The sequence below is a fragment of the Legionella maceachernii genome, from assembly GCF_900167045.1.
Taxonomy (GTDB): domain Bacteria; phylum Pseudomonadota; class Gammaproteobacteria; order Legionellales; family Legionellaceae; genus Tatlockia; species Tatlockia maceachernii.
Genome location: NZ_FUXJ01000006.1, coordinates 115,344 through 173,014 on the forward strand (window position 1 = coordinate 115,344; position 57,671 = coordinate 173,014).

The window sequence follows — 57,671 nt, forward strand, 5'->3', positions numbered from 1 at the left end:
GGGAAGGAGCAAAGAGAAGATTGATGTTCAAAAATGAGATGCGTTTGCCCTAAGCACCTCATCCTCAGTCTAACGGATACCGCGGGCAGATTCTGTTAACCTTGGGGCTTACGTGTGAGATAGCGCATTGTATGCCAAGAGTTCTCTGCTACCGTATCGTAAAGTTTATCCACTTTCTTTATATCAAAAGGAATGTACATAGGACTGCTAAATCCTATTCCTAGGAAGATACAATCGAATTTTCCTTCTTCGACCAGGGATATCAGGTTGTTTCGATCCGATTCCAGAATAATTTCGGCAAGGCCCGGGCCTTTAAGTGGAGAGCCTAGCCCTGTTTCCAAATGGTAGATACCTTGTCTTTGCGCAAGAATCAAGCACTCGCGCTTTGAATGGGCATGCTTTTTAATAAAAGCAAGTTCATCAGGAATGGAGACACAATTACTGGTATTCCGTGAGCTGTATTGATGAAACAGATCGCGTGTCATTCGGGGTATTTGGGCAGCAAACTTAACACTACAGATTAGTAAGAAACTAACGGCAACAACAGGCAAGGCAATTTGAGCGAATGGTAAGCGACGCTCTTGGACCCCTTTAAGAACAGAGTCTGCAGTAATCGTGATGACTAAAATAGCAGGCCAACACACATTAACTAAATTATTTACATGCGACCGACCTTCGTAATAAACAAAAATGCCTACACCAAGTAAACACAGATATAAAATGATCTCTGCACGAATGCTTTCTTCTGCGCGCTTGAACCAGAGAGTTAATGTCAGAATTATCCCTAGCAAATAGATAGCCAAAACGGACATCCACGGATGAATTTGACGGGGTAGAGGTAACATCGCAAATCCCATGGTGTAGAAAAGCTTCTGGTAAGCAAATTGCCATTCCAAATTCAAGGGTTGTTGTGCTTTATACCACATCATGCCCAATAAAAAACCAATGACTGCTATTGCAATAATGACGTGTAATCCAATAGTCCCTAAGTATTGTTTAACGTAACCTGTGCGGTTTGCATTGCTTTTGAGGCATAAGACACAAAGTTGGGCGATAAGAAACGCAGGGAAAGCTAAAAATATAAATAAGCCTGTATCCGTATTCCAAAATATCCCAATAGCACTGACTAAAGAAACGAGGGCAGCTCGTAGGTATGTTTTGTTACGGCAGAAATAATAAAAAGCAAGAACAGATAATGCCGGCCAAAAAAAACGAATAGGCCAATACTGAAAATAACGGTCGTGCCATCCAGTAAAATGAATAATACTATCAAAAGTCACCAAAAGAAGGCTGAGGCCACCTAGAGTTAATAAGGTTGGGTTTTTAACCAACTTGGATAATACATAGAATAACCCCATCAGTGAAATAATCTGTAGAACAGCAAAGAATAAGGTTACATTTAAAAGACCTGCACCGACAAACTTAAAAATGGGTGCAATGAGTTCCGGATACAACCCATATTGAGTGGGTAAGTCTGCTAATAAGGTTTTTCCTGCCAATACTTGGCTTAAGCCATACAAAGCTGCATCCGCATGGACAACCCATTCACCAGAATTGGTTACCGAATTAATGTTGGTTACTCGCCACGAAAATAATTGAATCAACATAGCAACACTGAAGATGATCCAAGTGGCGATTTTTACTCTTGAAGAGGATTCCACCGGTGGTTGATTACGGATTCTAAGGCACCAAAGTACTGACAATCCAAGACTGACAAGTAATATAGTTGACTGCTTTTGCATAAAAAATTTCTTATTGAAGATAATCAGTTGCAAAAAATCAGAGTCGAGTAAAGGATAAAATAAAAGAAATGCAATCAATAAGGGAATGACATAGGAAAAAAGGTGCTGATTAATGACTTTATCAAAATACTCTTGATACTTAGCCAGGAATAAAGCAACTATCGGTAACAAGGTGACCAAAATAAGAAAAGTATTGCGCTCAACAGGCTCGGGGATAACCGCAGGGCGAAAATCACTCATAAATAGGTCAATATTGACAGGCGTGTTTTGAGGGAAAAGGTTGAGCAGATGAACTAAGGCAAAAACAGCCAATACGGCGATGCTTAAGGTGAGAATAAAAATGGCTTGTGTACGCAGAATGATCTGATGGTAATTTTTTTCCACTTCTACTCCTTTACAATCATTTTATAGTCTTTGTGTAATAGCTCACGCTCTCTTTATTTCTGGATCCCGTACTTGTCTGCGGGAGAAGAAGGAGCGATTACGTCTTTGTTATTTAATAATGGATTTAAACCATACCTTATAAGGCTGCGCTAGCCACCATTTTAAAGGCACATGCCCATTGTGCTTTTTTATAATTTTAATTGCTTCTTGATAATGCAGATGTCGATTATTTTTTGTTTTTGTCTGAGCGTGTTCTCGATTCACTGCTACAAATTCATCCAATAGCTGTAAAGGGCCAAAGGTCTTAAATAATCGCCACCATAAGTCATAATCCATCGCCATATGCAAGCTTTCATCCAATCCACCGACCGCCTCCCAAGCAGAGCGCCGGATGAGAGTAGCAGGTTGAGCAATGATACAGCGCAAGGCAAGCCGACGAGGACTAAAAGGCTCAACCCAGACTGCTTGAGAAGTCTTTTCTGTCTCAAGAAAATTCCAAGCTTTTCCATACACGGCGGGAGCAGAAGGATAAGCGTTCATCGTTTCTATAAGGCTTGCTAAACTTCCCGGAAGTAGCCAATCGTCGCTGTTTAACCAACAGACGAAATTGCCTTTACCTTTTGCAATCCCCTCATTAATTGCTGCCGATTGGCCGCGATCAGGATGGCTTCGCCAGCCTGCCAACCGATCTTCCCACTTGCGGATCACCTCAACAGAGTTATCGGTAGAGCCGCCGTCGAGAACGTAGACCTCGACAGGAATTTCTTGCATAAAAATGGAAGTGAGTGCCTTATCAAGAAAGCATCCTTGGTTGAAAGAAGGCACAGCAATAGTAATCAGCGGCTGATCGGACGCGAGATTTTTATTCATGGTAGTCATAAGCCGCAAATCCATGACGTTTAATGAGCTCATCACGTTTTGCAGCGTTTAAATCCCCTTGCATCATTTCTGTAACCAGCGATTTAAAACTGGTTTTCGGTACCCAGCCGAGCTTTTCTCTTGCTTTGGTGGCATCACCCAGTAAAGTGGCCACTTCTGAGGGACGAAAATAACGAGGGTCTACACGAACGATCACTCTTCCTTGTTGATCCATCCCTACTTCATCCACGCCTTGACCTTTCCAAGTGATCTTGAGATCAATTTCTGCAGCAGCTGTCTCAAGGAATTCGCGTACACTGTATTGCTCGCCTGTGGCAATGACAAAGTCTTCTGGCTCCTCTTGCTGCAGCATAAGCCATTGCATTTCGACATAATCGCGCGCATGGCCCCAATCCCGTAGCGCATCAAGATTGCCAAGATAGAGGCATTCTTGTAAACCAAGCTTAATTCTTGCCAAAGCACGCGTGATTTTTCGTGTGACGAACGTCTCTCCACGAAGCGGGCTTTCATGATTAAATAAGATACCGTTACAAGCATAAATCCCATAAGCTTCACGATAGTTAACTGTGATCCAATAGGCATATAACTTAGCGACTGCATAAGGGCTGCGAGGATAAAACGGAGTTGTCTCTTTTTGTGGGACTTCTCGTACTAAGCCATAAAGTTCGGAGGTGGATGCTTGATAGAATCGTGTTTTTTTCTCAAGCCCAAGGAGCCTTATTGCTTCTAATATCCGTAGAGTACCAATACCGTCGGCATTGGCAGTGTATTCAGGCGTTTCGAAGCTGACTGCTACGTGACTCATGGCAGCCAAATTGTATATTTCATCAGGTTGAACTTCTTGAATAATGCGAATGAGATTAGTTGAATCAGTCAAATCGCCATGATGCAGGATAAAATTGCGATTAGCGGTGTGCGGATCTTGATATAAATGATCAATTCGATCGGTATTAAATAAAGAGGCGCGGCGTTTGATACCATGTACAATATAATTTTTTTCCAGCAACAATTCAGCAAGATAAGTGCCATCTTGTCCTGTAACGCCTAAAATTAACGCTTTTTTCATTTTTTTCCTTGTGAATCATTTCAAGTTTCGGGAATTATATACTTTTCTTTCGGAACTGTAGAATTTTCATCGCTATTTCCGAGTATATTTTACACCCGCCCATATTTGTCTTGGAAACGGATTATATCATCCTCACCAAGATATTCGCCGCTTTGTACCTCGATTATGATTAAATCGATAACTCCTGGATTTTCCAATCGATGCTTATTGCCTGCAGGAATGTAAGTGGATTCGTTTGTATTTACAAAAAAAGCCTCTTCGCCATTAACAACTTTTGCCATTCCGCTGACAACAATCCAGTGCTCACTGCGATGATGATGCATCTGCAGGCTCAAACTTGCACCCGGCTTAACCTTGATTCGCTTTATTTTAAAACTAGCACCCTCTTCTAAAATCGTGTAGCTTCCCCATGGACGATGTACAGTGCGATGCAGCTTATGGGCATCGTGCCCTTGGATTTTCAACTGAGTATAAATGTGTTCAATATCTTGGGTGTAATATTTATTGGCAACCAGTAAAGCATCTGGTGTGTCGATAATCACCAGATCTTTAACACCAACAGCACCAACGAGGCGACTATCACTTTGAATATAACAATTAGTCACTTCATGCAATAATGCCTCAGCTTCTATGCAGTTGCCTTGTGCATCTGCGGCTACCAGCTCGCTGAAAGAACTCCATGAACCTATTGCTCTCCAACGAAGGTTGCAAGGAATAACACTGACCTGAGCTAGGTTTTCCGTCATGATATCTTCTATACTTTTTTCAGGAACAGCAGAGAAACTGTGAGGTTCAAGTTCAAGCCGAGTAAAATCTTTTCCTTCAACTTGCTGTGATTGGTCCATGGAAGCATTAACTGCTGATACAATATTTGGCCAGTATTTTTCCATGAATTGCAAAAATGTTCCAGCTTTAAATAAATAGATGCCTGAATTCCATAAAAAATGCTTTGCCGATAAATACGCTGAGGCTTGCTCTAAAGTGGGGTTTTTTATAAAGCGCAGGACTTTGTCAGCCTCAATTTCGATATACTCATGATGTGTATTCACATCCTCAGGCTTAATTCCGAGTACAACCAATTTTCCTTCAGTGGCGGGAATAAGTGCATCAGAAATGGCCTGCTGAAAGTCATCTTGATCGCTGATTAAATGATCGGCTCCTAATACCAGCATCAATGCTTCTGCGCCGTGATTTCTAGCAGTTTGTAGTGAGGCAGCAGTGATGGCTGCTGCTGTGTTGCGTTTAAAGGGTTCTAAAATAAATGAAGTTGAAATGTCAGTGCAATTAATTTCGTGGTATTCGTCTTCAATTTTAAAAAATAATTCGCGATTTGTTACCGTGAGTATCTCTTCGATTCCTGGTAGTTGTGCACAGCGTAAAAACGTTTTTTGCAACAGGCTATGTCCATCCTCTAGACGAATAAACGGTTTGGGATGTAATTCGCGTGAAACAGGCCAAAGACGCGTCCCTTCACCACCGCATAGAATTGTAGGAATCAAATACATGTACTCTCCCTAGTCTCTATTTTTGTTGTTATGGCATATTGCCTAATACTGCGCTCCAGCTGGTTAATGACGCCTTATACCCGTCAGTAGGCGAGTTTTAGCAGTTTTGTCGCAGTTTTTTATTCAGGTTGGTCAGATAAAAATAAAGACTTAACAAAAATTGCATTACTCATTTATGTGTCGTACTATCCGAACCATAAATCAGTTCGGCTCTTTTTATCACTCAATTAAGGGTAAGTAAATAGGGATTTGATTAATCTTTGCAAATAAGATGGAGTTCTAATGACGAGTTCGTTGACTTTTGAACGGTCACTGGCCAGCAAGAAAATACTCCTAACAGGACATACTGGATTTACAGGAGGGTGGGCCTGCTTATGGTTACAATCCATTGGTGCTGAAATTGCAGGTTATTCTTTACCACCGGATACCAATCCTTCTTTATTTACCGCTTTGGAATTGGCAGACTCAGTACCAACCACATTTGGTGATATCTGTGACTATCCAAGCTTTCTTACTGCAGTGGAAAATTTTCAGCCTGAAATCATTTTGCATCTCGCAGCACAGCCTTTAGTCCGCCGCTCCTATCAAGATCCAGTTCGTACCTTTGCTGTCAATGCGCAAGGTACCGCACATGTCCTGGAAGCGGCTCGCTCCGTCAAAAGTGTACGTGCCCTATTATGCATCACTACCGATAAAGTGTATAAGAATAATGAATGGCTATGGCCTTATCGGGAAGAAGACCCTTTAGGTGGAAAAGACCCTTACAGTGCTTCTAAAGCCGCTGCTGAAATGGTTATTCAAAGTTATGCAGCTTCTTATCCATGGCAAGAGAATAAGGGGCCTGCCATTGCGACTGCCAGAGGAGGAAATATTATTGGAGGAGGAGACTGGTCAGAAGATAGGCTAATTCCCGATTTTGTGCGTGCGGCAATAAACAATACGCCATTGACTTTACGCTATCCGCAGGCAACTCGCCCTTGGCAACATGTTTTGGCATTGGTTCATGGCTATCTTATGCTTCTAGCTGGTTTAATTTCTGAAAATCCGACCTCTTACACGCGTGCTTGGAATCTTGGCCCACAGGATCCGCAAGCGTATTCTGTAAGAGATGTGCTTGAACTTATGAGTCAACATTGGCAGCGTCCTGAATTGAATTACATGCAAAACCCCCTTCCCGAAGCCAATGCACTGGCATTAGATAGTACTATTGCGAGAAATCTGCTTAAATGGCACCCTGTGTGGGATACGCGACAAGTTATTGCTCAAACAGCCGCCTGGTATCGTGATTTTTATGCTAACCCTAAAGAGGCACGCGAGATAACACGAGGGCAAATAAATGCGTGGCGAAAAGGGATTCTTTCAGGAGCCACAATAAATGATGTGCTTCATGCATAAAAATTAGGAAGGATTGTTGGCTTTTTCTTATATCCCTGTGATGGGTTGTGCATTTTTGCAATGACAGTCGTTTGATTTATAAAAAAGCCAAGATAGACATCTAAGGACAAGCTATGCTCTTCACCACTCCTGTCTTTTTATTCTTATTTCTACCATTATTTTTGCTGATTTATTATTTCACACCTTCCAAAGGGCAAAGTCGGAATTTTGTGGCGTTAATCGCTTCCATTTTATTTTTTTCATGGGGTGAGCCTGTTTATGTTTTTTTGTTATTAATGCTTGTTTTTATTGATTACGTATTGTCTAGAGCAGTAGCCGAGACCTCTACTTTACCTTTAGCAAAAAAGAAACTGCTGTTATTTTTGGGGATAAGTATTAATGTTCTCGCCTTAGTTCTTTTTAAATACACTGGTTTTCTTATCAAAGAAATCCTGCTTCCTCTAAACCTATATAAAGGCACGCCGCCCGAGTCCACTGGGCCTTTGTTATTAGGAATTTCCTTTATTACATTTCATAAAATAAGTTACCTTGTCGATAGCTATCAAGGGCGGGCAAATCCCCCAAGAAATTTCCTAGATTGCGCTTTGTACATTTTTTTATTCCCGCAACTCATTGCTGGACCCATCATTCGTTATCATGATATTGGCTCTCAAATCCATAAACGAGTTTATACCAGTTCCTTTTTTTTAATGGGGTGTTTTCGTTTTTGTGTAGGACTCGCAAAAAAACTTCTTATCGCTGATCAGCTTGGCCTGATAGCCGATAAAATTTTCTCTTTGCCAATGAGTGAGCTATCGTCTTCATATGCCTGGGCCGGATCATTTGCTTATATGCTACAAATCTATTTTGATTTTTCAGGCTATTCTGATATGGCGATAGGTCTTGGCTATCTGATGGGGTTTAAATTCCCGGAAAATTTTAATCGGCCTTATATAGCGAAGAGCATTACCGAATTTTGGCGTAGATGGCATATCAGTTTGTCAAATTGGATGAGACTTTACTTATATATCCCGCTAGGCGGTAATAGGGCTTCAAAAGTTAGAACTTTTTTAAACTTATGGATTGTCTTTCTGATTTCTGGATTATGGCATGGTGCTAATTGGACTTTTCTGGCATGGGGAGCCTATTACGGGTTCTTCTTATGTATAGAGAAATACATTTCCGAATTATTTCCCTCCTTTAAAGATTATCTGCCTTCACTATTCCGTTTTTCAGCGACTATGGTGATTGTTTTATTTGGTTGGGTTCTATTCCGTTCACCCGATATTTCCTATGCTTTTGATTTTATTAGCCGTATGCTAGGATTTTCTCACGGCGAGGTATTAAGCCAGCCATGGGGGATAGTAATAGGACATCGTGGTTTAGCCTGTCTAATTGTAGGTGCAATGATTGCTTTCCTTCATTTACCGGGTAAAAAACAGACGCTTCAGTTCAGTTATTCTGGAGGAGAGGCCGCTCTTGAAAACAGCGGTTCCCTAGCATCGATAGTTTTTTTGATAACTTTGTTATTGTTATCGTTGTCGGTTATGGCCATGTTAAGTGCCAGTCATACACCCTTTTTATATTTTAGATTTTAATTATGAGAAAAATTTTGACACTCTTTTATGGTGCTGTGTTTGTGGGATTATTAGCTTTGCCTGCCTTGCAATATTTTTTTCAATTTACCCAGGAAGGATTGCTTTATGGCTACGTGGAACCTAAAGCGAGTTTGGCTGAAGGAGAAAAATTAAGTTGGTTTAAAAGAACTTCACAACAGCACTGGGAAGAGCAATTCAACGAGCACGTAGGATTTAGAGCTTTTCTCATAAAAGTATTCAATGAACTCACGTTTCGTGTATTTTCCGAGGCGCCACGAATGAGCATCTATTCGACAACGCAGCATGGGCTTTACAGTACCATGTCCATTAATAGCTTAAATGATGAGTATATTAACCGCGAGAAATTGACACAAAACTATATTAGTTTGGCTAAAAAACTTAAAGAGCTGCAGCAGTTACTTGAGGCAAAAGGGATAAGATTACAAGTGGTCATCAGTAGCTCCAAGGCTTACGTGCATGCCCAAGATTTGGGGAAAAATTTTTTAGCTTATCCTCACGGTGATATTTACTCTAAAACTGCAAATTTAGGCCATGAACTAGAGGTATTAGGGGTGAATGTGGTTGATTCTGCTCCGCTTTTAAGGCAATTTAATGAAGAAACTTCAATTGAAACTCATCCCAATTCGGGATTGCATTGGAATTATTATGCAGGTTGCGTCGTAGCAAAAACACTTCTACAAGAAGTGAAAAAAACGATGCCTGATATAACGCAAATAGATTGCGGCAACCCAACTTACAAAGAACCTCAATGGGTGGATGTCGATGGTCTACTTTTACTTAATCTCTTATCGAAAGCCCACTTGAATAAACCGAGTCCCTATCCTTCTCCTAGCGCAATTTCATCCACTCCTTTCAAGCCCAAAGTGCTTATGGTGGGTGACAGTTTTATGGATCAAATTACTTATGCGTTGGATCAAGCAAAAATTTATTCAAAACTCATATTGTCGAGTTATTTTATGACACGGCAAAAAAGCATAGTGGATAATCACCCCTCATCGAAATCGGCTAAACAAATTCAAGAAAGGGTTATTAAAGATGCACTAAATAGTCATTTAGTCATCTTACAAATGGTTGACTATAATGTGCCAAGATATGGTTATGGCTTCGTTGAAGCCATGCTGGAGGAGTTAAAAAGAAAGAGTTGAGCTTCCGGGATAGCCTTCAAAGATAGACTGCTTCAGGAATCACAAGGCCAATACGGTATAGACTTAGGCCAGAGTGACGGCTCCTAATTTAATTTGTTGATTGGCTAAAAAATCTTGGTAGGCTTGTATAATCCCTTGGCGCAACTCAGTTTTCGCAACCCATCCTAAATTTTTCATTCGTTCTACATTCAAGCACTTCCGAGGCGTGCCATCGGGCTTTGTGAGATCAAAATGAATTTCACCTTTGAAACCAACGACATCCATAACGGTTTCAGCTATTTCGCGGATACTGTTCTCTTTTCCAGTGCCAATGTTGTAAACGCCGTCTGTAATTCCTTGTTCCATTAAAAACACACACGCATCAGCAAGATCATCCACATATAGCAATTCTCGCATTGGCTTACCTGATCCCCAAACGACAAGTTGCTTGTCCCCTCGTAATTTGGCTTCATGGCATTTTCTAATCAGCGCTGGTAAGACATGGCTATTATTGAGATCATAATTATCATTGGGTCCGTACAGGTTAGTAGGCATAGCACTGACATAGTTTGTGCCGTATTGGCGATTGTAGTTTTCGCACATTTTAAGCCCTGCTATTTTTGCAATAGCATAAGGTTCATTCGTTTGCTCCAAGGCGCTAGTAAGCAAATACTCTTCTTTGATGGGTTGAGGGCATTCGCGTGGATAAATACAACTAGAGCCAAGAAATAATAAGCGTTGAATTCCTGCTTTCCATGCCGCGTTTATAATATTGGTCTGCAGCATCAAGTTTTGATAGATAAATTCGGCTCGATAAGTATTATTTGCATGAATACCCCCTACTTTAGCCGCTGCTAAAAAAATATAGTCAGGTTTTTCATGGGAAATAAATTCAGACACTTTCTCCTGGTGAGTAAGATCCAGCTCTGCATGGGAACGCATTATCAAATTGTCATAGCCAGCATTTAGCAATCTTCGCACAATGGCCGAACCTACCATTCCTCGATGTCCTGCAACATAAATTTTGGGGCTACTCACTTTAATAACTCCTTAAATAGGTGATAATCGTCTGCCGGAATTTATCAATCTTTTATTGCCAAGCTAAAGTACCATACGTCAACATAGATCAATAGTAATTCAGAAACCATGGCTGCATCAAAGCTTCCTGATTTTATTTAACTATGCTAACTATCTCAAGTATTAGATAGAATTTAATTATCTGATAGAAACTCCATTTGAATGATGTCCAAATTAAATTATCATAGCCACATCGTTCATATCATGATTTTAACTGATGAGTAAAGTAATTCTACTCGATAGAGATGGTGTTATTAATCAAGATTCGCCCAATTACATCCGCTCAGCCAGCGAATTTATTTTTCTGCCGGGAAGCGTCGAAGCCATCGCTCGATTAACAAAAGCAGGATACCGTATAGGAATTGCAACTAATCAATCTGGCTTAGCACGGGGTTATTATGGGCTTCAAGAACTTCGTGCAATACATGAAAAAATGCTCTATCATGTGCGCGCTGCTGGTGGTGAGATAGATGCCATTGAATATTGTCATCACTTGCCTACTGATGGTTGTCTCTGTCGCAAACCTAATCCGGGAATGTTGCATGCGCTAGCTAGGCAGTTCGATTGTACCTTGAATAAGGTATCTTTTGTTGGAGACAAAATTTCGGATATAGAAGCGGCAAAGGCCGCCGGGGCGATGCCCGTACTGGTACTTTCACAAATGTCGGGTGATGCAATCTTGCAAAAGTATTCACAAATTCCAGTTTTTAACTCATTACTCCAGTATGTACACTATTTGTTGAATGAGTAAAATTTAAAAAGGTGAAGTATGGCAGGGATATTTGAGTGGATACAACACTATTTAGCACTACATCCATTCACATCTCCTGTTATCTATGTTCTTTTACACATACTTTTTGCCACTTGTTTAATTCCATGCTCTCCTATGACAGTAATCGCTGGTGTGCTTTGGGGTAAGTGGTTAGGTCTCATTATTTCCGTTTTAGGCGCTTTTCTGTCATCTTGTTTTACCTTTGGTTTATCCAGAGTTTTTTTTAAAAATAGAGTTTACCAATTTTTAAGTAAGCGCTATCCCCAAACCGATTGGTTTCTTGAAAAAACAAAAGTACATGGTTGGAAATTTGTAGCCTCTGCGCAGTTGAATCCAGTTGTCCCTGGGTCCGTTTTAGGGTATCTTTTTGGCCTGACTAAAATTGAATTCACGTTGTACGCGGTGTACGTAATTCTTTTCATGTTACCGCTTCAACTATTACTTGTGATTACAGGGGATTCTATTCCCAAGATAGTGGATTCGAATGGAAGTTCCTGGTTTGTTGTGGAAGCTGTTGTAATTCTTTTTCTGGTTCTTTTTGTGTATAAAAAAATGAAAAAAACCAAAAAGCGGAGTAGATTGGATGACCACCCAGAAGTGTAATGAAAAGATATCGGTAATTTTATCCTTTTATAACGAGGAAAAGGTCTTACCTGAGTTGTTAAGACGCTTACGTGCAGTTTTCTCTCAGATGATAGCGGAACAATCTATTGGTTCTTATGAACTGATTTTTGTAAATGATCATTCAAGTGACCATTCAGAAGCGATTTTGCGAGCTGAACTCGCGCAAGGTGATATTGTCCTTATTAATATGACTCGTAATTTTGGTGTTTCAGAATGTGTTATGGCCGGAATGACACAAGCAAAAGGGGATGCTGTAATTTACATGGATGCAGATTTACAAGATCCTCCTGAAGTCATTCCAAAAATGGTAAAAGCATGGCAAGCAGAACCTGATATTGGCGTTGTTTATACCACCCGTACTCGCCGTGAGGGCGAACATCCATTAAAAATGTTTGTAACGAAGATGGGATATCGATTAATTAATTCGATTTCTGAAATAGAACTTCCTGTCGATTCAGGTGATTTTAAATTGCTATCGCGATGTGTGGTTGACCGGTTATTGGAGCTAAAAGAAGATAAGCCCTATATACGGGGATTAGTAAGTTGGGTTGGTTACAAACAAGTGCAAGTTTTCTATGAAAGAGAGGCTCGCCTTGATGGCAGGCAAAACACAAAAATGCCAGTGTTGAGTAAGAAAGTCATCTACTATTGGTTGGACAGAGCACTCATCTCTTTCTCTGATGCACCCTTGAAAGTCATGTTGTTAATAGGCTTTCTCCTGTCTCTTGTTTCGCTCTGTTATATCTCTGTTGTGCTAGTTCAAAAATTAATGGGTTGGTATTTGCCGGGTTGGCCCGCCATTATGTCGGCAATCCTTCTGTTAGGAGGGACTCAGATCATTATGCTTGGCTTCATAGGACTTTATATCGGAGCGATATTTCGCGAAACCAAGAATAGGCCCCGATATTTAATTAAGGAAATCTTAAAAGGAACAGAGTAAAGAGAAGGGGGTAATGCAAGAGATAGGTTGAAAATTGCTTAGGAACCTATTGACCTTCAGTTAACCTAAATAGTAAGGTCAACAGTCCTAATTGGAATAATAATTAAAGTTATAGGGAATTGTGTATAAATGATTATCGTTCGTACCCCGTATCGGATCTCTTTTTTTGGTGGTGGCACAGACTATCCAGCTTGGTATTTAGAGCATGGAGGCGCTGTGTTAGCAACGAGTATTGATAAATACTGTTATATTACTTGCCGTTATTTACCCCCTTTTTTTGAGCATAAATACCGTCTTGTTTATTCGCGGATTGAAACAGTCCAACATTTTGACGAGTTTGAACATCCAGCGGCTAGAGCTGTTTTAAAATGGGCCGATCTGGAGCACGGGTTGGAAATCCATCATGACGGTGATTTGCCTGCGCGCTCAGGCCTTGGTTCCTCGTCGTCATTTACTGTCAGTTTGGTGCATGCCCTATCCGCTTTACAAGGCAAACATGTTCCGAAAGAAGACCTTGCTAAGAATGCGATTTACATTGAGCAAGAAATTATTAAAGAAAATGTGGGGTCACAAGATCAAATTTCAGCCGCTTTTGGTGGTTTTAACCGCATTGAATTTAAAAAAAATAACGCCCCTTTCGAAGTCGCACCGATTATATTAAATAAAAATCGATTACAAGAGTTGCAAGGCCATTTAATGTTGTTTTTTACAGGATTTTCACGGATTGCTTCAGAGATTGCCAAATCAAAAATTGATAACTTTAAGAATCGTGAAAAAGAACTCAAAACAATGAGTGCTATGGTTGATGACGCAATTCAGATTTTACAATCTCCTTCAGCATCCATTGAGGAATTTGGGCAGCTTCTTCATCAAAGTTGGCTTTATAAGCGCAGCCTCTCTGACAAGATTTCCACCCCTGAAATTGATGATATTTATAATGAAGCGATGAAGGCTGGCGCTATAGGAGGCAAAATTCTAGGCGCAGGAGGCGGTGGATTCCTTTTACTTTTCGCTAAACCCGAAGTACAGCCGCAAATCCGTAAGCGTCTTCAGCATTTAATTCATGTACCTTTTGAATTTGAAAGTTCAGGAAGTCGTGTCGTCCTTTATCAACCCAATGGATTATCTTGACAATGACTAATAACAATCCTTCTTTTTTGCGTGACAAAGCACAATGGGTTTGGCGCGAGACCCTTCAAATACATCGGCGTGCTCCAGAAACGAGATTAGCGTCTTCTTTATCTGTTATTGAAGTTTTTGTTGCGCTCTATTATGGAGGCGTATTGCGCTTTGACCCTAAAAGCCCACGTGCGGAAGAGCGTGATCGCTGCATTATTAGTAAGGGGCATGGTTCGATCTGCATGTACCCTATCCTAGCCGATCTTGGTTTTTTTGCGATGGAAGAATTAGAGCGTGTTTGTCAAATAGGAAGTTTTCTAGGTGGTATTCCTGATCCTGTTATTCCAGGGTATGAAACAGTGAATGGTTCTCTAGGACATGGCTTAGGTGTAGGAACAGGCATCGCTTTAGGATTAAAAGCAAAAAAAAGCGACAGACAAGTTTTTGTGGTTACTGGTGATGGTGAGTTACATGAGGGGGCTAATTGGGAAGCGCTCATGTTTGCCTCTCATCATCAGCTGGATAATCTGCACCTTATTGTCGATGACAATAAAATTAGTATGCTTGATTATACCGCTAACATTGTTACCCATGATTCGTTAATTGCGCGATTGCAGGCCTTTGGTTGGGATTGTATTGAAGTGGATGGTCATGAGGTTCTAGCGGTGCAACAGGCGCTTTTAGCAATGAAGTCTCAGATTAACGGCAAACCCAAGGCATTGATTGCACACACTAAAAAAGGGGCAGGAGTTCCCTCCATTGAAAACGCTGCTTTAAGTCATATTATGAACCCAAAGCGTGAGGAACTTGATTCCTTACTGGAGGTATGCTGATGAATATACGACCTATTGCGATGCGAGACGCTTTCCTTGAGCGTGTTTGTCAAACGATGGCTGAGGATAAGCGTGTGTTTTTTGTGAGTGCGGATTTTGGCTCTCCCGTATTAGATAAAATTAGGACGCAATTTCCTGAACGTTTTGTGAATGTTGGTATTGCCGAACAAAATCTCATCAATATTTCAGCAGGCCTCGCCATTGAAGGGTTTAAGGTTTTTGCTTATGCCATTGCCCCTTTTATTACAATGAGATGCTACGAGCAAATACGAGTCAGCCTTGCTCTTCTTTCTGAAGTTCGTCCTTTAAATGTCACTTTAATTGGCGTTGGCGCAGGTTATAGTTATGTTGTCTCTGGTCCTACGCATCAGTGTTATGAGGATTTAACGTTGATGCGCGCAATGCCAAATATGGCAGTGTATTCGCCAGCGGATCATGTCGCAACGGCTAAACTATTCGAATTGTGCTTATCCAATAACGGTCCTAAATATTTGCGACTAGATGCTCAGGTGTTGCCGGTTCTCTATGAATCAAACCCGCCTCAATTAAATCTGGGCTTTCACGAGCATCGGGTGGGGAAAAAGGTTTGTTTGATAGCGACGGGCTATATGGTACATACCGCGTTAAAAGTCGCTGAACGTCTGAGCTCAAAAGGCATTCATGTAGGGGTCATAGACCTTTTTAATATTTCTCATTTTGCAGCAGATTCCTTTGCTTCCCTACTTTCTCACTATAAGGGTGTCGTTACCATGGAAGAAGGTTTTCGAGGAAGAGGAGGAGTAGATGCCATGTTGTTCGATTTTATTGCGCGTCGCCATATGAACTTGCCTGTGCTCAATATTGGGGTTGAAGGCGCATATCGTTTTGAATTAGGCAGTAGAGACTATCTCCACGAACAGGTTGGAATTGGAGAAGAGATTGTAACGAAAAATGTGATTGAATTTGTGAATAATATTACTGCTCAAGAGATAGAGTCTTCCGATCTCTTGCTAGCGCAATCATAAAAAGCAAATAAGAGAGAAACCATGAAATACCCATTAATGCGTAATAATATTCTGCGTGAAGACCTGGATGCCGTTATTGAATACCTTAAACAAGACGACCCTATCCTCACACACGGAGCAAATGTCCGAGCGTTTGAGGAGGAATGGTCTAAATGGCTTGGCGTTAAGTACAGTGTTTTAGTTAATTCTGGTGCTTCTGCTAATTTATTGACTATGGCGATTCTGAAAATTCGGCATCCCGAAGGAGGCGAGGTCATTACGCCACCGCTCGCCTGGGTTTCCGATGTCGCATCAGTCTTACAGAATGGATTTACTCCTGTTTTTGTAGATATTGATCCACATACTCTTGCTATGGATCCAAAGAAAATTTTAGCTAAAATTACTGACAAAACTCGCGCGGTGTTCCTAACGCATGTTCAGGGGTTCGATGGTTTAACCGATGAGCTACTCGCCGAATTAAAAAAACGAGGTATTCCTCTGATTGAAGATGTTTGTGAATCCCACGGTGCTACCCACAATGGTAAAAAACTAGGAAGTTTCGGGTGGATATCTAATTTCTCCTATTACTATGCTCACCACATGAGCACGATAGAAGGTGGAATGATTTGTACTGATGACCCGCTCGTTTATCAACAAGTGCGTATGTTGCGTTCTCATGGGATGGTAAGGGAAGCTAACGATCCAGAAATCCGTCGTCTTTACCTATCAGAAAATCCTGAGCTAAATCCTGATTTTATCTTTGCGTTTCCTGCGTACAATACCCGTAACACAGAAATTGGCGGTATTTTAGGGCGCAGTCAGTTGAAGCGCTTAGACGAGAATGTAAAGCGTCGGACTCAAAATTTACAACGCTTTCTAAAACAAATAGATTCTACTCTCTACAGGACTGATTTCAAGATTGAAGGTTCGAGTAATTATGCCTTTAATCTTATTTTGAAATCCCCGGATGACCAATTAGTCCATCGTCTCATGGAACATATGCGAGCTAATGGTATCGAATTTCGACGCGGTAGCGCGGGCGGAGGCAATCAAATTCGTCAGCCTTATTTAAAAGGAATTGTTCCTAAAAATCATCACCTCGAATTTCCTGAAACCGAGCATGTGCATTTTTATGGTTTTTATATCGGTAATTTCCCCGATCTTACTGATAGAGAAGTCGATGAAATCTGTGCGATTCTTAATTCGGTTAAAGTATTAAGTGAAGCATGAGATTATGACTACGACAGCGGTTATTCTTGCTGGTGGGCTTGGCACTCGACTCAGGACGGTGGTGTCTGATGTGCCAAAGCCAATGGCTCCTATTCATGGCCGGCCTTTCCTTGAGTATTTGCTTGATTATTGGATTGCTCAGGGCATCAAGCGTTTTGTGCTTTCGATTGGTTACAAATATGAAATCATTGTTGGGCATTTTGGGGACTCTTATAAAGGGGTTGCTCTCGATTACGTTATTGAGTCAACGCCGATGGGTACCGGTGGAGGGCTTTTATTAGCGATTCAAAAAATAGAAGCTGACACCTCTTTTTTGGTGTTAAATGGGGATACGTATTTTGCAGTGAATCTGCAACAATTAGTCCAATTTGCACAGGAAAATGCGGCCGATTGGTGTTTGTCATTATTTACTACGAATAACACGGCTCGCTATATGGGTATGGATGTGCTGCCCGAGGGGGAAATCAAGTCATTAACACCCAAAAAAGAGCAGCTCTCTTGCTTAGCTAATGGGGGCGTTTATTGGGTTCGGCAACAAGCGCTAATGAAGAATAAAATAATTCCGGGGGATAAAATTTCATTGGAAAATGACATCCTATCCCAAGCTTTGTTATCTAAACAACGTTTATTCGGGCTTGCGTTTCATGGGATTTTTATTGACATTGGAGTTCCTGATGACTACCAACGCGCTGCCTCATTATTAAATTTGAATATAAGGAAATACAGTGACGAAGCAACTCTGGTGTCCAATTAATTTACTTAAAAAAAACGTTGAAGACTCCATCGAAGCTAAATTTCAATTAATTAACAATACTGAACTTTTAGCTACTTTTAACAAAGCAGTGGAAGCGGTTGTTGATTGCTACCGACAAGGGGGGCGGCTTTATATTGCTGGAAATGGAGGTTCTGCTGCTGATGCTCAGCATTTGGCCGCTGAATTTGTCAGTAAATTGGCTCGCGATAGGGACCCTCTACCCGCAGAAGCGTTAACTGTCGATAGCTCTATTATTACTGCAATTGGAAATGACTATGGGTATGATTTTGTTTTCTCAAGGCAGTTGGCTGGTAAAGCGACAGGTAAGGACATTTTTTTAGGCATCACGACTTCAGGTCGTTCGGCTAATATATTAAAGGCTTTAGAAACCTGTCGTAACTTAGGAATTCCCAGTTTAGTGTTTTGTGGTAGAGATGGAGGAGACGTTAAACGATTAGCCGATTACTGTGTTATTGCCCCTGGAATGGCAACTAGCACCATTCAAGAGGTGCATATTATACTTGCCCACACGCTTTGCGAAAGTGTCGAGTTAGCGTTATTTGGCCATTGGTCGCAAACAACGCCAACGAATATTAACGAAATGCTTCAGATTGAAGTTGAAGAAATATAAGAAAAGGAAATTAAATGAGCTATAACATTCTTGTTACAGGTGGAGCCGGATATCTTGGTTCTACTTTAGTCCCTGATTTACTCCATGCAGGCCATAAGGTAACGGTATTAGATAATTTTATGTTCAAGCAAGCGAGCCTTAATCATGCTTGCCATAATCCTAATTTTACTGTGGTTAAAGGGGATATCCGAGTAGAAAGTACTATCACACCATTAATAAAAAAGGCCGATATTATTATTCCTTTAGCCGCTTTAGTAGGTGCTCCGCTTTGCAATTTTGATCCTGTTGGGGCGAGCACAATTAATCATGATGCAATTATCATGATGCTGCGTCTTTTATCCAAAAAGCAAATTGTGTTAATGCCGACGACGAATAGTGCTTACGGAACAGGAGATGAAAAAAATTTCTGTACAGAAGAATCACCGTTAAGACCTATTTCACTTTATGCAAAAGAAAAAGTAAAGGTTGAGCAAGAATTGATGCAACGAGAAAATGCGATTAGTTACCGTCTTGCTACAGTATTTGGCATGTCACCAAGAATGCGGACGGACTTATTAGTTAATGATTTCACTTATCGTGCTGTACACGATAAATTTGTTGTCTTATTTGAAAGCGCCTTTAAGCGTAATTACATCCACGTGCGTGATGTGTCTCGTGCATTCCAACATGGCATCACCAATTTTGATAAAATGAAAGGACAAATCTATAACGTGGGCCTTTCAGATACTAACATCTCTAAACGGGAATTATGTGAGCGAATCCAAAAGCAAGTCCCCGACTTTGTCTTTATTGACGCACCAGTAGGCAAAGATCCTGACCAGCGAAATTATGTGGTGTCCAATGCGAAAATAGAAAAAACAGGCTTTAAAACAACAGTGTCATTGGATCAAGGGATTGCCGAATTAATTAAAGGCTATACCATGATGAAAAACACACAGTACAGTAACGTCTAATGCATACTTTTGATTTTATTATTATAGGAGCGGGTATTGTTGGAATGACCGTGGCTCGCGAACTAAAGCAGCGTCTGCCCTTAGCAACCATCGTCATTCTTGAGAAAGAAGACCATGTCGGTGTGCATGCTAGTGGCCGTAATAGCGGGGTCTTACATAGTGGGATCTATTATGCTAATGATACCTTAAAGGCTAAAGTCTGTGCCCGCGGTGCGCAGAGGATGTTTGAGTTTGCCAAAGAACATAATCTTCCCTGTTTGAAATCGGGGAAGGTTATTTTAGCGACTTCTGAGAAGCAGCTTACCACGGTTGATCGTCTCATGCACAACGCGCAACAAAATGGCATTAAAGCAGAGCGAATAAGTAGACAACAACTTTTAGAGTTAGAGCCAGCAGCGGCTGAAGGCCCTGCCGCAATTTATTGTCCTGATACTGCTGTAATCGATAGTGTAGCGGTGCTAAATAAGCTTCGCGCTTTATTAGAGCAGCAAGGCGTTTCCTTTGTTTTTGGCTGCCAAGTAACAAGCGCAAAAGGGACCCAATTGATTACAACCAAAGGAAGGTTTTCTTACGGATACCTTTATAATTGCGCCGGTGCTCATGCGGATACGATCGCACGATGGTTCAATTTGGCTCAAAATTATGCCTTAGTTCCCTTTAAGGGGATTTATTGGAAGCTAAGTCCGGAAGCAAATCATCTTATTAAATCTAATCTTTATCCGGTGCCTGATATCTCTCTACCTTTTTTAGGTGTCCATGTTACTCGTTTGATTACCGGAGACGCTTACATAGGTCCTACAGCAATACCAGTGCTAGGTCGTGAGAATTACAAACGCTGGCATGGTGTTCGAGTTGCAGAAGCATTAAGTATTAGTTTGCGATTGGCATCGATGTATCGCAATAATCAAAACAATTTTCGTTTGCTCGCTAAAACCGAGTTAGCAAAATACAATAAAAAATTTTTTCTTGCAGCAGCTCAAAAACTTATTCCAGTACTTCAAGAAAAAGACATTATTCCCTCATCGAAGGCAGGTATTCGTCCTCAGCTTATCAATATTAAAACCAAGCAGCTGGAGATGGATTATATTTTTGAACAAACCCAACAATCGATGCATGTTTTGAATGCCATTTCGCCGGCCTTTACAAGCTCTTTTGCCTTTGCAGAAATGATTGTCAATCAAAGCGATGTCTCGTAATGCCGTTGTTCAATTTTAGGGTTGTGGAACCAGGCAATTGAGGTATTTCCTACTCATTTCCTCGGGTTATAGGTGGCTGCTATAGAGCTAAAAGGACTAGAGAGAGCGCTTTATGAACTATATCACGACAATGATTGAGTTATGGGTTTTATTACTACTTTGCATGCTCATTGGTAAGCGGATTGTAAACTTACTACCTATCGAGCTCCAAGAGTCAATAGGGTTTTATATTGCTCCTATTCTAGGTTTATCTTGTCTTCTACTGATAGCAACTCTCTATGGCTGGATTTCACCTTTTCGATTTGAATATACGTTCTGTATTACTTTCGTATTGGTACTTTTGGCGATTGTTTTTGAAAGGAAGCGATTGCAATTAATTTATGAGGGTTTGCAAATCAGTTTGTTTACTGGTCTATGTTCACTGCCCATACTAGCAACGATTGTTTATTACCAGGGTTACAATCCTTTTACCGATATATTTACCTACCTGGTTCATGGACAATGGTTACAAGAGCATGCTTTTTCAGAAAAAGCTGCCACTTCAGGTTTTTACCCTGCCTTATCACAGATTTCTCTGTATCAAAATAATGGTTCAAGGATGGGAGCTTCTTTCCTTTTAGGATACGCGGAATCGTTATTTAAACTAAAATGGTCTTACTATGCTTATACTCCAACAGTTGCATTGGCCTTTGTAACCGGATGCTTAGCTCTTGGCGGGATCATAAGGCAAGTTATACCAGTTTCAAGGATGGTTATTCTTGCTTTAGCAGCTATCCCCTGTTTTTCTCTGAATGGCTTTTTGTTGGGTGCCCAGTGGGGATTTTTTCCACAAACCTTTGGTCTTGCTTTTGCAACAGGGATAACTGCTCTTCTCCCTGCACTAACCCTAGCGATTTGTAATCAAAATTATAAGTGGTTTAAATTAGTGCTCTTTGCTTTTCCTCTTGCTATCTGTACTGCAGCGTTTTTCTTTGCCTATAACGAACCATTTCCAATATTCACAATTGGGTTAGGGATATTTCTTATCATTACGGGCATTTTTTTCAAAAATAAAATTAAGGCGTTACTCTTCTTTTTTAGTGTCTATTTTTTACAAGTCATTATTTTACTAAATTATGAGGCGATTAGGATTGCTAGAAATTTATTAGTAACTTTGAGTATTTCAAAAGGAGGAGCAGCAATTGGTTGGCCTATGCCTTGGTCGCCAATTCAATTTTTAGCACACGCCTTCGGTATGAAATCATTTATGGATGAGCCTTATGGTTTTGATTACTATGTAAGCACCATTGTTTTTCCAATCTTGCTTCTTATATTGCTTTTTACCTTAGTTCGTTTTATGCGAAAAAACATTAAAAATAATCTAGCATTAGTATTTTTGTTTTGTATGAATTTTGCCTTAGGCTTGTTTTTCATAAAATTCAGGTATTTTTCTCCCAATGGAAGTGCAATTGAGGTTGGACACACTTTTTTACAATACAAAATTTCAAAATACGCTGCGCCCTTTTCATTAGCGTTAGTGAGTATTACTTTCGCCATTTTATGGCAAAAGCATAAAAAATTAAGACCTCTTTTTTCAATGGGTTACATTGGGTTATTAGCAATGGGCTTATTTTTTCAATGCACTTTTACTACTGATAAGTTAATTCAGGGCTTTATTTACGAAACCAAACAAGTTAGAAATCCATTTGGCACCTTACTCGATTTACGTACCACTGTGGCAGATATTCCTAAAGAAGATCCGATCCATTTTGTTCTTGGTGCAGAACACCATAAGCTTCGGCAGATGGTAACGTATGTCTTATATGATCGAAAGATATCCAGCAATTATGAGGATGATGGGTATATAGCGGGCCATCTTCCTCCGAAAGACAGAGTGATGCAACCCTCTGCTAATGTTGAGTGGGTTACACTGAGCAATAAAAATAATTCGTGTGGGAATCAAACCCAGGAAGTTGGCCCTTTTTTAATCCATCGGCGCTCGGTTCCTTATAGTTATATGCTCTTGAGCAAAAATGAAGGGGGTTATAATACAGAAATCAATATGGAAGGTGATACATGGAACTGGGTTGAGGACGTAATAAATTATTCTTACCGCGTTGAAGGTGCTGCAAATGAAGTTAGATTTTCCTTTAAAGTACTAAGCATCCCACATCCACGTTCGGTTGTAGTTGAATTAAAAAGTGGATCTGGTGAGCTATTAGGTCAGTACTATTTACCCAAACAAGAAGGGGACATCTTTTTTGATACGCCATGGGTAAAAATAAACTCAAGCCAAGTCGTTTTGAGCATGAAAGCCGATGGACAACCCATTAAATTATCGGAAATCGATCCAAGGCACGCTAAATTCGTTGTCGCAAACATTAACGCCTGCTCTCGTTAAGTAATGCATTGAGCTCATTATGAATGAGCTAACGATTTAATTTGGAAAAAAAGTACCTGATTATCTTCTCGTACCAAGGTTGGCTTAGTCCCTAAGAGTTGAGTTAGCTTTTCGGATAAGCTTTCGGCATTGTCCTCAAAACCCCGTCGGTCAATGTATATACCCGAAAAGCCTAGGCGCTGAATGACTTCTAATTGCTTTTCAATGGGTTCTTGAGCAAGTGAACGATAGAACAAATCGCCTTCTCGACCTCTCATCCCTCCGGTGTTCCAGCGTAGTGTTTTGGAATTTAAATAGCCACCTAACAGTTCATAATCCGGCAAGTTTAGATACTGCCCATATTCAGGAAATCTGACGTAGGGAAGTTGATAAATTGAAGCCCCTGGCGATAATACTGCCTCTATCTTTTTAATGAAATTGCTTTCCTCGTTAAACTTCTCTTTAGACGATTGGGTTAGAGGGGTTAAGGTTTTGGGGGTTTGATCAAGGAGTCCAACTAAAAGAATACTTAAAGGAACTACTGAACCAACCCATGTACCTTTAGCTTGGAGAGATTCTAACTTTTTATTGTTTTGGAGCAGGACGAAAAAGCCAGTAAATGCAGCAAAAGAGATGAAAATACTTACTCTATTCCACCCTCTAATGAGGGGTGAAACAAAAAGAGCAAATAAAACATTAAAGCCTCCTACAGTGGTGATTAATAAAAATGCGAAGACCAAAATAGAAAATAATCTGAGACGAATATCAATTTGCTTGCCAAGTGCTGCATAGAAAAAACTAAAAAGGAGGGTCAGGAAACCCAAAGAAGCGAAAAAGCCTAATGCTGAGGTAGCGGCGGCTTCATTCATGCCAAAATATCTGCCATAGAGGTTAATATAAGAGCCAAATCGTTTAATCCTATGTAAGGAAGAGGGGAAAAATAGGTGAACGATTTTTAACGAGAAAGTCTCAGTCTGTTCTGGAATTCGAAAAGCAGCTTCGATATTTTTACCATACTCATGCTTATGAATCAGAGTCGGTAAAATATTCAGTATAACGCCTAAAGCAACCATGCTGGAAAGTGCAGTAGCCGAAAAAATACCGTGGAATTTTTTATCCCTGGCAGAAGCACCTACGCCCGCAACCATGAAAAGAATAAGCCCAAAGAATGCATAGTAAACTCCAAATGAACTCAAAATAATTAATGGAAGCATTAGATTTAGAATTTTTTTTGGGTGATTGAGAGGCCAAATGGATAGGTCACCTAGAAAGATTTTCCAACCAAAGAAAAAATAGAGTGGGACCACAAAATACCATGTATAGAAAACATGGCCTAAACGTAAAAAATGAAAAGGCGCAAAAGCAAATAACATTGCTCCGACAAAGGCATAGCGCGTTCTTAGTGCAAACGATTTCAAAGCCAGGAAGCCGAATACAAAGGCCAGAGGGAAACCAAGTAATATGTACAAATTTAAAGCGCCATAATAAGTGCCAGTCAGGGTGCCAAGCGCTTTTAAAACAAGCAAATTTCCATTATCAGAGTGCGGGTAGTCTAAAAAATTTGAACCAAAAGGATAACCACTCCGAGGGTTCTCAAAAAGCCAACCTTCGGTGACACGTTGAATTTCCCAAGAAGTGAAATTGATGTCTCCTCCATAAATATAGGGGTATTTTAAATTAGGGATTAACCCAGATGGCCATCCAGAAAAAAGAATACTTGCGAAGAAAAAGCAAAAAAATGATCCCGCGAGTAGTAACTTCCAATTCGCACGAAAGAGAGTAAGGAGTGATCGATTTTGCGAAAATTCACCTTGCTGCATAGGGTTCCTGTGGAGAGCGGAGTTACTTAAAAGGTAAAAGATTAACCTATTCAGGTAATAAGTCAAACGGATATTTAGATGTCAATAACCCGTACGGTATTTGACATTATCTTTTTTAAAAAGTAGGCTTTCGCTCATTATTCTGTAGAGATGATCTCAGTAATGCAAGGATATATTAATGAAAATTAAAGCGAGTGACTACATTGCAAAATTTTTAAAGGCCCAAGAGGTCAAATTTGTTTTTGAAATGTCGGGCGGTATGATCACTCAGATTTTAGATTCAATCCATCAAGAAGGCGGCATTGATATTGTCAGTATGCATCACGAACAATCAGCTGCTTTTGCTGTCGATGCTTATGGACGCTGCACTGGTAATGTTGCTGTCGGTATGGCCACTAGTGGCCCGGGCGCAACCAATTTAATTACGGGTATTGCGAGCTGCTACTTCGACTCGTCACCAGGTCTTTTTATCACTGGTCAAGTGAACATACATGAGCAAAAAGGTGACAGAGGTATTCGTCAACTCGGATTCCAGGAAACTGATATTGTTTCAATGGCGCAAATTATTACTAAAAAAAGCTATGCCATTACTTCTGCCGAACAGATTGAATCCACATTGAAAGAAGCGTATGAAATTGCCATTAGCGATAGACCTGGGCCTGTATTAATTGATATCCCCATGAATTTGCAAAGAGCGGAAATTGAAATCGATAAAATCGAAAAAATAGAAAGAAAAAAAATAAAAACCTCTGTGGATAATGGTATTTTCGATGTGCTCATAGAGGCAATAATGCAGGCTAAAAAACCGCTTATTTTAGCAGGTGGTGGGATACATGGTGCTGGTGCGACCGAAGCGTTTTTACGCTTAGTTGATCAATTGCAAATTCCTGTTGTTACTTCACTTTTGGCAGTCGATACCATTGCTTTTGACCATCCCTTGCGGGTTGGCTTTATCGGTAGCTATGGTAATCGCTGGGCAAATATTGCATTAGGCCATTGTGATTTATTAATAGTCATGGGCAGTCGTTTGGATATACGCCAGACAGGGGCAGATGTGGAATCTTTTCGCCAAAACAAAAAAATATTTCACGTGGATTGTGATGTGAGCGAAATTAACAATCGCGTTAAAGGCTGCGTACCTATTGTTATGGATGCCGCGGATTTTATTGATGAAATGTTACAGATTCTTGATAATAAAACATTAGCACTTAAAAAATCTTGGTATGATGAAATTTTGCAGCAAAAAATCGAATGGCCAGATATTAATGAATTGCGCGATATCACCGGTATTAATCCCAATCAGTTTATGCATCGTCTTTCACAGAGCTCGCAAAATGCGAAAGGGTATGTTGTTGATGTAGGAAATCACCAGATGTGGTCGGCTCAATCGCTCGAAATGAATGCCAATCAATTTTTCATCACTTCCGGTGGAATGGGGGCAATGGGCTTTGCTCTCCCTGCTGCAATCGGTGCCTCTCTTGCCCATGATAAGAAACCAGTTATCGTTATCGCAGGAGACGGTTGCTTTCAATTGAATATCCAAGAATTACAGACAATAGTACGGAATAATATTCCGCTTAAAATGATCGTTATTAATAATAATTGCCTCGGCATGATACGACAATTCCAAGATAGCTATTTTAATGGACGTTATTTATCCACTTATTGGGGGTATAGTGCGCCTAATTTTGCAGCCGTTGCCATGGCCTATGGTATTCCTGCTAAAACAATTTCCATTTCCGAAGAAATTGAGTCCAACTTAGAGTGGCTGTGGAAAAGTGAGGGCGCAGCATTGTTGCAAGTCATGGTGGATATGCGCGCAAATGCTTATCCCAAAATTGCATTTGGTCACCCCATTACTGAGATGGAGCCGATGATAGCTCCTGTTGCAATGGAAGCCACTTAATGCCGCTTAACCAATTTACCCTCTCGGTAAACCTGGAGATTCCTAACAAAAGTTGGCCTATGGGCTCAACTTTTTTAGGTTCTATTTAATAACGGCGTTTAATACCTTAAGTGCTTCTTTATCTTCCTTAGTTAATTGATTTTCTTGATAATCAGGATTGGGTTCATACCACCATTGCGTGTCAAAATAGTGTTGTAATTCGGGATCATTAAAGATCCGGCCGTATTGAGCAAAAATACTATTCTTCATTCTTCTTAATTCGGCACGGCTTAGATTGCTTAGTGAGGGAAGTGGATAAGAAGAAATACCAATGAGAGGATAAACAAGCTGGTATCGAACATAATCTCTTCCCGTTTGCAAGCAAAGGGTTACGTCTTGTTTAGGTTCAAAATGTTTAAGATCCCAGAGGTATTGATGATAAGCTCCCTTTTTAATGATTTTCATGCCAGGCATAGGTGTGCCAATATCCTTATAAGAAGAAATTTCAGAACAAAGACGAGTCGGAGTATTGGGACTGATGAGGATACGAGTGTGGCCAATCTGATTGCCTCGCCATAGTGCGCCGGTTTTTAATACATAACTGATCCATGTGAATCCCATTACATCATTAGTAACACCCGTTGAATAGCTGTGTTCAATTTGAAGCGTTTGATTGGGAGCAAAGGTCATAGGCCAAAGATACGCGTCTTGATAGGCAAGATCTTTGTCTTTATTGGCACCAATTTTACTTCGTACAGCGGGAACAGGACCCTCGGGAGTGCTCACTTTAAACTCATAGACTAAAGGATTCCCGGGATAGCTAGTTAAGCCTTTAGGAACTGCAATGGCCTCCTCTTCATTATAGATAGGAAAGGGAAAACCCATTTGTAATGTTTGCTTCTTGGAAGTAAAATTTTTAAAGGTAAATTGGCAGTGATAGAGCCAGCGCCCTTTTCGATTTGGATTTGGTAAATCGTCTCCATAGATGTTGATGACTTCAGCAATCATACCTATTGCCTTATTTTCAAGGGGAATAGGTAACGACCCATTGCCACCAAACTCAGTGTCATTGGCGCTAGAGATCAGTGACTGGATTAATAATAGAAGTGTAAGGACTGTTTGTGCACTACGGTTCATCAGATCTCCTTGTCCCTACTTCATCCATTTTTCTGATTCGTTTACCGTTAATACTCCAATGATAAAAAGGAACAGTAATAAGCAAAAACGCTCGCTTTACAGTACTATTCCTTTTCTTGCGTAAGGCTCCTAATTGTGCTGAAAATAGCGCTTTTGCTAATCACCGCAGCCTTGAACACAACTATCTCGAGTATCAGAGCAGTTTAATACGCAATCTGTGTCACCATTGCATCCTTTTGTGCAACTTTTAGAGTTGACTTCACAATTTGCTTTGCACACATCATCAGCCATTGCCAAAGGACTAAAGCCAATTGAAACGATAGATCCCAGCAGGATGGCAAAAATTTTGTTTAATGACTTATTCATAAATGCTCCTTCACTTTTACAAGTCAATTTAAAGTTTAGATTAGATTTGAAGTTTTTGCTTTTTGCGGGAATGCAGGGAAAAAATGAAAATCGTTATATCAAGTTGGTCAAATTGCACAAGGGCGTATTATTGTGCGCTCCTGATGCGGTATTTCCTTTTATTTTTATAGCAAATGCATCGCTTTCACCCTATAAAGCAAACTACGGACTCTTTTTTTGTAAAGATAAATGGGTAAATACTAGAGCAAGCTGCCTGGGGTCTTTGGACTCGGAATAGTCTTTTTTTCCATGATTACAATCTTGATAAACAAACTTAAGTGTATTAAGTGTTTTTTGGGGCACTAAGGTTAGATTAAGAGTAATTAATTTTTGAATACCCAGCTCTTCGGTTGGCACATAAGCAACAACACGATCATTGAAGTAAACAGTGACTGATTGCCCTGTAACAGGGACACCATTTTTGAAGGCTGCATTCAATAAAAGCGGCTTTGTCGAGTGAGAGGAGTTAGGGTCAATATAAAATTTAAGACTTGTCTCTTTGCCGACACCCCAACGCCAACTTTCTTTGCCATTGCTTTCTATTGGGCATAACCCTTCTACATGTAGGTCATTACGAACTTCATTCGTAATCAGGTTGATTGGAAATGATGTCAAGTTTATTGGAAAGCTGGGGGCAAATAAATTAATTAATTTACTTGCTCTTATTAAATTTACGGGAAGAAAATCCCTATCAGAGGAGGAACGAGTTAGAATCTCAGAATAGAATATTTTAATTTTTTGATGAAATAAATAATTCTGCCAGGGAGCCTCCGAATTAACTGAAATACGAAAAGCCTTTACTAAAAACCAAGGTATATCACTTTTGTGATCTCCAAATAACCACAATCTATCTTTAGTTTTAATCATTGGATTAACTAAAAACCCACCTTTAAGCTGTGAAAGAGAAATAGGAAAAGTTTGTAGCGAATTATCTTCTAACATCAGATCCAGATTAAGATAATCCTGTATATAGAGAACGTTTTTTAGCTTACCCAATATCGTGAAATTAGCATCAATATTCAACCACAAAAAAGTATTTTGAAAATTTTTCAGAGAAATCCAATGATTTAAATGTGCTTCTTTATGAGACAATCGCTTAAGTTTGATATTTTGCCAATTGGCATGCTTTTGCATAATAAACCAATTTTGGAAAATTTGTATCGCCTGATAATTAAAAATCAAACTAAGATAAGCAGATGTATCTAATAATCGGTGGCCAAAATCTTGAATAAATATGAAATCAGGGGCTGTTTTTTGATTCTGATAGAACTGCCCATTTCTTTTATTTAACTGAGAATTGGCAACTATAAAATCAATGGGGATTGGACGTGGACGATAATTAAGATGATTCAATAAAAGTATTTCCGGAACACTGCCAAATTCGTCAACACGATCAAATTGAATAATTTTCTTTAAAGAAAGTGGTAATGAATTTTCACTTTTCAGTTTTTCATATTCAGAGGCTAATTTTTTATGGATCTGCCATGGATGATAATGTGTCAGAGCAGAATAGCGACCATTCATTTCATGAGTAAAGTCCACTGGAATAGATGCTTTATGCGCATAATATACATTATTTGACCATATAACATAAAGCAACAAGCTAAACAAGAGAACTGAGAGCAGCAATAAATAACGTGAAAAAAAACCTTCCTGGGATGGCGTTTTTTCTTTTGTCAGAGGAGTGATTGGATAGAGACAAGTATAGGCAAATAAAACAGGCACTGCATAAAAAAAAGTACCATAAGACAAAGTGCTACGCATCATTCCATGTTTCCAAGAAAGAAAAAAAAGAGCAGCCACTAAAATAGAGCGGAACGTTTCTGCTGTGAAAAATTTTCTTGTAATGATGAATGAAATCAATGCTCGACAGATGAAAAGAATGGAAAAAATACCCACATAGAAAAGTGCATAATAAAAATCTGTCACATCCATTTTTTGCTCTAATACTGCTTGATAAGCGTCGATAAAACGGGACATTGACTTGAAATAAGCTGGAAGATTCGATATTTGCTGTCCGATAGCCAGCCAAAATAGTACAACACCAAAGAGAAAAGAACTTATTAAGTATAAAAGATTACGCCATTGATATTGTTGAATCCAGAGCATTGAAAGTAGAAAGATAACGAGAATAATATAATAGACGTTACTTGCTTTTTCTAAAGTGAGAAAAGCATAAAAAAAGCCATTGAAAATAATATAGGTTTTTCCATGTTTGCCTAGCTCAGATAAAAGACAAAGTGCAGAGAAAAGGATGGCTAATCTAGGAACTATCTCATAAGAATACCAAGGGAAACTTATTTGCAATGGAAAAAAAAGAACCGTGCATAAAAAAAGTAATTTTGCATACCAAGCATGAATTGAGTTGGTGAGTAAAGTTGCATAATAAGCATATACAAAACATAGGAAAGAAAACCATAAAATTTTACTCCAAAATACATTTCCTAAGTAGGTATAGGGATAATGCAGATAACCATAAGGTCCAACATTATCAATGAGATCGATTCCATACTGGAAGCCATGGTAAGAAGCATATTCAAACAGGTGTTGAGATGAAAAAAAATGATTTATATCGACAATTGCATAGGTAAAACTTGCTGGGAAAATATTTAGAAAAATTAACAAAAAAATAAAAAAACCCGCGATGTTAATCATCATTGTCTTGTTTTGTAGATTAAAAATAGCCATTTAAAAATCTCAAAATAAAATAAATTGATGAATAACGCGAATAGCCCCATAAAGAGAGTACTCATCCACCTGAAAACGTGATATGTAATTTGTAGGCATCGAGAATTATCCGTGACTCTCCATTCTGAGTAATTGATTTGCCTTGCTCGATGTTCAAAAATTCCCTCAATCCTTCTGCAAACCGGGCAATTCTAATAATAGCGATTATAAGTTGTATTTTCATGCATAATTTCCACAGGCTTGAATAGGTCATGAAAAAATAGTGGAAGCCGATTTTCGCTTAAGATTGAATCGATTACAAAAGAATGCAGGAAGGCTTAATCGTGCTGCAGTGTACCATGGAGAAAATGTAGTTGCCAGCCGCCAAAAGTGAATCCTGGATAGTTTACTACCAATTCTCGATAAAACCACCTAATAGTACTCTATGCAACTAAAAAACATACGATATGTAGGTTTATGTCCAGAATGTGGACAGCGATCTGATTGGAAAGTACGGGAAGTAGGCAAAAAAATAAGTATTGATGTTCAAAAATGAGTTGCGTTTGTCCTGACCAAATTCAGTGTTAGTGGCGCTAGAGTTTTTTAACTGAATTTACCGTTTCGATTAGATTTTAAATTTTTCCTTTTTGCTAGAATAGATGATGAAAGCGGGAAATCTTTTGAATTATCCAATAGGATTATTTGAGGAAGATAGTGAGAGAATTTTCTTGAAAAAGACAGTGCTCATTTCGAGAAGGTAATAATATGAAAAGACTAAAGCATTTATTGATTTTAGGTGGAGGACACGCCGGGAGTTCTGCTGCACTGGCTGCTGCAAATCAGCGAGCTCAATTGAAAAAGGATAAAAGCGTAAAAATCACTCTCATCGACAAATCGCTAAACCTAACCATTAGACCCCGATTATATGAGTATGATCTTGAGGACACTCAAGTGCCATTAAAAAGCTTTCTGGTTTTAATCGATGTCCACGTTTTAACCTCTAAAATAATCGCTATCGATCTTTTAAACCAAGAAATTTTATGCGATCTCTCTAATAGAAAGGAAAGGATTAAATATGACGCACTCGTAGTGGCGTTGGGAAGCCAACTCATACATGAGGGCATTCGAGGAATCCAGCTTACTCATAATATTGATTCGTTTGAAGCAGCCAAACAATTTCGTGACGCACTCACAGCGTATTTATTAACTAACCAAGAGGCGTGTCGAATAGCAATCCTAGGGGGAGGAATCACAGGGCTTGAATTAGCAACTGAGTTGCCTATTACCGTGAAGAAAATCGCGCAGCGATACAAAACTGATTTTCCACAACCCATCGTTTATCTACTGGATAGGCATGAGGTTGCAAAAAATGCTGGTTTAGCCATCGAAGCACCGATTCAAGAAGCACTTGATCGAGCAAAAGTTCACTGTATTGACCATGCTTCTATCAGTGAAATTAAAGCAAATGAGGTTATTTATAATGAAACAAAACGATTAGAAGTGGATATTATTGTTTCAACATTAGGGCTTCGTGCTAATAATTTAACAAATCAATTATCTTTACCCAAAGATCAGCTCGGCAGGCTCTACGTTAATGACTATTTGCAGCTACCTGGGCATGCAAATTGTTTTTCTGCAGGGGATATAGCTCATGCCATTCCAGCGCCAGATCATGAACCCATTATGTCATGTCAACAAGGCAGGCCTCAGGGACGCTACGCTGGTTATAATGCTGTTTCGTTTTTATTTGATAAACCTTTGGCTGCTTATTCACAACCTAATTATGTAACCTGTATTGATTTAGGGGAATTCGGCGCAGTTTATACAGAGGGATGGAACAGACGTTTAGTAAAATCAGGGGTTGAAGCAAAAAAAATTAAGCAACATATTAATCAGGATCGCATTTATCCGCCTAATAGCTCTAACAAACAAGTTTTACTAGAGGCGGGCCATTTAGAATTTATAACACCGTTATCTTCAATGAGCGAAAAGTCAAAGAAGTAAGTTTTAAAATAATAGCCATCAGCTCTATATATAGGGTTTTTATAAAATTGGTTGGTTAGACGCTTTTAAAAACAAGATACTTGTTTAATATAAATCCTAGTCCCGCGGAAAAAATAATGGTAACTAGTCCCGTAAGATAAAAATCTGCTGATAATTCTTTTAACAAGGTAATCACACTAATATTGATAAGGTATAAGAAAGCATAGACGCCAATAAATTTAAAAATCAGTAAGCGGTTAGAATTGTTAAACACAAGTCTGCCAATGGTTTGAAAGTTAAATAAAACGCCAAGAACAGTGGCTAAAAACAATGCCTTAGCATATTGCAATCCTAGAAAAATGAAAATCGCATAGAGCAAATAGCTAAATACGGTGTTTAAAATACCTACAAAAATATATCTTATAATCTGTTTTCTTGAGTTCATCTTTTTTAATTAACAAGGTTATCGTTTAAGGTTTTTGCATGCCATGCTTGAGTTAGCTTTATTGCATCGATCAACTTGATAGGAGGTGCTAATGGGAGTTCAGTACGAGCTCGCGTAGTATCGGGCACATAGCGCTCGGTCATACCCTGTTCTGATTTAGGTAGCATGACATTAACCTGTATCGAATTTCCAAAGGCACTTGCTACAAGGTGAGCCACATCAATGAGGCTATAGTCTTCATCAGAGCCTACATTATAAGGATAAGCTGTCTCACCTTTAAAAAGAATAGTCCATAGCCAAATAGCTAAATCGGCAGTATATAAATAAGAACGAAATGGTGTGCCATCCCCTTTAATTTGGATAGTCTCACCGCGTAAGCCATTGCGGATAAAATTACCAATTGCAAAATGGCCATCTAAAGGCAGATAAGGTCCAACGAAAGCAAAACAACGAGCGATTTTGACATCTAATTCATATTGTCTCGCATATAAATAAGCGAAGTGCTCAGCGGCACATTTACCTACAGCGTAGGTTGATTTGGTGTCAGTTAAATAAGAGAGACTGGGGTAAGATTCGGGTATATGGGTGACGTCCGCGGGTTGCTTTCCATACACAGCACCAGAGCTGACTAATAAAAATTTTTTAGCTTTACAATGCCTAGCAAACTCCAATGTGTGTTTGGTGCCTTGCACAATGCTATCAAAAACGGTTAGAGGCGCTTCTTTGATTAATTTGGCATTGGTGTCGGTGGCTGCATGAATAATATGCGAGAAGTAACCTGAAGGATAAGTGAAATTTCTCACGTCACCTTCGCAAAAATTGAGAGACGGCTGACAATACAAGTAGGGATACTTGTTGGCAAAATTATCAATGTTCCTCGTTAGTACAAAAACTTCAGCGTTGAGGTCAAGCCTTTTATTAATCCAAAGAAAGCTTTCAAGTAACCAACAACCAAAAAAACCTGTTCCACCTGTAATAAAAATACGTTGATTGCGTAATTCTTCCCATAAGGGAGCGGTTTGATTAAGAATATAATCTAAATCATTGGCTAAAGGATTTTTCATGTTATTGAGAAAAATTAATTCGTTCTTTTTCAACGACTAAAGGTCGCTTGATTACACGTGTATGAATAGACGCGATGTATTCGCCAAGTAAGCCAATAAAAAAGAGTTGTATGGATGAGAAAAAGAATAAGCCAATCAAAATCGGGGCTATCCCCAGGTTAAAACTATTCCAGAAAAGTAATTTTAAAATAAAAAAAATGCACGACATAATAAAGCTAAGTAATGATAGAGAAAATCCGGCCATGGTCGCTAATCGTAGGGGAAGTTTGGAGTGGCTGGTAATTCCTAACATTGCCATGTCGTATAACGAATAAAAATTATTTTTAGTTACTCCGCGGGCTCGACGTGGTTGGTTGTAAGGAACCTCAGCAATTTCAAGCCCTATCTCAGCGATTAATCCACGAAAGTAAGGATAGGGATCTTTGTAAGTGCGTAAAATATCAACGACTTCTTTGTCATACAGCCCAAAACCTGTAAAGTTTTTTATAAGTTTTACATCAGCAATTCGCGTGACGAAATTATAGTAAGCTCTACGAATGGTGAACATGAGTTTAGATTCCTGACTTTCAGGCTTAACCCCCACCACCATCTTGTACCCTTGTTCCCATTTTTTGATGAATTCTTTGATCATCGCTGGAGGATCTTGGAGATCAGCCACAATCAGAATAGTTGCATCGCCGTTTGTTTCGAGTATGGCATGATAAGGGGAGCGAATGTGGCCAAAGTTCCGTGCATTAACAATGATTTTTGTATGGGGATCTTGCTCGGCAATTGTTCTTAAAATGGCTACTGTATTATCGGTTGAAGCATTGTCTATGAAGATGTGTTCATAACGATAATTGGGAATTTCTGCAAATATTGCTTTGACTTGTTTATGGATTTCCTCAACATTTACTTCCTCATTATAGCAAGGTGTAACAACACTGATTAATTTCATAAAATTCCCAATTAGTTAATCTTCAATAACCACGGATAGGCGATTAGAGTTATCTGTGGTAACAGCTCACTCCCCTTGCTCCTACACTCCGCAGAGGAGTAAGAAGCTGGATGTGAGTTTCTATTATTTATTAGCTGACGGTTAGCCTACCACTTCTTTTCCAGCATGTGCTTTAGCAAACAGCTCAATCGATTGATGGATATGGTTAACCATCTCAGGGGTTAATCCGTGATGGCAACCCAATAAAATACCACCGCGCATTACTTGATCAGCGTTAGGATAACCGTTGGCTGATTCACGGCGTTGAATCTTACTAAAGCCAGGTTGCCGTAAAATATTACCTGTAAAGACAGTTCTGGTTTGAATGTTGCGCTTCTCTAAGAAAATTTGCAGCTCTTTTCGAGAAAAAGGTGCGCTGTCTTTAATCGTTAGAGGAAAAGCCAACCAGCCAGTTCTTGAGTTGGGTAATTGTTTAGGCAAAATAAACCAATCGTTGTATTGACTAAAAAATTGAAGGTGTTGTTCAAAAGCTTGTTCGCGCGCAGAAATATTTTGCGGCAATTTGCTGAGTTGAACGAGACCAAACGCAGCGCCCATTTCTGAAGGCTCAAGATTATAACCTAAAGCTTCGAACACAAATTTTGCGTCGTAATCAATACCATCGACTTGAATGTTAAAGCGATTTTCAATGGCTTCTGACTCTACAAATAAAGAGGAGCTTCTCCCCCAACTGCGTAATAATTTCGCTCGAGAGGCAAAGCGATCTTCATTCACACACAACATACCCCCGTTGCCTGCACAATTGACAACATGTGAACCGTAAAAGCTCGTGGTACTGATATCGCTGAAACGGCCTACAGATAACTCATCAATCGTTGCGCCCAAAGTATCTGCTGAATCCTCAATTACAATCAAATTATGTTTATCTGCAATTTCTCTTAACATTTTCCAATTGGGAAGATTTCCTAGCAGATTAGGCACCATCAATGCCCGCGTTTTAGGCGTGATCATGGCTTCTACTTGGTTTGCATCAATATTGAAAGTACCTTTTTCAACGTCAATGAACACAGGGATTAACCCATTTCTGATTAAGGGTGCAACGGTGGTTGAAAAAGTCAACACCGGAGTAATTACTTCAGAACCGGCAGGCAATTCTGCTATTTCAACAGCTAAATAATTCGCTGAAGAGCCGGAATTAACCATAATGCCGTGCTTTTTCTTAAATAAAGTCGCGACTTTGTCTTCCATTTCACGCACATGCTTGCCCATTTGAGTTGACGTGCGCAATACAGAGACTACTGCTTCAATTTCTTCTTCACCGTGTACTGTCTTTCCATAAGGTACATGAATAAATTGCTGAGTTCCCATTTATTATTCTCTCTTAAAATAAAATAATTATTTTCCGCATAATCACCAAGTTTTCCAAGGTGCTTTACCGGATGCCCATAATTCTTCGAGATAGTTTTTGTCGCGGAGTGTATCCATAGGATGCCAAAAACCGTCATGTTGAAAAGCAGATAATTGTCCCTCTGCTGCTAAGCGCTCCAGAGGATCTTTTTCCCAAATCGTATCGTCATCTTGAATGTAATCGAAAACTTTAGGGGATAAAACAAAAAAGCCGCCATTAATCCAGCCCCCATCGCCCTGAGGTTTTTCTTTAAAGCCAGTAATTCTTTCATTATCCATCATCAGAGAACCGAACCGGCCAGGTGGTTGAATCGCAGTTAACGTGGCTAATCTTTTTTGTCTTTGATGAAAACTAAGCAATTGACTGATATTGACGTCAGAAACTCCGTCCCCATAAGTAAGACAAAAATCCTCATTGCCTACATGATTAGCAATTCGCTTTATGCGGCCGCCAGTCATGGTTTTTTCACCCGTTTCTACCAAAGTAATTAACCACGGCTCGGCGTTATTTTGATGAATTTCCATTTTATTGTTAGTGATGTCTAAAGTGACATCAGACATGTGCAAGAAATAGTTGGCAAAATACTCTTTAATGACGTAGCCTTTGTAGCCTAAACAAATGATAAAATTGTGGATATTATGGGCAGAATACAATTTCATGATATGCCATAAAATGGGTTTTCCACCGATATCAATCATAGGTTTCGGGCGTAGCGATGTTTCCTCGCTTATTCTAGTGCCTAAGCCGCCTGCTAAAATCACCGCCTTCATAAAAACTCCTTAATATGCTTCGAAACTTAAACGCCTCAAGGTATCTCGTGCTCAAGCTTTATTGCTTTTTCATCGTTAAGTCGTCTCGTGCTTCGTCTTAAACTCACAGCCATAAGATTAGCGAATAATGTTATTCGGTCTCGACTGCTAATGCTATCCCATGGATAGATTTTTGTGATGGTTGGGATTATACTGATTTTCGGCGATATTTCACCTAATTGTATTATTACTGGTATAAAAATTTTCGAGTTATTTTAAACTTAACCTTTTTGTGGGTTTCGCCGAGAGCTTGTACAGTATAAATCAAACGATTATTATAGGAATCCTTTACCGAGTTACTTAATAAAAGCAAGTTAATTGTCTGAAATTCGGTGAATTTCTTAACGATAACTCAATCATTACGGATTATCATGCCCATCGCTTTAGATACGATAGAAAAAGCAATTCCAAAGCAAAAATCGGTTTCTTTTTCCCCTGAAATTGAGTCCCTAAGAGGCGTTGCCTCACTCGCGGTGGTCATGGGGCATCTCTATTTATTTCTTTTTATGCCCATGCTTGGTTTCTCTGTGGAAACCTCGCATGATAGCATGCTCAATTTGCTCGTCGCCGGTATTTTTGACCCGCAACCGGCGGTTTTGCTTTTTTTCACGATTAGCGGATTGGTTCTAGGGCGACAACTGCGAAAAGAGCCGATAGGTGATTTTTTCTCGTTTTTCGCTTTTCTTTGCCGTCGTGCTTTTAGGCTAATCCCGCTGATGTGGGCAACTACAATTCTCGCTTTTTTCCTTTGGAATTCAATGAATAAGCTTGATCCGTCGATTTTACGGTCCACTTTACTGCTTAATGATATAGGCATTAATGTTCCATTATGGTCATTAAAAGTCGAATTGTATTGCAGTATTATTTTTCCAGTGATTTTTTTATTGTTTGAGTTCGGGGGAAAACTCATCAATTTTTTCCTTTTTTCGCTATTGACCCTGTTAAGCTTTTATTGGCAGGATCCCATTTATATTCAGTTTTTAGTTTTTTTCCATGCAGGTTTGTTAGTGGATCGAGTGGCTTCAAAAGCTGCTCATTTTATTCCCGCGCGGTTAGGCACTTTACTGCTCTGTTTAGCAGTTACGATATTGTTATTGGCTCCCGAGTTTTGCTTCGGTAAACGAAATTGGGCGCATGGAAATTGGCAATCGTGGGTTATTCCTGAAATAGTAGCTTGTCCATTTATTTTGCTATTTGTCGTCTCTCAACCACGCTCATACTTCAATGCTTTTTTAAGACTTGCTCCAGTTAGGTATTTGGGCAAAATCTCGTTCAGTATTTATTTAATCCATTTTCCCGTATTTTTATACATGAAAACCTATTATCCTTTTACTGGAACCCTTTTTAATTCCCTCGGTTTTTTAATTGGCTACTTAATAGTCGTTGTCACTCTTTCAAGTGCCACCTTTCGGTGGATTGAAATTCCTTCAAATGAGCTGGGTAAAAAGTTAAGTTCTTACATCTTAAGGGCAAGACGCCCTGCTTTCTTAACTGAGTAAAGCTGTGGTAAACATCGTAAAAACACTTAACATAGGTAGCCTGGGGTGCAGGTCCGCAGGACCGAAACCCGGGTTTCACTTCGTTTCACCCAGGCTACATTACTGAGTAAAAGCGTGTAGATGGTAGCTTTGGGACGTGCCACAGCGCAAGCAGCCCCAGACGGGGCTCTAGTGAAGATGGCTAACGTTATCTATTGCGGTACTTTTATTAAATTTCTTCCCCAGCCAAACAAAGTTTGCGCAAATTGTTTCGATATTTTTCTATTCCAATACAGCGTCGACCACAGGGACAGAAGGAAAAGAGAAGAAACAAATTTGCCGGGATTTTGGTCTCTAGTAATTTTCGCCTCAGTCGCCACATGAGCATAATTAAATAACCAGCGTTCTGGTACCTGGCCAAATTTCTTTTTAAACATATCATTAATTTCGCGGTGTACCTTGACTTTAGCACCAAGCGTTTTGGTTTCCGCATAAAGTCGAGAGCCTGCCAGCTTTTTTCCCAGGTAAGCAAAACGAACATTCGCTTTACCTAACCGTAACCAATACTCATAATCCATGCAGTAATGGAGTGATTCGTCAAGTAAACCGTGCTGTTCCACCACTCTGCGTCGAAAAAAAAGAGCAGGTTGGCAGATAAAGCAAGTTTGCTTGAGGCGTTCAAAATCCCACGACTCAGTGGGATAAGATTCAAACGGTTCATCATGGATATCAATATGATCCGCTTTACCATAAACCACATCAATTTCAGGATGGGCCTCGAAAACTTTGAGAACAGATTCAATTGCACCTGGGTAATAAATATCATCTGAATTAAGCCAGCCGATAATTTCACCATCTGTAGCAAGAATGCCTTTATTTACTGCATCAGCCTGCCCCTTGTCTTTCGCTGAAACCCAGCTTTTTAGAGAAGTGGCGGATTTAAGAATTTCTTGTGTATTATCGGTACTGCCACCATCAAATACCACATGTTCAATTTCGCCTCCGGTTTGATTTGCCACACTTAAGAGGGTGCGCTCAATGAATTGTCCTTGATTATAAGAAGGGGTAATAATACTTATTTTCATGCTGATTTTTTCCCCGTTATGAGTTGAACGGAACCGCCATCACGTATTACTCGACATCGTCGAACGACTAATGAAAGTTCGCGACGATCACTATTACTATATCCCGTTTTTGCAGGAATAAAGGTTGGCTTCATTTTAATTTCGAGACATCCACCATCGGCGGATAAAGGCAAAGTTAACAATGCCTTTTCGCCACGACGAACTTCAAGAGGAGCTGCCTGCATTTTTCCATCGCGAAGGGCGCGAACTACAATTTTAGATTGGGGTGTCCAGTCGGGGACAAACAGTTCCATTTCCAACATTTGCTTGTTGGTGCTCGGGGCTACCTGCACATTCATTTGCGAGCCAACCCAGCCATCTTCATAGGCTCCAGTTAACTGATCTTGTTGCTCATTCTCTCTTAAAGCATACTGAAAAAGATACCAATATTCTTGAGCCATACGAGAAGAATCTTCAAATAATTTTGCGCGTTCTTTACCAGCATCGATAAGTCTCTTACACAGTTTTTTATCATTTTGTAAAGAGATGATTGCTTCGGCAATCTGAGTAGGAATACGCGGGTTGAAAAGTATTGCAGCCTCACCTACTACTTCGGGGAGAGAAGTGAGATTACTGCAAGCAACTGGAATACCGGCTGCCATTGCCTCAACGACCGGTAGTCCGAAACCTTCGTAAAGAGAGGGGAAGATGACGCCACTGGCATTTGCCATTAACATCGCTAACTCAGCGTCAGTAAGATAACCAGGAAAGACAATCCGCTCGCCTAGTCCCATCATATGCGCGGCGTCAGTCAAAGAAGACAATCGAGCACTCCCAGCCCCAGTACAGACTAATTTAACATCTGAGGCTAATCCATTTTTACTGGCAATCCCAAAAGCGGTGAGTAGCATTTCATGGTTTTTATGTTTCCAGAAATTGGCTGGATAAAGTAAGTATTGCTTCGGTGTTAAGTCAAGGAGAGTTAAAATACTTTTATCTTGGTCCTCTTCTGGCAAAATGCGATGAGCCATTTGCAAATAAATGGTTCTTATTTTTTCCGGCTTAAGGTTTCCATGAACAATTGCAGATTGACGAGAATATTCAGAAATTGCTGTCAACATGGAGGCTCTGCGACAAGCTTCCTTGAAAGTATGCTCTCGGTGAGCGACATCTTCGGGAGCAAAAAACTCAGGATAAGTTTTATACTGCAAATCATAAAGTGTGCAAACGGTTGGAATGCCAAGCTCATAATAGGTGGGGGCAGTAAATGGACAAAAGAGTAAATCGACATTGAGTCCTTGTAATAAAAAAGGCGTTTTTCTTCGTTTGAGAAAGACACTGAGGCGATAGCCTAAATAGGATAATTTTCGAGGCTTATAAGGAAGTCTACGCGCGACAGCAACAAGCAAATGGTATAAAAACGAGTCCTTCACCGGTGCATTAAGAACCATTTTACATTTTATATTATGGCTTTCCATCAGCGTCAGCTCATCATGCGAGGCGGCTTGAGTGAGCAATATGAATTGGGTGTTAGGAACCAAATCCGCTAACTGCTTTATTAACTCCAGAACGAAAATTTTTGCTCCCCCATTTTCTCCTCCTGGAAGTATAGGAGTCAAATCGATAGCAACAGTTTTAAGAGAGGGGTTGGGTTTAGGCGGTTGATCATTTAAAGTCTTTTTTAGATCCATAAGTTCTGGCCATTTAACAAAGCGAGTGAATAGGCGAAAGGGACGTCTAGACAATAAAGTATTCAAATTAGTTTTATAGAAACTCAAATTATTTTCAAAGTGGTTATTTTTTTCGTTATATACCTGAAGTTGATTCCTTTGTTCAATATTATCGGATTCTAACTGTTTTACCATGGTTGTGAGCACTTGAATTTGTTCCCAGCGTGCTGCTCTATCCCCTTCAGAGACCTCAAGCTGACGAGTTAATTGCAGTTCTCGCTCGTGTAAATCGAGCAAGCTTACAACAAATCTGCTTTTAGGGTTGTTGAGTAATAACGGTTCAATTTTTTCAGTGGAATTATGCTCAAATGAAGTTCGGCTAACCGCAAAAAACATATCATAATGAGCAAATATCGCAGGTTCAAATTGAATAAAAGGCATATTAAGCTGTTGGAAAAACTTAGATATTGAACTTTCGGTAAATAGATAGATGTGTTCATCTGGCTTAAGGAGTGGTAAAAATGCTCCGTTATTGTCAATGAGATCTTGATATTTGATTTCTTCTCTAAATTGGGGCGTTTGAATAAGCAGGATGCCGTCAGGTTTTAGCAAACTGACGCAGTGCGTAATCGTTGCTATTGGATTTGGCAAGTGCTCCAGAACATCCATTAGAACGATGGCATCAAAATTTTCTGTAAAATTCAGATCTTCCAAAGGACCAATCGATACAGGAATGTCAAAGATATTGCTGCCATAATTAACCACCCAGGGACTCAATTCGACTCCTGAAGCATCATAGCCTGTTTGTCGTAGCAAGGCGACAAAACTCCCGTGGCTGCAACCCAATTCTAAAACTTTGGCCGGAGGTAATTTATACTTCAGCAGGGTCTTTAACCAGTGCAGATTGCGTTCACTCAAATCGGAACGAGAGCGTGTATAAATATCAGCATTTCCTAAATCTTGAGTCTGGTGATTTAGCCAGTATTGTTTACCATAAAAATCAGTTTCATCATTTTTCACTAGAAGGGTTTCATCAGTAAGACGACTCTGTAAAACTAAGGTTTTACACACATCACAGACGGCATAATCCTGATTAAAAAAAGAGAAGGAAGTACTATCACACCAGCATTTACGCAATTTTAATCTCCTTTGGATTGGATAAAATATCCTTCGTAAAAGTTATTTGCCTAAAATAAGTGACATCAGCTCTAATCTGCGATGTCGATTTACTTCCCCGAGCCACTGTGTGCGAGGATTGATTTTGCTGGAGATACTTTATTTTTTAGCTCTCTTCGCTTAGGTGCTGCCAATGCCTCTTCATAAAGCTCCAATAATAGTGCTGCGCTTTGTTCCCAGCTAAATTTATTAGCCTGTTCTTGAGCCACTAAACTTAATCTTTCTCTTTCAGAACGATTGGATGCTAAACGCAGCATGGCCTGCGCCCAATCCTCGGTATTTTCGGCGGGAAGTAATATGGTGGCTTGTCCTGCTATTTCAGGCATGGAGGTAGACAGAGAGTTTAGAGTGGGCGCTCCGAACTGCATGCCTTCGAGAATGGGTAAACCAAAGCCTTCGAACAACGAACAATATAGATTCGCATAGCAATTTTGGTAAAGCCAGATTAACTCTTCATCCGAAACATACCCCGTAAAAATAACGTGAGATTCAATGTCCAACTCATGAAGATACTTCTTGAAATCATCCATTAGCCACCCTTCTCCTCCTGCAAAAACAAGCGGCATTGGCTCTCCGTTAAGTGCAAGATAACGGGCATAAGCTTTAGCTAAACAACGCTGATTTTTTCTTGGTTCAATAGTGCCTACATTTAACCAAAATTTTTCTGCAACACAATTTTTAAGTGCCTTGGGTCGTTTACCTTCGTGTTGACCGTTGGTAAAGCGAGAGCAAGGGTAGATAACACGAATGCGATCTTCTGGGAAATGCGGAAATATACTTAAATAGTGATCTCTTGACGCTTTGGAAATAGCGACAACCCAGTCAGCAGCAAGCGAAGAGTTAAAAACCCCACTAAAACAGCCTAGACGGTTCGCTTCAGTAGACCAGTTTGGATTTACGACGAAACCCATATCGTAAAAGGTATAAATAAGACGGCTGGATTTGAATTGAGTGGGACACCAAAAATTATTGGAATGTACAATATCGGGTGATCCTAAAGTGTTTTCGATATCTTGTTTAGACCAAAACGCGGAGGCCATTTCACGAGTTAAATGCCGAGGGCCATAATGGCCTTTTTTATAAGGATTTTGAATAGGCATTAACGCATCAAAGAAAAAATCGCCAAAACTTGGGTAAAGTGAGTACCGGTGTTCTGGAGCAATTTCTAGCATCGCTTGTATCATTGCATGAGCAAAGAAACCACAGCCTGCTTTACCACTCCCTGTCTGAGAAATATCAAAGCCAATATGCATTTTATTCGTGGGCATGAAATCCTATCCTTAAAAGTCTTCCTTTTAATTGTTTAATAACCAAACTCATTGCGCAGTAATTAAGTTCTCGTTGTGATGAGAACGAAATAGTATAACAGATGGGATAAAAAATCTCATCGCCGTTATCTTTGTCGATAGTATCGCGAATGAAAAAATCAAAACAATAGCTAATTGACTTTTTTAAACGAAAAAAGTACTCTGGCGAGCATTGTAATAGAATAGAGCAGCAAGGACGGCGCCGGTTCTGGTTTTAGTTGAGGCATTCTTCGATTATTAACAAGCTAACCTACCTGACGTGCTCTAGTTCGTTTCCATTTTTATCGCAACTGTGAGAGCCGCTTAGATGGGCTTATTGAGAGGCACCGTATGCGTAGCGCTTTAATAACAGGTATTACTGGGCAAGATGGTTATTTTCTAGCCGAGCTATTGCTTAATAAAGGATATCAGGTATTCGGATTTGCGCGTAATCTGAAAGCAGTGAGTTCCGCCCAATTACCCAATAGCGTGCAAATGTTTTTCGGTGATATTTCGGAGGAAGCGGATGTTGCTAAAGCTATTCAGCAAATAAAGCCCGATGAGATTTATAATCTTGCTTCACAATCCAGGCCCGGGGAGTCATGGGCACATGCTGCAAAAACGCTCTGCGTTAATAGTTTGGGAGCAATTCGTTTATTTGAAGCAGTAAGAACGGTTTGTCCAACAGCGAAAGTGTACCATGCTTCTTCATCCGAGATGTTTGGTCAGACACCTATCTCGCCGCAAAATGAAGAAACACCTTTTAATCCTACAAACCCTTACGCTGCGTCAAAAGTCTATTCTCATCAAATGGTTCGCATCTATCGCGAAAGCTATGGACTGTTTATTACCAGCGGCATTTTGTTCAATCATGAAAGCGAGCTTCGTCCTTTGCATTTTGTGACCCAAAAGGTGGCTTACGGTGCTGCTTGTGCTGCGCTAGGCATTATGGATTCACCTGATCGCAACGAGAGAGGGTTACCCATCGTTTCTCAAGGAAAATTGGCTTTAGGTAATTTTGAAATAGCCAGGGATTGGGGATATGCTCCCGACTATGTCCAAGCAATGTGGTTAATGTTACAGCAAGATGAGCCTACCGATTTCGTGATTGGTACAGGGCAACTTCATACATTAAGAGAATTATGTGAAGTTGCTTACCATTACGTGGGCAAAAATTGGCGTAACCATGTGATTAGCGATCCCGCATTGGTTCGACCTTTGGAAACCACTCAGACGGTGGCAGATCCTTCAAAAGCTCAAAAGCTTTTGGGTTGGAAACCCTCAGTCAATTTTGAAGAAATGATCCAGAGAATGGTGCAGATGCAAATTAAGCAGCTGTCTAAGGCTTTGAGTCTTAAATCAGTCGTTGCTAACGCGCCCTAATAATTTGCTTGGGATTTATTTGTCAAAATTTTCAAGGAAACCGCTCAAAATGTTTATGTTTCGCACCTTATACGCGGAATCAGTGTTGAACTTTATTCAAGATCGCATGGATGTGTGCATAAGCAAGTCACGTGGATAAATTGCAGGCTTCTAGTATTTAAAGTGAGAGGCAATGAGTGCTTGTCGAAGTTTATTTGCGTTTTCGCGCCGCGATAAAGAGACCAAGCTCATAGAGTAAGCAAAGGGGCACAGCGAGCATGATTTGTGATAATACGTCAGGTGGGGTGAGGAGCATTCCCACAACAAATGCAGCGACGATGAAATAGGGTCTAATTTTTTTTAAAACCGATAAATCTACCCATCCCAAAGTCACCAAAGTCAAGCAAAGAAGAGGTACTTGGAAGCAAAGACCAAAGAGCAGCAACATGCGGGTAATAAAATCTAAAGCCTCAGCCATATCAGGCAAGAGCCTAACGCCGGCGGGAACCGCTTTGGCAAAAAATTGAAACATATAAGGCAAAATGAAATAAAAGCAAAATAAAACACCACAACAAAATAGCAGTAAACTTGTGATAATAACCTTGCGAAGAGTATGGCGCTCATTCTTATAAAGCCCTGGAGCAGCAAAGCGCCAGAGTTGCAATAAAGCAAATGGCGCACAACCGAGCATCGCTGCATCTGCGGCGAGTTTAATCGGTATAAACACTGGGGAAGTAATCTGTATAGCAATTAAAGAATCTGGATGGGGTAACGCGCTCAACAAAGGTTTTACTAGTGTATGAAATAAATTATTAGCATAGAAAAAAAAGAATAAGAAGAGAGTGAAAAAAAGCAAGAGTACATGCAGAGCGCGTCTGCGAAGTTCTAGCAAATGACTTAACATATCCGTTTTACTCTTAGGGAAATCGATAAAATCAGCGTAGTGTGAAATGATGCTGGATAGAATTGTACCCGAATAATTAGCGAATTAAGAGAGGTGATGGCATTCTTGCTTCAGTTCTATAAGACCATAGTGGACGCCTCTCGAGATATTTTAGGCTTCTTAATTACTATTAAGCATGCACACCATACCTCTAAATCTGGCTCCTAACTGTTAGTGTTAGCTGAGCAAGAATTGCCATCTATGTATTTAAAATAAGCTATTCTTTGCGAGATAGCAATGCTGTAATTGTTAATTTTGAGAAAATCCCTATTTCTTTACAAGAAACTTAATGAGCAAGCGTATTTTTCTTTAAGATAAATAGTATAATCCTGGGTTTTAGAGAATGGGACGTTAGAACTCATTAGCGTTCAATTTTTTATAATTAAAATGGCTATTACAAAACACTCTCCTACATCCAGTGACACTCCGCTGATTCTCCTTGTTGAGGATAATCCTGTTGCTTTACGTTTTGTGGAGTCGATCGTTTCGCAAGCGGGATGCCGTTTTCTATCAGCAATGGATGGTGAGCGGGCTTTAGCATTAGTAAAAACTGTTATGTTTGATTTGATTATCACAGACCTAGGTCTGCCAGGCATTTCTGGAATTGAATTAACCTATTTGATTCGCGAGTGGGAAAAATCCTTAGAAAAATCGCCAATACCCATTATTGGTTTAACCGCTCATACGCTCCAGGACTCTGAGGGAAAATGCCTGCAGGCTGGAATGAGTAAAGTTATTCATAAACCTCTTTACTTGCATCAAATGCGCGAGTTGATAAGTCAATACATTCATAAAGTTGGTCAGTAATAAAAAATTATATTAATAAGATGGAATTTTTCCGCTAAAAGCCTCCATTTTTAAGCAAAAATAGTCGCCAAAATGCTATAAATAGTCGCAAAGCGTCAGTTTTCGGCGCTAAAATGGATTGCTTTTCTCAAATAAGAGGTATAATCGTTATAAAGTTACTGTATTTCCTCAATTAGGGTACACTTTCTGGTAAAAAGAGGTATAATTCTGGCGTGTTTTTTAGGTGAAATCAAAGTGAGTCATCGTCCCCGTAAACGCTTTGGGCAGAATTTTCTGCAGGACAAACATATTATTAATAATATTCTTAATGTTTTGCACCTGCAAAAAGATGACAAAGTCATAGAAATTGGCCCGGGTTTAGGTGCTTTAACTCAACCTTTGCTTAAATACATAGAAAAGTTGACGGCAATTGAGATTGATACGGATTTGCAGGAGCATCTTAGATCATTGCCTGGTGCTGGCAGTAAGTTGCATCTGATTGCAGCGGATGCGTTAACCATTGATTATAGTCAATGGGGACCCCACCTCCGAGTCGTTGGTAATTTGCCTTACAATATTTCTACGCCTTTATTATTTCACCTGCTTGGTTATGCCTCGTTCATAGAGGACATGCATTTTATGTTACAGAAGGAGGTTGTTGCTCGTTTGGCTGCTCAACCGGGTACGAAAGTTTATGGACGATTAACGGTCATGGTGCAATATCACTGTAAGGTTGAATCGTTATTTGATGTACCGCCAGAAGCTTTTCATCCTGTGCCAAAGGTTGATTCGGCCATAGTGCGTTTAATTCCATATCAGGTATCGCCTTATCCAGTAGTGGATATTAATGCACTTGGGCAATTAGTAGCAAAGGCATTTGCAATGCGGCGTAAAACCCTTGCGAATAATTTGAAGCCATTGCTAAGTGCAGCACAATTACGCGGTTTAGACATAGACCCTCTTGCTCGCCCAGAGCAAATCGCAGTAATGGACTATGTGCGAATAGCAAAATTAATCGCTAATTAGTGTAAAATTAATACAGTATACTTGGTGGAGGTTGATTTTGTTTCATCATTATGGAAAAAGAGTAAAATCGTCGCAAACTAAGTCATTAAAGGACTTAACTCGCATCGTCAACGCATCACTTTTGTTGGGTGATGAAAAACGTACTGCTTTATTGCGGCAAATTAAAGAATCATGTGCATTGGAAGAGGCTCGTTTTGATAGCTTATGTCTTAGTCTAGTACACAATTTAGCCAATCATTGTCAAAACTTGCCCGAAACTTCGACGAGCTATTACTCTCAGCCGGGTGGTTTAATCGATCATGCGCTTAACCGCACTGAAGCGGCACTGAATTTATTTCAAAATTTTCTCATTCAGGATAGCCCAGATGGGTTATCAGAAGAGCAAAAATTGTGGCAATATGCGCTTTTTTCAGCCGCAATTCTCCAGGGGATTGGGAAGTTATGTATCGAGTTTACTATCGATTTACACGATAATAATGGTCAATTTTTAAAGCAGTGGAATCCCTTATTGGAAAGCCTAGTCGGCGTGGGTAACTATTATAGCTACGAGTTTCAAAAAGAAGCGGATGAGGAGTTTCGTCGCCGTCTCAATTTGTTAATCGCCCGATTTTTAATGCCGGCAAGTGGCTTTGCATGGATAGCTTCCAACCTGGAGGTGTTAGCTGTCTGGCTTGCATTGCTTAATGAAGACACCGAAGGTTCGGGGACGTTAGGGGCCATCTTAGTCCGCGCTGACGCTGTCGCTATCCAGCGCTATTTAAATCAGTTTGCTTTAAAAGGGGGATACGGTTCAGGTAAAGGAGGACGGTATGGCAGAATGAGCACATTTACCGATCGAGCCCCTGAATCCATTGCTGAGAAAGAACAACAGATAGGCATTGAGTTTATCCAGTGGCTAACCAAGTCACTGGAATCCGGGGTGATTATGATTAACAAAGCCCCTTTATTTGTGGTTCCAGGTGGATTGCTGATTTGTGCGGAGATGTGGGAGATGTTCATGAGGAGTAACCCTCAATATAATTCCATACAAGCCATTCGTAATGGATTTTTATCTTTGAGTATGCATCAGGTGGGTGCAGAGGGTAATGTCACTTCTCGCTTCGAGCAAACTTCCACGCAACAAATCGTAACGGGTATTGTTTTAAAAGAATATGGGGTGGTTCTTCCTAATGAAGTTCAGTTGCACAATGTTAATACGGGTAAGGTAACCACCGTTACAGCAATGGAACTCATTTATCAAGGGCATGCTAACAGTAGTCATTTTACTGCGCAGCCAGCCACCTATGTGGCTACTCCGATACCGCTCCTCTCCTCATCCGGACAATGGGTTGCAGAAACCACTCCTGCACCACAGGCATCCCATCGTCCTGGGGCATTAACCCGTGCCTGATTATGCTATTGGCGATGTACAGGGTTGTTATGACCCTTTACAACGCCTGCTGGATCGAATTCATTTCAACGAAAAGGAAGATCGTTTATGGTTTGTGGGTGATTTAGTCAATCGGGGACCACAATCACTTGCTGTCCTACGATTTGTAAAAAATTTACCCATTCAGCCTGTCGTCACTTTGGGTAATCATGACTTGCATTTGTTAGCCAGATTATTGACAAAGGAACCAATAAAAAAAAATCAGGATGATACGCTGCATGAAGTGTTAGAAGCAAAGGATAGCGAGGAATTGGGACATTGGCTACGTAAGCAATCCATTCTCCACCATGATCCTGCGCTCAACGTAGTGATGTGCCATGCTGGCATTGCACCCGCTTGGGATCTTAATGTAGCAAAAGCATGCGCACGGGAATTGGAAAATGCCTTAGCCGGCGACAATTTCGGCGATTTTTTAATGAATATGTATGGAAACGAGCCAAGCCATTGGTCAGAAGAATTAACGGGGATACCTAGACTCCGAGTGATTACCAACTACTTCACGCGCATGCGGTTTTGTGACAATCAAGGAAATTTAGTGTTGTCTTACAAAGGAACCCTTGCTAACGCACCTAAAAATCTAATTCCTTGGTATGAAGTGCCTAATCGAAAACCGATTAATGCTGATATTGTTTTTGGTCATTGGGCTGCTTTAGCCGGGCATTCGCCCGATCCTACCATTTTTGCAATTGATACAGGCTGCTTATGGGGTGGGCGATTAACTGCTTTACGATTACACGATAGGCAGCGCATTTCCGTACCGGGATTGAGTGGTTAATTTCAAGTTGTCCAAAATATAGCATTTTAAAGTGTCTTGGGTATATACTCTCCTCACCACGTTGTCCTCGTGGATCATATTGGAGATTTTTATGAAGTTAGCCCATTTTGCTCTTTTATCTGTGATATTCACTGGAAGTGTAGTAGCCCAAGATATAAAAATCGTGGGAACGATTACACAGCCAGTCAAGATTCCTCCCTCTTCCGAAAAACACATTGCACCCCGAGGAGCTGCTGATACGACTGGAAAAATCACTTTATTAAAAGTCGAACTTTCGGACAAAGCAAAGAATGCTTTTGCTACTAGAGCAAAAAATGCCCTGGCGCATACCAAGCAATTTGCAACGAACGCCTCTCATTCAGCGTATCCAGGAAAAGTAGAATTAGGAATGGGTGATGTTCCTGTCCTTAATCAAGGTATGCATGGGACTTGCGTAACCTTTGCAGTGACTGCAGCGATTGATGCCGTCCTCAATAAGGGTGACTATGTCAGCCAATTATGTTCACTACAGTTGGGTAATTACCTCGAAAAAAATGCTTATCTTCCTAGCGGTTGGGCGGGCTCTTGGGGCCGTTTTGTTCTAAGTCAGTTGGATACTTATGGAATAGTCAATAAAGAACACCAACAAACTGAAGGGTGTGGTGGATTAACCGCTTATCCTGTGAATGATATGGTTGGCATCGATGGACTCGTTAATATAGAAGACTACCATCAAATGAGCGAAAACATAGGCGAAAAAGTACTTTGGTCACCGATTTTGGACGTCTACCAGGCCATTTTGGACAGAGCTGATACCAATAAAACAGTTGATCAAGTTAAAGCCGCTTTAAATGCAGGCGATAGGGTTACTTTTGGCGTATTGTTACTCGACTTTGATTTAGGTTTTGCGGGCGCGGTAGGTAAAAATAAAGTCGAAGGAGATACTTGGGTATTGACCCCAGAAATCGCGAGAGACGCTTATTTGAAGCAAGAATTTGGTGGTCATGAAATGGTCATTACTGGCTACGATGATAATGCCGTTGCCATCGATGATCAAGGCCAAGAGCATCGTGGTTTATTTACTCTGCGTAATTCATGGGGTAAAAAAGTAGGTGATCATGGGGATTTTTACATGTCCTATGATTACTTCAAGTTGCTCGTGATCGAGGCCGCGCGTCTTCGTAATATTTCTGAGCCTGATAGTGCCGCAGGTTGAATTGAGTAGTTGGGGATCACCCCAACCTACTCGGCTGTGAGCCTGGGTGAAGCGCAGCGTAGCCCAGGATTTTACTCCAAGTCTTCCCGAATTACGCTGCGCTCCACCCAGGCTACGAATACTATTACCTGTCCTAAATATCCCTCTGTGTCACTCTGTTTGTAATCCTGAGATTAATGTACTCTTCTATAGTTCATGATTTTGAAAGCAGGCTATTCAATGAAAATTGTGATTAAAGTGGGAACGCAAAGTATCTTAGCCAATGATGGAACGCCTTTTGAGCCAACCATGCAGCATTTAGTGGAACAAATTGTGGCGCTGCAAAAAGCCGATCATCATGTTGTTTTAGTGAGTTCAGGCGCGGTGGGTTCAGGCCGAAAAGTAGCTCGTCAGTATTTAGGACGCCACTACGGGAGTTCGCTTGGAGAAAAACAAGTTTTAGCGGCTTTAGGGCAACATGAATTAATGAACATCTACACAATAATGTTCAAAAAGTATAATTTCCTTACCGCACAGCTGTTACTCACCAAACAAGATTTCCAGACGCGGCAACACTATTTAAACATTGCGAGATTGCTGCGTGAGATACTGGAACACAGAAACATTATTCCAATCATTAATGAAAATGACAGCGTGGCTATCGAAGAATTAATGTTTACCGATAATGATGAACTTGCAGGACTTATTGCTGCCCAAATGAATGCGGATAAATTAATAATTTTAAGTAATGTTGAAGGCGTATATACGGGTCATCCTACTTCACCTGGAGCGGAATTAATTCCTGTGATCAATCCCGAAAAAAACTGGCCTGAGGTTTCAACTATGAAAAGTACGCAAGGCAGGGGCGGTATGACTTCTAAACTCGGGACCGCGCGTAAAATGTCGAGCTTAGGCATCACAACCCACATCACCAGTATCAACCAACCTTCTGCTGTCATGCGAATCATTACCCAAGAACAATTGGGTACGGTCATTCTGCCAAGCAAGAAAAAATCAAATATCAAACGATGGATTGCCTATAATAGTGAAAAGCAAACGGGATCCATTTCAGTCAATTCTGGATTATTTAAAATTCTAAAAGAAAATAAACGAGTCATTAGTATATTGCCTATTGGTATAGAAAATTATAAGGGTAATTTTAAGAAAGGAGATTTAGTCGAAATTCTAGCACCTGAAGGTCAAAAAATAGGTGTGGGACTTGCTAAATACGATGCCAATAAACTCAGTGAATATTTGGGGCGAAAAGATATGCCGGAATTTATCCACTATGATCATTTGCATCTTTTTTAGGAGAACTCAGTGTTTAATGAAGACGAAATAATTCATCAGTTACACGATATTAAAGCCGCAAGTTACCATTTAATGGTTTTAGATGAGGAAACACGAACGAACGTTTTACTGAGTCTTGCGGCGCACTTGCGTCAATATTCACCAAAAATAATAAACGAAAATAAAAAAGATTTAGCATTAATGGCTAGGGAAGATCCGAGGTATGATCGCCTCTTATTGTCAGAAGAAAGAATTCTAGCGATGGCTGCGGATGTTGAAGCGATAGCTGCCCTACCCCAACCGCTTGATAGAATGCTTGAAGATAAACGAATGGCAAATGGGCTGCGCATTCAACGCGTTTCGGTGCCACTTGGAGTAATCGCTGTTATCTATGAATCAAGGCCCAATGTCACAATTGACGTTTTTGCTTTGTGCTTTAAAACCGGTAATGCTTGCGTTTTAAAGGGAGGAAAAGAGGCTCAGCACAGCAATGCAATTTTAGTTTCTCTCATTAATGAGAGTCTACGAGGGCAAGATGTCGATAACCATTCTGTTTACTTATTGCCTTCTGATCGCCGAGCACTCAATGTTCTTTTGAGTGCACGAAATTTAATTGACGTATGCATCCCTAGAGGGAGTCAAGCATTGATTAATTTTGTTCGTGAAAATGCCAAAATTCCCGTAATCGAAACGGGTGCAGGAATAGTCCATACGTATTTTGATGTGAGTGGCAGTGTGGAAAAAGGGCGTTTAGTGATTGATAATGCAAAAACTAGGCGAGTGAGCGTCTGCAATGCGTTGGATACACTCATCATCCATGAAAAACGTCTGGCGGATTTACCTCGCTTAGTGGATTTGCTCGCCGAAAAAAAAGTGGAAATTTTCGCTGATGAATTAAGTTATGAAGCGCTCAAAGCGTTTTACCCAAAGCCTTTACTTCAAAAAGCCAATAGTAAAGATTTCGGCCAAGAATTTCTTTCTTATAAAATGTCGATAAAAACCGTTTCTTCGGTGGAGGAAGCAGTCTGTCATATCATGCAATACACTTCTGGTCATAGTGAAGCAATCATTGCTGAAGATCAAAAAGCAATGACTTATTTTTTAACTCATGTGGATGCAGCTGCGGTTTATGTCAATGCGTCAACAGCCTTCACCGATGGTGGGCAATTTGGTATGGGTGCTGAAATTGGGATTAGCACGCAGAAATTACATGCTCGGGGCCCAATGGCTTTGGCTGCGTTAACTAGTTATAAATGGATTATCTTAGGCGACGGCCATACTAGGGAATAAGCATGGTTAACATTATTCTAAGTAATCAAAAAAGCAATTCTACTTACAAAACTGCAGTTCTTAATCTTTCTACTGGCCAATGTGTAATCAATAATAAAAAAGAAATTGCGATAAACGAGTTAATGCAATTCGATTTTATCCATCCTTTGCTTACCGAACCATCGCTTCATTCATCGACCAATTTATATCAATACAGCTATAACAATTTTGCTGAGTTATTATTAGCACCAAGACTTATTTATGCAACACTTATTCATGCAAAAGATCCACTGAATTGCCAATTTGATATCTTTCCTTCTCCTTCTTTTTTCAGGCTAAAAGCCATTTATAAATTATCATTTTCTCTCGATTATCGTAAGCCGGCAAAGGAAGAAATTACCATTAACCAATTAAATGACATTGTGAGTGATTTTTCTAAATTTCAATTCCAATTTCAGGATAAATTTATTGTTAAAGCACAACTTTCTTTCAGCGATTTACCCAATCAAATTGAGGGAGATTTACTCTATAAGACAGATGAAGTGATAAGGGAATTACTTGATCTCGCCGATCAGGTTGAGCCATTGGAGCTACGTTATATTAATCATTTTATTGGATTTGGTGTCTATGCCCGTCAAGCGATTAATAAAGATGAGTTTGTGTTATTTTATTGTGGAATGAAAAACATAGAGCCTAAGGCAATGCATTATTATTTTCACCCTAAAACAGATGCATTGAATATGGGAGTGGATGCGAGAGAATATGGAAATATGGCTAGATTTATCAATCATGCTCCTAGCAGCGACGAGGAATCCACTACCGCTGCAAATCTTATTGCAATTGGCTACAACGTTTTAGGGGTGGAAGTAATAGCACTTTTCGCTTCAAGAGATATTAAAAAAGGAGAGCAGTTATTATTTGATTACAGCAAAAAATATTTTCGCCAAATGAAGCTTCTCAAATTCAATGAAAAAGGTAACGTGGTTAATTCTGATAATAAAGAATTGCATGACAGCAATGATCAACGCATAGCGATGCTCAGAGTATTTGCGCGTCATGGTGTGAAACACGCCCTGTTCAAATTAGTCAATCGTTTCATTATTATTGCGCTGATCATTATTGTATTGGGATTGTTTTTGAACTATAGCCAATTATTTAACTAGCCTTTAATACAAACTAGCGGCTCTAATCGCGCTACTTTTCTTGCTAAATCCGCATCATGAGCAGCATTGACAACACTATTAACATCTTTATAGGCTTCGGGCGCTTCTTCAGCAACCCCCCGATAGGATCCACTGCGAATTAATATACCTCGCTGTGCTAATTGTTCAATGATTTGTTTACCACTCCATTTTTTAGTAGCTTGATGACGACTCATCGCCCGTCCGGCTCCATGACACGCAGAACTGAAGGAGTTCTTCTCAGCCGCTTTTGTTCCCACCAAAACATAGGAGGCTGTACCCATACTGCCACCTATAATAACCGGCTGGCCAATTTTGCCATAGTCTTTGGGTAAACTGGGATGGCCGGGCCCGAAGGCGCGTGTGGCCCCTTTACGGTGGACAAACAAGCGGGTCTTTCTACCATTTAGGTCATGCCATTCTTCTTTGCAGATATTGTGTGAAACATCGTAAACGAGTTTAATCTTTGTACCTGGCATAATATCTTGAAAGGTTTCACGCATAAAATGGGTAATAATTTCACGATTAGCGAGTGCACAATTAGCTCCAGCGCGCATAGCACCTAAATAATTCTCGCCAAGGGGTGATTTTATGGGAGCGCAAGCTAATTCCCGGTCGGCTAACTTAATTTCCTGTCGCTCAGCGAATAGAGTCATCGAGCGCAAATAATCCGTGCCTATTTGATGGCCTAGACCCCGAGAGCCACAGTGAATACTGACAACAATGCTTCCTTTAGTGAGACCAAATGCAGCGGCTGCCTCTGGATAATAGATCTCGGTCACTTCTTGGATTTCGAGGTAGTGATTTCCTGAACCTAAAGTACCCATTTCTGCTTTTTGGCGTTCTTTAGCATGTTCAGACACTTTCTCAGGCAATGCCCCTTCGAGGCAGCCCTTGCTTTCGATATATTCTAAATCTTCAGGTTCCCCATAGCCTTGTTTTACCGCCCATTTAGCGCCACCTTCTAACATGGCATTCATTGTTTTTGCGTTTAAGCGAATATGGCTTTTGCTGCCAACACCCGCAGGAATTTGAGCAAATAGGGCATCAGCTAATTCTTCTTTGAAAGGTTCGAATTCACTACGATCAAGTCCTGTCGTGAGCAAGCGAACACCGCAAAGAATATCAAATCCAACTCCTCCTGCTGAAACAATACCGCCTTGCTCTGGATCAAAAGCAGCCACGCCGCCAATAGGAAAACCGTAGCCCCAATGAGCATCGGGCATCGCTAAAGCACCTTTGACGATACCAGGCAATTTCGCCACATTCCTTAATTGCTCATAGACTTTTTCGTCCATTTCACTCAGTAAGGCTTCAGAAGCAAAAATAATTCCAGGAACTCTCATTGATTGATGAGGAGAAATTCGCCATTCATATTCGGTTACTTTTTCAAATAAATTCAGATCCATATTATCTAATCCTCATACATCCACAATGCACTGCGCTATCCATGTATCGTTTTCTTGATAAACTTTTAATTCGGCATAAGTTGCCCCCTTGGGGTCTACTGCAGGTTGATGCCGATGACGATTTATTTTTTCCCCTTTAATAATTGCTTCTAATTTAAGGTTTTTGATACGTACATGAAATTCAGAAAATAACATACCTAATGTATCCATCTTATAAATAATAGCATTTAGCCAATCTGTAAATAGAATTTCACGATCAGGTGCGGCGCACGAAATGGCAATTTTTTCAGTAGCATGAACGATATTACTGTCAGTGACTGCGTTAGTTAAAGCAAGAGCGCCCATTTCAAAAGCGCTTTCAAGAGTAGGACCAATGCCTCTTACACCGACATCAGCCTCATGAATAAAATGTTCCCATTTTCTTGTTGCCATTAAAGATCACCTTTGTGCTTAATCATGAATTAATCCTGTACTATTCTTTTAAAAAGAGCTGTCGCTATTTAAGGAGAATTGATAGTGAGTAAAAAATCAGATAATTCCATGTTAACTGAAATTTTTTACGATAGAAAATCGGCGGAAAAGGCATATCAAGATGCCATTAGTCGTGGATATAAAGTAAAAGAAATTAA

General features: G+C 40.1%; 48 protein-coding genes (1 of these 48 only partly in view). 28 read left to right on the forward strand and 20 right to left on the reverse strand.

Going from position 1 to position 57,671, the window contains the following annotated elements; translation table 11 throughout:
* Window positions 1-95 precede the first annotated feature (95 nt).
* The 4 genes from B5D33_RS06390 to B5D33_RS06405 form a co-directional block, all read right to left on the reverse strand.
* The gene (locus B5D33_RS06390) at window positions 96-2,126 is read right to left on the reverse strand and encodes a hypothetical protein (protein ID WP_058453671.1); all 2,031 of its coding nucleotides are present in this window, start codon (window positions 2,124-2,126) and stop codon (window positions 96-98) included.
* Between the two features lie 108 nt (window positions 2,127-2,234).
* Complete coding sequence (locus B5D33_RS06395) at window positions 2,235-2,996, reverse strand: glycosyltransferase family 2 protein (RefSeq protein WP_058453821.1); 762 nt, start codon at window positions 2,994-2,996, stop codon at window positions 2,235-2,237.
* Entirely contained in the window at window positions 2,989-4,071 is a 1,083-nt protein-coding gene (gmd, locus tag B5D33_RS06400) for a GDP-mannose 4,6-dehydratase (protein WP_058453672.1), read from the reverse strand. Before gmd ends, B5D33_RS06395 begins: the two co-directional genes overlap by 8 nt.
* Window positions 4,072-4,160: 89 nt before the next feature.
* Entirely contained in the window at window positions 4,161-5,576 is a 1,416-nt protein-coding gene (locus tag B5D33_RS06405; RefSeq protein WP_058453673.1) for a mannose-1-phosphate guanylyltransferase/mannose-6-phosphate isomerase, read from the reverse strand.
* A gap of 282 nt (window positions 5,577-5,858) precedes the next feature.
* Between B5D33_RS06405 and rfbG the strand changes: the two genes are divergently transcribed.
* From rfbG to B5D33_RS06420, 3 genes are all read left to right on the forward strand, one after another.
* The gene (rfbG, locus tag B5D33_RS06410) at window positions 5,859-6,971 is read left to right on the forward strand and encodes a CDP-glucose 4,6-dehydratase (protein WP_058453674.1); all 1,113 of its coding nucleotides are present in this window, start codon (window positions 5,859-5,861) and stop codon (window positions 6,969-6,971) included.
* A 113-nt stretch (window positions 6,972-7,084) separates the two neighbouring features.
* Window positions 7,085-8,548, forward strand: a complete 1,464-nt coding sequence (locus tag B5D33_RS06415; RefSeq protein WP_058453675.1) for an MBOAT family O-acyltransferase — start codon at window positions 7,085-7,087, stop codon at window positions 8,546-8,548.
* 2 nt (window positions 8,549-8,550) lie between these two features.
* Window positions 8,551-9,714 (forward strand): alginate O-acetyltransferase AlgX-related protein, encoded by a 1,164-nt coding sequence (locus tag B5D33_RS06420; protein WP_058453676.1) that lies wholly within the window; start codon window positions 8,551-8,553, stop codon window positions 9,712-9,714.
* A gap of 63 nt (window positions 9,715-9,777) precedes the next feature.
* On the opposite strand, the gene B5D33_RS06425 is transcribed toward B5D33_RS06420, so the two are convergent.
* Entirely contained in the window at window positions 9,778-10,731 is a 954-nt protein-coding gene (locus B5D33_RS06425; RefSeq protein ID WP_411550300.1) for a GDP-L-fucose synthase family protein, read from the reverse strand.
* A gap of 256 nt (window positions 10,732-10,987) precedes the next feature.
* Between B5D33_RS06425 and gmhB the strand changes: the two genes are divergently transcribed.
* The 12 genes from gmhB (at window position 10,988) to B5D33_RS06485 (ending at window position 23,185) form a co-directional block, all read left to right on the forward strand.
* Window positions 10,988-11,521, forward strand: coding sequence for a D-glycero-beta-D-manno-heptose 1,7-bisphosphate 7-phosphatase (gene gmhB, locus B5D33_RS06430; protein WP_058453677.1), 534 nt, complete (start codon window positions 10,988-10,990; stop codon window positions 11,519-11,521).
* An 18-nt stretch (window positions 11,522-11,539) separates the two neighbouring features.
* Window positions 11,540-12,145, forward strand: a complete 606-nt coding sequence (locus B5D33_RS06435) for a TVP38/TMEM64 family protein (protein WP_058453678.1) — start codon at window positions 11,540-11,542, stop codon at window positions 12,143-12,145.
* A complete protein-coding gene (locus B5D33_RS06440) occupies window positions 12,126-13,106 on the forward strand; it encodes a glycosyltransferase family 2 protein (protein WP_058453679.1) in 981 nt (326 codons plus the stop codon). Before B5D33_RS06435 ends, B5D33_RS06440 begins: the two co-directional genes overlap by 20 nt.
* A gap of 129 nt (window positions 13,107-13,235) precedes the next feature.
* Window positions 13,236-14,237, forward strand: a complete 1,002-nt coding sequence (locus B5D33_RS06445) for a GHMP family kinase ATP-binding protein (RefSeq protein ID WP_058453680.1) — start codon at window positions 13,236-13,238, stop codon at window positions 14,235-14,237.
* A 2-nt stretch (window positions 14,238-14,239) separates the two neighbouring features.
* Window positions 14,240-15,058 carry a transketolase gene (locus B5D33_RS06450; RefSeq protein WP_058453681.1) on the forward strand — a complete coding sequence of 273 codons (819 nt, stop codon included), beginning with the start codon at window positions 14,240-14,242 and terminating at the stop codon, window positions 15,056-15,058.
* A complete protein-coding gene (locus B5D33_RS06455; RefSeq protein WP_058453682.1) occupies window positions 15,058-16,062 on the forward strand; it encodes a transketolase family protein in 1,005 nt (334 codons plus the stop codon). Before B5D33_RS06450 ends, B5D33_RS06455 begins: the two co-directional genes overlap by 1 nt.
* Window positions 16,063-16,083: 21 nt before the next feature.
* A complete protein-coding gene (locus B5D33_RS06460) occupies window positions 16,084-17,271 on the forward strand; it encodes a DegT/DnrJ/EryC1/StrS family aminotransferase (RefSeq protein WP_202972396.1) in 1,188 nt (395 codons plus the stop codon).
* A gap of 4 nt (window positions 17,272-17,275) precedes the next feature.
* The gene (locus B5D33_RS06465; RefSeq protein ID WP_058453683.1) at window positions 17,276-18,025 is read left to right on the forward strand and encodes a nucleotidyltransferase family protein; all 750 of its coding nucleotides are present in this window, start codon (window positions 17,276-17,278) and stop codon (window positions 18,023-18,025) included.
* Window positions 17,997-18,656: a D-sedoheptulose-7-phosphate isomerase gene (locus B5D33_RS06470; protein ID WP_078767363.1), complete on the forward strand. Its 660-nt coding sequence runs from the start codon at window positions 17,997-17,999 to the stop codon at window positions 18,654-18,656. The genes B5D33_RS06465 and B5D33_RS06470 overlap by 29 nt, the downstream gene beginning before the upstream one ends.
* 14 nt (window positions 18,657-18,670) lie before the next feature.
* A complete protein-coding gene (locus tag B5D33_RS06475; protein ID WP_058453684.1) occupies window positions 18,671-19,609 on the forward strand; it encodes an NAD-dependent epimerase/dehydratase family protein in 939 nt (312 codons plus the stop codon).
* Window positions 19,609-20,805: an L-2-hydroxyglutarate oxidase gene (gene lhgO, locus B5D33_RS06480; RefSeq protein WP_058453685.1), complete on the forward strand. Its 1,197-nt coding sequence runs from the start codon at window positions 19,609-19,611 to the stop codon at window positions 20,803-20,805. The genes B5D33_RS06475 and lhgO overlap by 1 nt, the downstream gene beginning before the upstream one ends.
* A gap of 112 nt (window positions 20,806-20,917) precedes the next feature.
* Window positions 20,918-23,185, forward strand: a complete 2,268-nt coding sequence (locus tag B5D33_RS06485) for a hypothetical protein (RefSeq protein WP_133140940.1) — start codon at window positions 20,918-20,920, stop codon at window positions 23,183-23,185.
* A 17-nt stretch (window positions 23,186-23,202) separates the two neighbouring features.
* Here B5D33_RS06485 and B5D33_RS06490 read toward each other — a convergent pair whose 3' ends face one another.
* Window positions 23,203-24,984 (reverse strand): hypothetical protein, encoded by a 1,782-nt coding sequence (locus tag B5D33_RS06490; protein ID WP_058453687.1) that lies wholly within the window; start codon window positions 24,982-24,984, stop codon window positions 23,203-23,205.
* 178 nt (window positions 24,985-25,162) lie between these two features.
* Between B5D33_RS06490 and B5D33_RS06495 the strand changes: the two genes are divergently transcribed.
* Window positions 25,163-26,890: a thiamine pyrophosphate-binding protein gene (locus B5D33_RS06495; RefSeq protein ID WP_202972397.1), complete on the forward strand. Its 1,728-nt coding sequence runs from the start codon at window positions 25,163-25,165 to the stop codon at window positions 26,888-26,890.
* Between the two features lie 81 nt (window positions 26,891-26,971).
* On the opposite strand, the gene B5D33_RS06500 is transcribed toward B5D33_RS06495, so the two are convergent.
* The 3 genes from B5D33_RS06500 to B5D33_RS06510 form a co-directional block, all read right to left on the reverse strand.
* Window positions 26,972-28,006 (reverse strand): YARHG domain-containing protein, encoded by a 1,035-nt coding sequence (locus tag B5D33_RS06500; protein ID WP_058453688.1) that lies wholly within the window; start codon window positions 28,004-28,006, stop codon window positions 26,972-26,974.
* A gap of 156 nt (window positions 28,007-28,162) precedes the next feature.
* Window positions 28,163-28,372 (reverse strand): hypothetical protein, encoded by a 210-nt coding sequence (locus B5D33_RS06505; protein WP_058453689.1) that lies wholly within the window; start codon window positions 28,370-28,372, stop codon window positions 28,163-28,165.
* Window positions 28,373-28,573: 201 nt separating this feature from the next.
* On the reverse strand, window positions 28,574-31,099 hold the full coding sequence (locus B5D33_RS06510; protein ID WP_058453690.1) for a hypothetical protein: 2,526 nt from the start codon (window positions 31,097-31,099) through the stop codon (window positions 28,574-28,576).
* A gap of 744 nt (window positions 31,100-31,843) precedes the next feature.
* On the opposite strand from B5D33_RS06510, the gene B5D33_RS06515 reads away from it, so the two are divergent.
* Window positions 31,844-33,082, forward strand: a complete 1,239-nt coding sequence (locus tag B5D33_RS06515) for an NAD(P)/FAD-dependent oxidoreductase (RefSeq protein ID WP_058453691.1) — start codon at window positions 31,844-31,846, stop codon at window positions 33,080-33,082.
* Window positions 33,083-33,137: 55 nt separating this feature from the next.
* Here B5D33_RS06515 and B5D33_RS06520 read toward each other — a convergent pair whose 3' ends face one another.
* From B5D33_RS06520 to rfbF, 5 genes are all read right to left on the reverse strand, one after another.
* Window positions 33,138-33,506 carry a GtrA family protein gene (locus B5D33_RS06520; RefSeq protein ID WP_058453692.1) on the reverse strand — a complete coding sequence of 123 codons (369 nt, stop codon included), beginning with the start codon at window positions 33,504-33,506 and terminating at the stop codon, window positions 33,138-33,140.
* Between the two features lie 5 nt (window positions 33,507-33,511).
* Window positions 33,512-34,570, reverse strand: a complete 1,059-nt coding sequence (locus B5D33_RS06525; RefSeq protein WP_058453693.1) for an NAD-dependent epimerase/dehydratase family protein — start codon at window positions 34,568-34,570, stop codon at window positions 33,512-33,514.
* A 1-nt stretch (window position 34,571) separates the two neighbouring features.
* Window positions 34,572-35,507 (reverse strand): glycosyltransferase family 2 protein, encoded by a 936-nt coding sequence (locus B5D33_RS06530; protein ID WP_058453694.1) that lies wholly within the window; start codon window positions 35,505-35,507, stop codon window positions 34,572-34,574.
* Window positions 35,508-35,648: 141 nt separating this feature from the next.
* Window positions 35,649-36,875, reverse strand: a complete 1,227-nt coding sequence (locus tag B5D33_RS06535; RefSeq protein WP_202972398.1) for a DegT/DnrJ/EryC1/StrS family aminotransferase — start codon at window positions 36,873-36,875, stop codon at window positions 35,649-35,651.
* Window positions 36,876-36,917: 42 nt separating this feature from the next.
* Window positions 36,918-37,685: a glucose-1-phosphate cytidylyltransferase gene (rfbF, locus tag B5D33_RS06540; RefSeq protein WP_058453695.1), complete on the reverse strand. Its 768-nt coding sequence runs from the start codon at window positions 37,683-37,685 to the stop codon at window positions 36,918-36,920.
* Between the two features lie 410 nt (window positions 37,686-38,095).
* Here rfbF and B5D33_RS06545 point away from each other — a divergent pair, with 410 nt between their 5' ends.
* Entirely contained in the window at window positions 38,096-39,223 is a 1,128-nt protein-coding gene (locus B5D33_RS06545; RefSeq protein ID WP_058453696.1) for an acyltransferase family protein, read from the forward strand.
* 191 nt (window positions 39,224-39,414) lie between these two features.
* On the opposite strand, the gene B5D33_RS06550 is transcribed toward B5D33_RS06545, so the two are convergent.
* The 3 genes from B5D33_RS06550 to B5D33_RS06560 all read right to left on the reverse strand — a co-directional run bounded on the left by B5D33_RS06550 (window position 39,415) and on the right by B5D33_RS06560 (window position 44,380).
* Window positions 39,415-40,287 (reverse strand): glycosyltransferase family 2 protein, encoded by an 873-nt coding sequence (locus tag B5D33_RS06550; RefSeq protein ID WP_058453697.1) that lies wholly within the window; start codon window positions 40,285-40,287, stop codon window positions 39,415-39,417.
* Window positions 40,284-43,073 (reverse strand): glycosyltransferase, encoded by a 2,790-nt coding sequence (locus B5D33_RS06555; RefSeq protein ID WP_078767364.1) that lies wholly within the window; start codon window positions 43,071-43,073, stop codon window positions 40,284-40,286. The genes B5D33_RS06550 and B5D33_RS06555 overlap by 4 nt, the downstream gene beginning before the upstream one ends.
* A gap of 89 nt (window positions 43,074-43,162) precedes the next feature.
* Window positions 43,163-44,380 (reverse strand): glycosyltransferase family 4 protein, encoded by a 1,218-nt coding sequence (locus B5D33_RS06560; protein WP_202972399.1) that lies wholly within the window; start codon window positions 44,378-44,380, stop codon window positions 43,163-43,165.
* Window positions 44,381-44,749: 369 nt separating this feature from the next.
* Here B5D33_RS06560 and B5D33_RS06565 point away from each other — a divergent pair, with 369 nt between their 5' ends.
* Entirely contained in the window at window positions 44,750-45,781 is a 1,032-nt protein-coding gene (locus tag B5D33_RS06565) for a GDP-mannose 4,6-dehydratase (protein WP_058453698.1), read from the forward strand.
* Window positions 45,782-45,971: 190 nt separating this feature from the next.
* Here B5D33_RS06565 and tatC read toward each other — a convergent pair whose 3' ends face one another.
* Window positions 45,972-46,664: a twin-arginine translocase subunit TatC gene (tatC, locus tag B5D33_RS06570; RefSeq protein WP_058453699.1), complete on the reverse strand. Its 693-nt coding sequence runs from the start codon at window positions 46,662-46,664 to the stop codon at window positions 45,972-45,974.
* A gap of 426 nt (window positions 46,665-47,090) precedes the next feature.
* Between tatC and B5D33_RS06575 the strand changes: the two genes are divergently transcribed.
* From B5D33_RS06575 to B5D33_RS06610, 8 genes are all read left to right on the forward strand, one after another.
* Entirely contained in the window at window positions 47,091-47,510 is a 420-nt protein-coding gene (locus tag B5D33_RS06575; RefSeq protein WP_058453700.1) for a response regulator, read from the forward strand.
* A gap of 234 nt (window positions 47,511-47,744) precedes the next feature.
* On the forward strand, window positions 47,745-48,515 hold the full coding sequence (gene rsmA / locus B5D33_RS06580; RefSeq protein WP_058453701.1) for a 16S rRNA (adenine(1518)-N(6)/adenine(1519)-N(6))-dimethyltransferase RsmA: 771 nt from the start codon (window positions 47,745-47,747) through the stop codon (window positions 48,513-48,515).
* A gap of 37 nt (window positions 48,516-48,552) precedes the next feature.
* Entirely contained in the window at window positions 48,553-49,905 is a 1,353-nt protein-coding gene (locus B5D33_RS06585) for a TraI domain-containing protein (RefSeq protein WP_058453702.1), read from the forward strand.
* The gene (locus tag B5D33_RS06590) at window positions 49,898-50,719 is read left to right on the forward strand and encodes a symmetrical bis(5'-nucleosyl)-tetraphosphatase (RefSeq protein ID WP_058453703.1); all 822 of its coding nucleotides are present in this window, start codon (window positions 49,898-49,900) and stop codon (window positions 50,717-50,719) included. The genes B5D33_RS06585 and B5D33_RS06590 overlap by 8 nt, the downstream gene beginning before the upstream one ends.
* Before the next feature lie 91 nt (window positions 50,720-50,810).
* Window positions 50,811-51,914, forward strand: a complete 1,104-nt coding sequence (locus tag B5D33_RS06595; protein WP_058453704.1) for a C1 family peptidase — start codon at window positions 50,811-50,813, stop codon at window positions 51,912-51,914.
* A 219-nt stretch (window positions 51,915-52,133) separates the two neighbouring features.
* Window positions 52,134-53,204, forward strand: coding sequence for a glutamate 5-kinase (gene proB / locus B5D33_RS06600; RefSeq protein WP_058453705.1), 1,071 nt, complete (start codon window positions 52,134-52,136; stop codon window positions 53,202-53,204).
* Window positions 53,205-53,213: 9 nt separating this feature from the next.
* Window positions 53,214-54,473, forward strand: a complete 1,260-nt coding sequence (locus tag B5D33_RS06605; RefSeq protein WP_078767365.1) for a glutamate-5-semialdehyde dehydrogenase — start codon at window positions 53,214-53,216, stop codon at window positions 54,471-54,473.
* A gap of 2 nt (window positions 54,474-54,475) precedes the next feature.
* Window positions 54,476-55,615: an SET domain-containing protein-lysine N-methyltransferase gene (locus tag B5D33_RS06610; RefSeq protein WP_058453706.1), complete on the forward strand. Its 1,140-nt coding sequence runs from the start codon at window positions 54,476-54,478 to the stop codon at window positions 55,613-55,615.
* Here the strand turns inward: B5D33_RS06610 and B5D33_RS06615 are convergent.
* A complete protein-coding gene (locus B5D33_RS06615; RefSeq protein WP_058453707.1) occupies window positions 55,612-57,042 on the reverse strand; it encodes an RtcB family protein in 1,431 nt (476 codons plus the stop codon). The genes B5D33_RS06610 and B5D33_RS06615 overlap by 4 nt on opposite strands.
* 12 nt (window positions 57,043-57,054) lie before the next feature.
* A complete protein-coding gene (locus B5D33_RS06620; protein ID WP_058453708.1) occupies window positions 57,055-57,474 on the reverse strand; it encodes an archease in 420 nt (139 codons plus the stop codon).
* 84 nt (window positions 57,475-57,558) lie between these two features.
* Between B5D33_RS06620 and B5D33_RS06625 the strand changes: the two genes are divergently transcribed.
* Window positions 57,559-57,671, forward strand: partial view of a hypothetical protein gene (locus tag B5D33_RS06625; RefSeq protein WP_176119740.1) — the start only. Its footprint extends 412 nt past the window's final position; only the first 113 of its 525 coding nucleotides appear in the window; its start codon is at window positions 57,559-57,561; the stop codon falls past the right edge of the window.

Excerpts from the sequence above, each read along its gene's own strand:
- B5D33_RS06395 (WP_058453821.1), bottom strand. The coding sequence starts at position 2,996 with ATGAATAAAAATCTCGCGTCCGATCAGCCGCTGATTACTATTGCTGTG.
- gmd (WP_058453672.1), bottom strand. The coding sequence starts at position 4,071 with ATGAAAAAAGCGTTAATTTTAGGCGTTACAGGACAAGATGGCACTTAT.
- B5D33_RS06405 (WP_058453673.1), bottom strand. The coding sequence starts at position 5,576 with ATGTATTTGATTCCTACAATTCTATGCGGTGGTGAAGGGACGCGTCTT.
- rfbG (WP_058453674.1), top strand. The coding sequence starts at position 5,859 with ATGACGAGTTCGTTGACTTTTGAACGGTCACTGGCCAGCAAGAAAATA.
- B5D33_RS06415 (WP_058453675.1), top strand. The coding sequence starts at position 7,085 with ATGCTCTTCACCACTCCTGTCTTTTTATTCTTATTTCTACCATTATTT.
- B5D33_RS06420 (WP_058453676.1), top strand. The coding sequence starts at position 8,551 with ATGAGAAAAATTTTGACACTCTTTTATGGTGCTGTGTTTGTGGGATTA.
- gmhB (WP_058453677.1), top strand. The coding sequence starts at position 10,988 with ATGAGTAAAGTAATTCTACTCGATAGAGATGGTGTTATTAATCAAGAT.
- B5D33_RS06435 (WP_058453678.1), top strand. The coding sequence starts at position 11,540 with ATGGCAGGGATATTTGAGTGGATACAACACTATTTAGCACTACATCCA.
- B5D33_RS06440 (WP_058453679.1), top strand. The coding sequence starts at position 12,126 with ATGACCACCCAGAAGTGTAATGAAAAGATATCGGTAATTTTATCCTTT.
- B5D33_RS06445 (WP_058453680.1), top strand. The coding sequence starts at position 13,236 with ATGATTATCGTTCGTACCCCGTATCGGATCTCTTTTTTTGGTGGTGGC.
- B5D33_RS06450 (WP_058453681.1), top strand. The coding sequence starts at position 14,240 with ATGACTAATAACAATCCTTCTTTTTTGCGTGACAAAGCACAATGGGTT.
- B5D33_RS06455 (WP_058453682.1), top strand. The coding sequence starts at position 15,058 with ATGAATATACGACCTATTGCGATGCGAGACGCTTTCCTTGAGCGTGTT.
- B5D33_RS06460 (WP_202972396.1), top strand. The coding sequence starts at position 16,084 with ATGAAATACCCATTAATGCGTAATAATATTCTGCGTGAAGACCTGGAT.
- B5D33_RS06465 (WP_058453683.1), top strand. The coding sequence starts at position 17,276 with ATGACTACGACAGCGGTTATTCTTGCTGGTGGGCTTGGCACTCGACTC.
- B5D33_RS06475 (WP_058453684.1), top strand. The coding sequence starts at position 18,671 with ATGAGCTATAACATTCTTGTTACAGGTGGAGCCGGATATCTTGGTTCT.
- lhgO (WP_058453685.1), top strand. The coding sequence starts at position 19,609 with ATGCATACTTTTGATTTTATTATTATAGGAGCGGGTATTGTTGGAATG.
- B5D33_RS06485 (WP_133140940.1), top strand. The coding sequence starts at position 20,918 with ATGAACTATATCACGACAATGATTGAGTTATGGGTTTTATTACTACTT.
- B5D33_RS06490 (WP_058453687.1), bottom strand. The coding sequence starts at position 24,984 with ATGCAGCAAGGTGAATTTTCGCAAAATCGATCACTCCTTACTCTCTTT.
- B5D33_RS06495 (WP_202972397.1), top strand. The coding sequence starts at position 25,163 with ATGAAAATTAAAGCGAGTGACTACATTGCAAAATTTTTAAAGGCCCAA.
- B5D33_RS06500 (WP_058453688.1), bottom strand. The coding sequence starts at position 28,006 with ATGAACCGTAGTGCACAAACAGTCCTTACACTTCTATTATTAATCCAG.
- B5D33_RS06505 (WP_058453689.1), bottom strand. The coding sequence starts at position 28,372 with ATGAATAAGTCATTAAACAAAATTTTTGCCATCCTGCTGGGATCTATC.
- B5D33_RS06510 (WP_058453690.1), bottom strand. The coding sequence starts at position 31,099 with ATGGCTATTTTTAATCTACAAAACAAGACAATGATGATTAACATCGCG.
- B5D33_RS06515 (WP_058453691.1), top strand. The coding sequence starts at position 31,844 with ATGAAAAGACTAAAGCATTTATTGATTTTAGGTGGAGGACACGCCGGG.
- B5D33_RS06520 (WP_058453692.1), bottom strand. The coding sequence starts at position 33,506 with ATGAACTCAAGAAAACAGATTATAAGATATATTTTTGTAGGTATTTTA.
- B5D33_RS06525 (WP_058453693.1), bottom strand. The coding sequence starts at position 34,570 with ATGAAAAATCCTTTAGCCAATGATTTAGATTATATTCTTAATCAAACC.
- B5D33_RS06530 (WP_058453694.1), bottom strand. The coding sequence starts at position 35,507 with ATGAAATTAATCAGTGTTGTTACACCTTGCTATAATGAGGAAGTAAAT.
- B5D33_RS06535 (WP_202972398.1), bottom strand. The coding sequence starts at position 36,875 with ATGGGAACTCAGCAATTTATTCATGTACCTTATGGAAAGACAGTACAC.
- rfbF (WP_058453695.1), bottom strand. The coding sequence starts at position 37,685 with ATGAAGGCGGTGATTTTAGCAGGCGGCTTAGGCACTAGAATAAGCGAG.
- B5D33_RS06545 (WP_058453696.1), top strand. The coding sequence starts at position 38,096 with ATGCCCATCGCTTTAGATACGATAGAAAAAGCAATTCCAAAGCAAAAA.
- B5D33_RS06550 (WP_058453697.1), bottom strand. The coding sequence starts at position 40,287 with ATGAAAATAAGTATTATTACCCCTTCTTATAATCAAGGACAATTCATT.
- B5D33_RS06560 (WP_202972399.1), bottom strand. The coding sequence starts at position 44,380 with ATGCCCACGAATAAAATGCATATTGGCTTTGATATTTCTCAGACAGGG.
- B5D33_RS06565 (WP_058453698.1), top strand. The coding sequence starts at position 44,750 with ATGCGTAGCGCTTTAATAACAGGTATTACTGGGCAAGATGGTTATTTT.
- tatC (WP_058453699.1), bottom strand. The coding sequence starts at position 46,664 with ATGTTAAGTCATTTGCTAGAACTTCGCAGACGCGCTCTGCATGTACTC.
- B5D33_RS06575 (WP_058453700.1), top strand. The coding sequence starts at position 47,091 with ATGGCTATTACAAAACACTCTCCTACATCCAGTGACACTCCGCTGATT.
- B5D33_RS06595 (WP_058453704.1), top strand. The coding sequence starts at position 50,811 with ATGAAGTTAGCCCATTTTGCTCTTTTATCTGTGATATTCACTGGAAGT.
- proB (WP_058453705.1), top strand. The coding sequence starts at position 52,134 with ATGAAAATTGTGATTAAAGTGGGAACGCAAAGTATCTTAGCCAATGAT.
- B5D33_RS06610 (WP_058453706.1), top strand. The coding sequence starts at position 54,476 with ATGGTTAACATTATTCTAAGTAATCAAAAAAGCAATTCTACTTACAAA.
- B5D33_RS06615 (WP_058453707.1), bottom strand. The coding sequence starts at position 57,042 with ATGGATCTGAATTTATTTGAAAAAGTAACCGAATATGAATGGCGAATT.
- B5D33_RS06620 (WP_058453708.1), bottom strand. The coding sequence starts at position 57,474 with ATGGCAACAAGAAAATGGGAACATTTTATTCATGAGGCTGATGTCGGT.